The organism is Marinicella litoralis, from assembly GCF_002591915.1.
GTDB lineage: Bacteria > Pseudomonadota > Gammaproteobacteria > Xanthomonadales > Marinicellaceae > Marinicella > Marinicella litoralis.
Genome location: NZ_NIHB01000005.1, coordinates 1 through 57,671 on the forward strand (window position 1 = coordinate 1; position 57,671 = coordinate 57,671).

A 57,671-nucleotide genomic window follows, 5' to 3' on the forward strand; every position below is an offset into this window, starting at 1 on the left:
TTGGGTGGCCATGATGTCATCGCCATCAACCACTGGACCTGACAAGGTACAAGACCAAGTGCCATCCAGTTGCACAACGGCGGTACAAGTACCTGATCCACCTGTGGTTACAGTGACTGTGGCACCAGGTTCGCCAGTGCCTGTGACTGGTGCACCATTGGTTGGTACATTAATGACAGGAGCCGCTGGCGCAACAGTATCTACTGTAATGGATACGTTGGTTGAACCTGAAACATTACCATCTGGGTCTTGGGCTGTGGCACTCAAAGTATTGCTGCCTTCTGATAAAGCCGGTGATATGGAGCAAGACCAATCGCCGTTGATATCGGCCACGACTGAACAAGTTTCGCCATTTGGTCCAGTGACCACAACAGTTGAGCCTGCTTCTGCTGTACCAATAACCAACGGTGTGCTGTCATTGGTAATTTGTCCGTTAGTAGGTGAGGTTATGACAGGGTCATTTGGTGGCACAATGTCATTAATGGTGATATCAGCCGATGCATTCGAAGTGAAATCTGTTGTTGGCAGTGTGGGTGAATTGGCCACAATGGTTGCTGTATTGGTGATTGTGCCTAATGGTGCATCATTGTTTACTGTGGCTTGAAACTTAACCACAGCGCCTTGTGTTGGTTGGTATGTACCACCAGAACTTGAAGTGGCTGTGTCTCCCAAATATATAATGACTTGAGAACCGTCAAATTCACCATTGTCATTACCAGAAGAGTCGGTTAATGTGCCGGCTTCACCTACAATACTAGAACTTGTGATTTCCATGCTTCCTGGAACATAAGTCATATTGGCTGGAATGCTGTCAGTTAAAACGGTATTAATGGCATCATCCTCTCCTGTGTTCTGAAAACTGATGGTGTATTCAATCACGTCACCTCTGACCACACCTCCACCATTGAGGTCAGTGGCTGTTTTGGTCATGGTTGATGAATAGTCAGGTACAAATAATTCAGTGGAAAAAGTCAAAAAGTGTGGAAAGTATAAGTCTCCATTGGTTACAAAATCGATATCAGCATCGGTTGAATTGGGTGGCAATAGCCCTGTGACATCAACCAAATCTAAATCCATACTGAGTTGGTTGACATAGTTTGGATTCTTGGTAGTAACGTGTGAATTAGAATCGGTGATGCTTGAGTTCCAAAAATCATTGCTTGGGTTAAGTGTACGGTTCAAGGTATTGCCCTCAAACACAAATGAATCGCCAGTCAGTGAATTATCTCCTTCCCACACCAAAGCGCCTACATTGGTTTCAAAACCTGCAGTCGTGGGTGTAACCAATCCAGTGACGTTGACTGAAACAGTGGTGATTCCGCTGACGCGTTGAGCACCATCAAATAAGTTGAGTCTTTTGAATGTTTGGTTGTTATCTTCATAGAGAATGGCCAATGCCCAACCACCATAGAACCCTGTGCCGTCGTTACCTGTTGCAGCTGTCATACCACCTACCGAGTAGGTACCATTACCTGCAGCTGCCACTTGAGTGGTTACATTGGCAAAAGCCTGATAAGGTCTTGAACCAACTGCGCCATCAGTGACGAATGTATCAATCTGGGTTGCAGTGACTGTATTCCAAGTGGCTCCAACGCCAGGTGGTTTCATGTAGATGGTTCCACGACTGGCGGTAGTTTCACCTGAACGCCCGCCCCAATATAAACCAGCATACAAAACTGTTGAGCCTGCTGGTAAATTGAGGTCTGCGGTGGATGAGTTGGCAAAACTGCCCGGAGCCGAAGGATCAACGTCCACAAAAATCATGGCTCGACCATTCAGTCCAGGTGTTGTTCCTGCTTGAACCTGAGCACAATCACCACCGGCAGCACAAGTAAATAAGGTGTTACCAACAAGGGTAACATTACCATTGACATTGAAGCTTGCTCTTTCGCCAAATAAACGGATTTGGGCTTTTGCATCCCCCAAGAATAAAACACACAACAACAGCAAAGTACTGAACTTTAAACATTTCATATTTTTCACACACTAACACTTAAATTAATATATGTGACTTATATCACAGAAATGATATGAGTAAAGCCTGCAAGGATGAAAAAGCAGTTGTAATTTACATTTTGTTACATTTGTCACAAAAAAATAAACATTTTTGTGATTTTGACCGGAATTCTAGAAATTTAGGTGACAAATCATGTCAGTGGCTAATTATTCATGAAATCAACCAATTAAGGTGGTATTTTTACTGATGCGGGACCATTTTAATTTGGTTTTTAGGGTATCCTTCCTCTACAGCAATTTGTATCAACTGTTCTAATTGTTGGGCTGGAATTTGTGGATTTCTTGCCATGATCCAGAGGTAATCTCGTTTGGTTCTGCCGATAATGGTGTATTGATAAGCCGGATCCACGTAAACAATGATGTACTCAGATTTAAAGGGCCACAAGAACTGCATCTTCCATTCCGCATTGGAAGGGTTGTCTGTCACAAAACCAGTGGGTTTGTATTGTTTTTTAGGGCCAGTAAAGCTGTCTTTGTTAAAAGTAAAAGTGGTGTCGATTACATCTGGTTCTGACATTTGATAGCTTTCAATGGCATTGTGCGCACCTTTTTCAATGAAAGTGGGGATGTTGGCAATCACATACCAATCTCCCATAAACGAACCCAGGTTTACTTTTTCAGCCATTCTGATGGGTGGTCCAGGACGACAAGATTGGAAAATAAATAATGACATAATAAGTAAGACAGTTATGCTGATGGCTTTTTTCATAGCAATTCACAGTAAATAAATACATTTTATAAGTAAGTGTGTGAAATTTGGGTCGCTAATCATATAAATAAAATGAAATTTAACTGCCACGGATAGAATTGACCAATTGAATTATCTCTATATCATTTATGTTTATCTGCTTGGCCTTATATTAATATGAACGATGATTTCAATGCAGCGGTCAATTTATCAATTAAGTAAAATACAAGCGATATGAATAAGATAAAAAAATGGCGAAAAAATAAATACCTGGCTTTGTTGATGGATGTGCTGTTAATTGTAGCGGTCATGTTGGCCATTTCATGGTGGCAAAACAAAGACACGCTGGCAGCACAGGGTCAGCCTGCTCCTGTTTTTGACTTGTTGGCATTGGATGGCACAAGCCATCAACTGGAGGATTACCAAGGCAAGCAAGTCTTGTTGTATTTTTTTGCGCCCTGGTGTTCGATCTGTAAATTGTCAGCAGATAACCTGAACGATTTACGAGCGGCTCGCAGTGAAGATGAATGGGTGATATTGATGATGGCACTGTCGTATGGAAACCGAATAGAGGTGACACAATTTGTTGCAGATCTGGATTTACAAGTGCCGGTTTTATTGGGTACAGCGCAACAAATGGTGGACTATCAAATTCAAGGTTTTCCGACCTATTATGTGATTGATGAAACAGGTCATTTGGCTGCAAAGTCAATGGGCTACAGCACAGAAATTGGCCTGCGTTTACGCACTTGGTGAAGTGGATTCAGCGGTCACAGCAAAAACCTGCGGCTAGAATTCAATGACCGCTTTACCATCGTTGGTTGAAAACGTATAATTTCCGCTTTGTCACATCACAATTGATACAGGGATGCCTGTTGGGAAATAAATGACTGCATACAATCCACAAGAAGTAGAACAACACGCTCAAAAACTTTGGGAAGCGCATAAATCATTCGAAGTCAAAGCGGACGACAACAAAGAAAAATATTACTGCCTGAGTATGTTTCCTTATCCCAGTGGAAAGTTACATATGGGTCATGTGCGAAACTACACCCTGAGTGAGGTCATCGCCAGATACCAAAAGATGCAAGGTAAAAATGTACTGCAACCGATCGGATACGATGCCTTTGGTTTACCAGCAGAAAATGCTGCCATCAAACACAACAGGGAACCGGCAGAATGGACTTATGCCAATATGGAAGAAATGACTGCTCAATTTAAACGGTTGGGGTTTGCATTTGATTGGTCACGTGAACTGGCCACTTGTCAACCGGATTATTACCGTTGGGAACAATGGATGTTCGTTAAATTATTTGAACAAGGGTTGGTTTATCGCAAGGACTCAGTGGTCAACTGGGATCCAGTGGATCAAACGGTCTTGGCCAACGAACAGGTAATCGATGGCAAAGGCTGGCGTTCTGGGGCAGAGGTGATCCGCAAAACCATCCCTCAATGGTTTTTGAAAATCACTGATTATGCAGATGAATTGTTACAGTCATTAGACAACATGCCTGGTTGGCCCGATTCGGTTAAAACCATGCAACGCAATTGGATTGGAAGATCAAAAGGATTGGAATTGGATTTTCAGGTCGACGGATTTGGACAAGTCAGTATTTATACCACTCGTCCCGATACGCTTTATGGGGTGTCTTATATGGCGGTGGCGCCAGAACATCCATTGGCGCTGCAGGCTGCTGCAGACAATGCAGAATTGGCTGCATTTTTGCAGCAATGTGGAAAAGAACAAAGCAACGAAGCCGCCATGGCCACCATGGAAAAGAAAGGCATGTACACGGGCTTAGATGCCATGCATCCATTGACCGGTGAAAGGGTGCCAGTTTGGGTCGCTAATTTTGTGTTAATGACTTATGGAACTGGTGCAGTGATGGCGGTCCCTGGTCATGATCAAAGGGATTATGAATTTGCTAAAAAATATGATTTACCCATTACTCAAGTCATTGATGCAGAAGGTGATTTGTATGAAGCAGCCATAACTGAGAAAGGTTGTTTGATTAATTCAGATGCGTTCAATGGCATGGATTTTGCTCAAGCATTCGATGCCATGGCCAAACAGTTCAAAGCCGATGGCACCGGCCGGGTTCAAATCAATTATCGACTGCGCGATTGGGGTGTGTCCAGACAACGCTATTGGGGTTGTCCAATTCCAATTATTTATTGTGATGATTGTGGCGCGGTGGCTGTGCCAGAAGAACAATTGCCAGTGGTGCTGCCAGAGAATGTGGTGTTTGATGAAACCGGCGGATCACCGATCAAGAGGATGCCTGAGTTTTATGAAACCACTTGTCCTCAATGCGCTGCACCTGCTAAACGTGAAACCGATACCTTTGATACTTTTATGGAATCATCTTGGTATTATGCCAGGTACACCTGTCCGCAATATGCTGGCGGTATGCTCAGTGAAGAGGCTGATCATTGGTTACCAGTAGATCAATACATCGGTGGTATCGAACATGCGATTTTACATTTGTTGTATGCGCGTTTTTACCACAAAGTACTGCGTGACCAAGGTTTGGTTCATTCAGATGAACCGTTTGTAAATTTGTTGACTCAAGGCATGGTATTAAAAGATGGCGCCAAGATGTCCAAATCAAAAGGCAATACGGTTGATCCGCAAGATTTGATCGAGCAATACGGTGCCGATACGGTGCGTTTGTTTTCGATGTTCGCCGCACCGCCTGAACAGTCATTGGAATGGTCAGACGAAGGCGTGGAGGGAGCTGCCCGGTATTTGAACCGTTTGTGGTTCCAAGTGAGCACATTCATTGATTCTGTGGCTGGTCAAACCTTTGAAATGTCTGCTGAGTTGAACAAAGAACAACAAGCCATGCGCTTAAAGATTCATCAGAGTATTGAGAAAGTGACTCAAGACATTGGTGAACGTCAAACCTTCAATACTGCGATTGCAGCGATGATGGAATTGACCAATGCCTTAACCAAGTTCAACGACGATAGTACCACTGGTATGGCGATACGTCATGAAGGCTGGTTCAGTTTGGTCAAAATGATCAGTCCATTTGCGCCACATATGGCTCAAGCGTTGTGGGAATCCATGGGGCAAGAAGCGTTGTTGTGTGATGCGAAGTGGCCTGAAGTCGATCCGTCTGCTTTGGTGCAGGATGAAATTGAAATGGTGGTTCAAGTCAATGGAAAGCTCAGGGCAAAATTGTCTGTTTCTGCAGATGCTTCTAAAGAAACCATTGAAGCTTTGGCACTGGCTGATGAAAATGTACAAAAGTTCGTTGAAGGTAAAACCATCAGAAAGGTGATTGTGGTACCGAAACGCTTAATCAATGTGGTGGTGTCATGAGAAAATATTCAGTCTTGTTGCTGCTTTTGATTTTGTCATCGTGCGGCTACCAGTTAAAGTCTAAAGTAAATTTAGATGCCGAATTTGATCGCACATTTTTGCAACATGCCATCAGTGCCCCGCTGTATCGACCTTTGGCAGTGGCGCTGTCAAATCAAGGGGTTAAATTGGTTGATGATGCGGCAGAAGCCAGTGCTAAAATTGTCATTATTAAAGACAATTTGAGTAAACAAATTCAATCCATTGGTACCAATAATCGGGTACAAGAGTACCGATTGGACTACGAGTTGAGTTTTGCAGTTGAATTTTTAGATCAAATCAAAATAGCTGAACGATCATTGACCTTGTCACGTGACTATTCTTTTGACATAGGACAAATTTCTGGAACCCAGGCCGAAGAAAAAGTACTGCGTGAACAAATGTACCAAGACATGGCACAAATGATCATCAGAGCCATAGCCAACCAAAAATAAGCCAACGATGCGTCTTTATTACAATCAGTTAGCAGCGCAGCTCAAACAGGGTTTGGCACCGGTGTATTTATTGGTTGGAGATGAACCTTTGCAACTACAAGAAGCGGGTGATGCGATCAAAAAAGCCGCAGCCAGAGCAGGTTTTTCTGAACGAGAAACTTACCTTGCTGATAAAAGCTTTCAATGGCATGAGTTACAGAACAGCGCGGGAAATATGTCATTGTTTGCCACCCAACGAATCATTGATTTACACATACCAACCGGTAAGCCAGGTACCAAAGGATCTTCCAGTATAGTTTCGTTTATTGAAAACATACCTTCAGATGTGATGTTAATCATTCGATGTGATGAGTGGAATGTAGCCAATGAAAAAACCAAATGGGTTAAAACTGTAGTTGATAAAGGTGCTTTTTTGAGGGTATATCAGCCGAAAGCAGCTGAATTACCACAATGGATTCGAAAACGTTGTCAATCAATTGGTTTACAAGTGGATAACGATGCCATCGGATTACTCAGTATGCGTTTAGAAGGTAATTTATTGGCGGCAGCACAAGAGTTAGAAAAATTAAAGATGCGTTTTCCAAACCAAACAATCACGGGACGTGACATCATGGGTTTGGTGGCTGACAGTGCGCGGTTTGATGTGTTCAGATTGACTGACTCCTTGCTTGAGAAAAAGCCAGCCAGAGCCATCAGAATTTTACGTTCCTTAAAGAAAAACGACATTTCTCCAGTGGTGATTCATTGGGCCTTGGAACGGGAAACAAGGATGTTGAGTGAACTGTCATTCATTCGTCAGCAAAACCGAAATGTATCAGCAGCGGATTACAGAAAACTCGGTGTGTGGCAAAATCGGCAAGCCATCATTCAGTCGACCTTGAACCAGTATGGACTCAGCCATTGGGAATTTTGTTTGAGCCAACTCAGCAAAATTGATCGAATGATTAAAGGTCGATTAACAGGGGATCCATGGCTTGCCATTGAAAAATGGTTGATGTCATTCATGCGTTGATATGCTGTTTAACTCACTCACATTTCTGTTGTTTTTCGCTTGGGTGGTTGCGGTTCATTATTCTTCACTGAGATGGTCCTTAAAAAAAGGCCATCTTTTGTTGGCCAGTTATGCCTTTTATGCTGCATGGAACCCGCCATTTGTGTTGTTGCTGTGGCTGTCTACTTTGGTTGATTGGCAGGTGGCCAAGCAAATGGACCAACAAACAGTTCAAAAAAAACGAAAACACTGGTTGTGGCTCAGTTTGTCGATCAATTTAGGTATGCTGGTGGTGTTTAAGTATGCCGACTTTTTGTTGGCCAATTTTCAAATGCTGTTGACTTTGCTGGGACTGAATATGACTTTTGCGGATCCGGGGTTGATTTTACCCATGGGGATTTCATTTTTCACCTTTCAAACCCTGTCTTACACTTTAGATGTTTACTATAAAAGGTTGAAACCATGGCATGGTTTTTGGGATTATGCTTTGTTCGTTAGTTTCTTTCCACAACTGGTGGCAGGACCGATTGTCAGGGCCAAATCATTTTTACCTCAGCTGCTGAAACAAACACGGGTGGACATCAATCAGTTTTCCATTGGGCTCAGTTTTTTTATCATTGGCTTGTTTCAAAAAATGGTGATGGCAGACAGCTTTTTTGCCCCCATTGTGAATCAAGTTTTCAGCCAACATGAAACGATAGATACCACATCTTCTTGGCTGGGTTCACTGTTTTTCAGTGCTCAGATATTTTGTGATTTTTCGGGGTATTCCCTGTGCGCAATTGGATTGGCTATGTGTCTTGGGTTTGTGTTGCCAATCAATTTTCGCTCACCTTTTGCAGCCATGGGTTTTTCAGACTTTTGGCGTAGGTGGCACATATCCTTATCGTCTTGGTTGCGTGATTATCTTTACATCCCATTGGGTGGGAATCGCAATGGCCAATTCAAACGGTACCGAAATTTGTTGCTCACCATGTTATTGGGTGGATTGTGGCATGGTGCGGCATGGACTTTTGTCATCTGGGGTGCTTTACACGGCAGTTATTTGGTGCTTGAACAATTGATTAAACAAAGCCGGTTGGCAAAAAGGTTTAAACCCAATGCAGTGATTAAATTGATTTTGGCAGTGTTGACATTTCTGGCCGTGGTCTTGGCATTTGTGGTGTTCAGGTCGGAAAACTTATCACAAGCTGGGCACATCATTGCCGCCATGTTTGGCATCAGTGGCAGTTCCAATGTGACTACTTATGCAGTGAAACAAGATGCATGGTTGTTGTTGGTTGTGGTGGCTTTTGTTTTGATGATGGCATCGCAATGGTTCATGAGAAACAAATCCTTGTCTGAGGTCATAGCTCATTCCCATGCAGTGGTTCGGGCGTTATTCATTGCGGCCGCCTTGTTGTTCATTATGCTTTCTACCGGAAACTCCAATGCCTTCATCTATTTCCAGTTCTAAAAACAAAATCAACAACTGGTGGCTCACTTGGTTGTTATCGCTGGTATTGTTGTTGCTTGCGATTGGCTTGTATGAATCATTTTTGTTTAAAAAAGGCTTTAAACCATCCATTGAAGTCAGTAAGGATTTATGGAGTTGGAACAGAAAAGCTGCATCTAAAAGTGCTGATGTTATTGCCTTGGTAGGAGCCTCACGAATTCAATTGGGATTGAACACCAACACCTTGCGAACTCAGTTGCCACAAAATGACATTGTGGTCTTGGCGATCAATGGTCAATACCCGATGGCTACCATCAAAGGTTTGGCCGAAGACAAAAACTTCAATGGAGTGGTTTTGATGTCATTTATGGCGCAAATGTTGGAGCCGCAGTACGAAAAGATGCAAACTGAGTACAACCAGTATTACCAAGAGAAATCAAGCCTTTACCTGTCATTTGATGCTTATTTAACGGCTGCCCTGAAATCAAGATTCAGGTTTCTTCACCCTTTGCTGGGCTTGCACGAATTGGTCAATTACTTGGGTGCTAAAAAGTCTTTCCCTGAGCCTTTCTACGTCAATGTTCATCCCGATACCAGTGCGGCTGGAGATTATTCGATGGTTGATGCCGAGTCATTGAAACGGCATTTCATTGTTGATAAACAAAGTAACTATGAAGCCTACACCATCATGGATAAAACCACCTGGTTGAGCCAGGTCAGCAAGCTGTCAGCTGACATCAAAACCATTCAGGACAGAGGTGGTGAGGTGGTTTTGGTTCGTTTTCCCACCGCTGACGAGCATTGGGTGTTGGATGAACTGTATTATCCGAGGGCACAGTTTTGGGATACCATGGTGGCTGAGATGCCGCATGTGAAAACCCTGCATTTTAAAGACGATGCCCTGTTAAGTTCATTTGAACTGCCTGATTCATCTCACCTTGATATCAGTGATACCCAGTCATTCACTTTGAGATTGATTGAATTACTCAAAACGCTGCAGATATTCAGCCAGCCATAAAGCGGCCAAACTGAAGTGACTGCCAGGAAAATTCAAAGCATGATTGCCTCTGGTTTTATTGTTTAGCTGATTGCTTTCCGTATTGTGTTCTTAATACAAAATAACCAATCAGGGCAGAGACCACAGAGCCAACTATGATACCCAGTCGTTCATCGAAAATGATGTTAAATTGAGTTTCTTCGTAAGCCAATGATCCAATGAATAAGCTCATGGTGAAGCCGATGCCACACAGCGCTGAAATGCCATACAGAGCGACCCAATTGCTATTTTCCGGTAAGGTGGCCCATTTCAATTTGATGGCCAGCCAACACAAGCTGAAAATGCCCACTTGTTTACCTACAACCAGTCCCAATGCGATGCCCAAGGGAACTGGATGCATCATTTGTTCCAAGCCCACACCAGATAAATTAATACCTGCATTGGCGAAAGCAAAGATGGGGAGGATGATATAAGCCACAGCCGAGTGTAAGTTGTGTTCCAAGTCTTTCAAGGGTGAATATTCAGGGTTTACTTTAGATTTGAGTGGAATGAACATGGCCAGAAGGACTCCGGTTAACGTAGCATGTACGCCTGATTTAAGCATGGCCACCCACATCACCACACCAATTAAAATATAGGTACTGGTGGCTTCAATGCCTTTTTTATTGAGCAGCCATAACAGGGGAATACACACAGCCACCACAATCAAAGCAGTCACTGAAATTTGTGAAGTGTAAAAGAAAGCGATGACTAAAATGGCGCCAATATCGTCGAAAATCGCCAAAGATGTAAGGAAAATCTTCAAACTGGTAGGAACCCTTGGTCCCAATACTTTTAACACACCCAAGGCAAAAGCGATGTCAGTGGCTGCAGGAATGGCCCATCCTTGCAGCGCCATGGGATCGTCTTTGTTGAACCAAAAGAACACCAAAGCTGGCACCAACATACCACCAACAGCACCAATGCCTGGGAGGATGATATTTTTCTTATCTGCCAATTCTCCTTCAATCAATTCTCTTTTGAGTTCTAGACCAACTAAAAAGAAAAAGACTGCCATCAGGCCATCATTGATCCACAACAACAAAGGTTTGGCTACACTCAATGCGCCCACTTGAATCGCCACAGTGGTGTCCAACAACAGGTTGTAATAACTTGCCAAAGGTGTGTTGGCTATGATCAATGCCAAAACTGCTGAGAAAAACAGCAAAATACCGGCTGATGATTCCATTTTGAAGAAGTTCTTGATAAAAGAGGCTGCAGCTTTGGTCATAGTTTCACTTAAATTTGATGGTCTTTTGATATAGTACCACCCAATCACATTTCAAGCACAATCTTAATGATTTGCATTCTTATTATGGTGAATTTCAGATGAATTTAGTTTGGTTTCGTACTGATCTGCGTATGGCAGATAACCCCGCCTTGTTACATGCCTTAGAGACCGGAGAAAGCACTTTGGCTTTGTTTGTTGTTCATCCAGAACAACATCAACATCATGGTGAAGCACCACAGAAACTTGAGTTCATCAAAGCACACATCAATGATTTGGTGAAAAGGTTGGGTCAATTGAACATTCAATCGCTCATTGAAGTAGCTCCCTGGTATTCAGACGTACCCGCTTTGATAGAAAAAATAATAAATCAACATCAAGTCAAAAAGCTGTTTTTTAATGCCAATTATTGGCTAAATGAAATGAAACGCGATGAAGCCGTGATACAAATGAGTCAACAGTCAAATGTTGATGTTAAGACATACCACAGTCAATATTTGTTACCACCTGGCAGCATCAGAAAAAGCGATGACAGCATGTACCATGTCTTTACGCCATACAAAAATAAATTCATAGAAGTACTGAAACAGCGTTATCAACTACCACTTTCAATTCCTTCTGAAATTGATGCTGATGTTAAATTACCTGATTTATTGCCTGAAGAATTTAATTCACCGCAATGGCCTGTTGGTGAAAAAGCAGCGGTTGAAAGGCTTAAAAAGTTTGCGAAAAACAATGATTATCAACAGGAACGTGATTTCCCTGCGATTGATGGTACCAGTTCACTGTCTCCATATTTGGCCATAGGTGTTATCAGTGCCCAACAATGTTTGGCACATGTTTTGAAACAGCAAGGCGAACCTGCCTTTAACAGTACTTGGGTGTCTGAATTAATCTGGCGTGATTACTACAATGATTTGATGTATGAATACCCTCGCTTGGCCATGCACAAGACATTCAAGCCCAATGCGGTAGATCACTGGTACCACAGTCCTGAATTGTTGGATCAATGGCGAAACGGGCAAACGGGTTTCCCCATCGTTGATGCGGGGATGCGTCAATTATTAGCAGAAGGGTGGATGCACAATCGGGTCAGAATGATAGTGGCCTCATTTTTATGTAAGCTGTGTTTGATTGATTGGCGGCAGGGCGAAGCCCATTTTATGGCCCATCTACTGGATGGAGACTTGGCTTCCAACAATGGTGGCTGGCAGTGGTCATCGGCCACAGGGTGTGATGCAGCGCCCTATTTTAGAATATTTAACCCTACCACCCAATCTAAAAAGTTTGATCCTGACGGTAGCTACATTAAGAAATATGTACCAGAATTGCGTGATGTTGGGGTCAAAGAAATCCACGATCCAAAAAGCAACACCAGGTCTCTGGCGATGTACCCACAACCGGTGATTGATTATAAATCTGCCAGGCAACAAGCACTGGCCTGGTACAAAGACAACCCCGTTAATTGAATGAACCATGAACAAATACCGATGAATCAAATCAATCCAAAAAAGTTGCTTAATAGCAAATGGACAGCAGTCAATCCAGTTAAAAAAGAATTGCATTTCATGGTGACAGACTTGTTATTGAATGAAGATAATGAGGTGGGTGAATGCACGCTGGAGGCCATCATGACACGACGGTCCAAAGTCATAAACTGGCAAGATTTAAAGAATTCGGCCCACTGGCTACAGGGTTGGAAATAATATTTGGTATGATGCATACGCTGATTGATGGTTCTAAGCTCAGTTTAGGGTATTTAGGTGTAATCATCTTGACAACTGATCTATGGGCTTATATGGATAAATGAAATAAGTTACAATGCATTCGCAGTTGTACTGCTTCCAACAATGTTATTAAAAAATGGACTGAAAATGAAAAAAACACCCCTTTTATTACTTTCCTTACTGTGCTCAAATGTCTTGCAGGCTGACGTATTGGGCTTCTCTTTTGGCGCTCAATATTGGAATTATGACCTTGACGGCTCGGTCCAATCACCATTGGTTGATAACCAGCGAGTGGCCATTAATTTTGACAACAACTCCGACCTGAATCCCTATGTCGTTTTCGAACATCCATTCCCTTTTTTGCCTAACTTTAAATTGCAACAGAACAGCATCGCTGCTGGCGGGATGATTCCTGTGGCTGATCCATCATTCATGGGTGGAGAAGAAGTTTTGGTGCGTGGTTATCTTGATTTTTCACATGTTGATTTGATGCTGTATTATGAATTACTGGATAACTGGGTCAATCTTGATTTGGGCATCAGCGCCAAGTATTTTGATGGCCATCAAAGCTTCACCTACCAAGATGAAATTAATGATGAGAAGGATTTTGATCATTTAATTCCGATGCTGTATGTCAAAGGTCAATTCGACTTACCTCTGACAGGATTGTCTGCGGCGGCTACAGTGGAAGCCTTGAGTTTTGACAGCAATCATGTGACGGACATCGAGCTGGCAATGAAGTATGACTTCAAGTTTGGTTTGGGCATGGATGTGGGATATCGCAGCTTGGATGTGGATTTAAAAAATATCAACAGTTTTAAAAGTAAGGTGAAAATGGAAGGGTTTTTCATCGGTGGCTATTTTGAGTTTTAAACCCAATACAATATGAACTCCGATGGGCCTCAAAGATTGAGCCAAGTCATGTTTTCAATCATTCACATGAAAAGCGTCTCAAATGAGGCGCTTTTTTAGTTACAATAATGTTTCAATCAATGTGGTTTGACGATGACGACAATCAGCTCTAATTTTGAAGATTCAATTGATCTGCTTAAATCCAGATTGGATTCTCAGTGGATCGTTGGTACCCCGTTGGGTATTGGCAAACCCAATCCCCTGATTAATCACCTTTATCAGCACGCTAAAAACAACCGCCATTTATCATTGGATATCTTCACCGCTTTGTCATTGGAAATCCCACATGGAAATTCATTGCTGGAACGGCGATTTTTGCAATGCTTCAGTCAGCGCTTTTTCGGTCAATACCCAGAATTGGAATACATTGCAGACGTGAAGCGCAATGTCGTTCCAGAAAACATCAGTGTACGTGAATTTTATATGCAATCAGGCAAAATGTTGCATTCAAATACAGCGCAAAGAAGTTACGTCAGCAGTAACTACACCCATGTGGCCAGAGACATGGTGAATCGTGAGGTGAATGTCATCTTACAAATGGTTGCCGTTAAACGAACTGCCACAGGAAATCAATACAGTCTGAGTTGTAACCCAGATTTAACCCTTGATATTTTGCGCACAGCAGAGCGCAAAGGAAAACCCAGGCCAGTGGTGATTGGCATGGTCAATGAACATTTGCCGTTCATGGCTGGACAGGCCGCGGTAGAAGCTTCATTTTTCGATCTGCTGCATGACAACTCCAGTGATTATTTTGAACCCTTTGCAACGCCTGCCCAACCGATTGGTTTGACAGACTACAGCATCGGTTTGTTAGCCAGCAGTTTAATTCAGGATGGCGGCACCTTGCAGATAGGCATTGGTTCCTTGGCTGATGCAATGGTCTATTGCACCCAGTTAAGACAACAAAACAACAACGTCTATAAAGACCTATTGGATGAAACTAAAATTTCCAGTAAATTCAATTCATTGATTGACCAAACAGGTGGTACGGATAAGTTTAAACAGGGCTTGTATGCCGCCAGTGAAATGTTTGTTGAAGGCTTTGCACACTTATATGAAGCGGGCATTTTGCAACGCAAAGTTTATCCTGATGCACAAATTCAGTCGTTATTGAACAACAACAAAATCACTGAGCGGATTGAAGCAGGGCTGATCAAAAAACTGGTTGATTGGCAAGTTATCGATGAAGTGATTACCCTAAGAAGTTTTGAGCGCCTACAACATTTAGGGGTTTTCAAAACAGATTTAACATTCCATAAAGGCAAAATCACCGATCGTGCAGGGCAGGTTTATTCCAGTGATTTACATGATGATGACAACCTTGATGCCATTGAACAAAATTGTTTGGGTGATTGTTTAAAACATGGTGCCGTGCTGCATGCTGCATTTTTTATGGGCTCTAAGCGATTTTATCAATGGTTGCATGCCTTAGGAGATGATCAAAAACCCTTGTTTCAAATGACCCCAGTGAGCCAAATCAATGAGCTGTATGGTGGTGAAGCCCTGGATCGGGTTCAAAGAATCAAAGCCAGGTTCATCAATACCTGCATGAAAGTAGATGTTTTGGGTGCTGCTGCCTCAGATGCATTGGACAACCATCAGGTGGTCAGTGGCGTTGGCGGTCAATACAACTTTGTGGCCATGGCGCATGCTTTGGAAGACAGTCGCTCGATATTGATGTTGCGCAGCGTGCATGCCAGTAAAAAAACGGTGGAATCTAATGTGGTTTGGAAATATGGTTATTGCACCATTCCACGTCATTTGAGGGACTTGGTTATCACCGAATACGGTGTGGCAGATCTCCGAGGACAATCGGATGAAGTCTGTGTTCAAAGGATGATTTGTATCGCTGACAGCCGTTTTCAAGAAGGGCTGCGTGCGCAAGCCGTGGCGCATCAAAAATTATCTGCAGATTGGCAAGTTCCGGCAGCGTTTAAAAACAACACGCCTGAAATGATCAGCCAACAGTTTAAATCAGCACAAACCCAAGGTTATTTTCCTGCCTATCCTTTTGGTGAGGATTTTACGGCGGAAGAAAAAACCATCATAGGCGCATTGAAATGGTTGAAACTGAATACTCGGAATAAATACGCCACCTTACTGACATTAATTAAAGTGCAATTCGTTAAAGCCAGTGAAAAGGAAATGGTTTATTTGAAAATGATGAAACTGTCAGATGGCAAAAGCTTCAAGGAAAAACTTTCCGCTAAATTGTTGGTACATGCCTTAAGACATCTATGATGACTTGAATGAACTTCTTATTGTTACTGGGATTTTTTTGTGTGATGACAAGCAACGCCGAAAATAAAATTCAAATGATTGCCCATGCAGGGGGTGGTTATGACGGACACAACTACAGCAATTCGATAGAAGCTTTGAACGGCAGTTATCAGGGAGGGTTTCGATATATTGAAATGGATTTTTCATGGACCAGTGATCAGCAGTTGGTCTGTCTACATGACTGGGATAAAACGTTCAAAAAAATATTTAAAAAGAAAATCAAACAAGCGGTTTCATACGCTGAATTTAAACAATTGGTTGAAGAACACCCAGATTTCAGGTCTTGTACATTAGACAGTTTGGCTCAATGGCTATCCAACAAACCTGATGTCAGAATCATCACAGACATCAAGTATGACAACTTACAAGGCATTCGACTCATTATTGAAAAATACCCAGAATTAAAATCACAACTGATTCCTCAGTTCTACCAACCTGAAGAATACCCAATCCTCAAGGACATGGGTTTTAAAGATTTGATTTGGATTTTGTACCAATACAAAGGCTCGAAACAGTCTGTGATCGAATTGAGTCGACCTATGGAGTTATTTGCAGTGTCCATGCGTACCAGTCAAGCCAAAAACAAGACCTTGCAAAAACTGCTGAAACACCACCGCATCTTTGTTTACACCATCAATGATGAGAATAGTAAAATCAAGTTGTTGGAAAATTATGGGGTGACTGGACTTTATACTGATTTTTTAGCCCATTAAAATCCGTATTTAATAAAACCATAATTTTTACCCTAGGTACAGGATCTGAATTATGCTGATCAAGTTAAGTATAGGAACTGATTTGATTTAGCTATAAAAATATTAGTCGTAATTTTTTGAGCCAACTCCACTGACAGCTAGTGGATCAAACTAAATAGACCACATTAAAAAAACATTCGACCAGTCTCCCCTCTAGAGAGGGGATTAAGGGGTGTGTGAGATATTGAAATAAATAATATATGTGAATTTGCAAGGAATCATCCGTCTGATTACAAACTTCTATGCATGACCAAGCTGGAGCCGCCTAAAGGGCCTTACTGTTGGTGGGAACAAGGTCAAAAAGTAGATTGCATTTGGGAACTTTGACTTGGGAATCGACAGGTACCTTAAGTACTAAAATAATATATAGCGAACAGAAATTATTCAAAAAAAAAATATTGAAATTGCTTCAGATATTAATAGAATAAATAAAAATCTTGGAAGATCATATGTACTTTATTTACATTTTTATAGGGATATTGGTGATTTTACCACTGGCACAATACTTGATGCTAGTGATTAAATTGTATGGAACACAACTCACTCCGGCTAAATTCAAACCGCTGTTGTCTTCGATAAAAGTACCCGAAGCGACACAACAACAATTAGCTCATGCCCAAAAGTCACTGGAAGCACTGGGATTTGAATTTTTTAATCACATCGTTAATCAAGACATAATCACTACCAGTAAACCCAATGTACAGTTGCTGATGCATCATCCAGAACAGCGTTGCTATGCCCTGGTAGCGAATCCACATAACCCAGATTTAAGCAGGCCATACTCACTCAAGTTCCAAAGCTTTACCAATCACCTAACCATTGAAGCAATGGATGCTGATGCAGAAGGAGTGATCAAATCATTTGAGCCACTGCATGCCTTTAATCTTGAGTCAAACCAACACCAGGAAGCCTTCAATGAGTTCCTCTCTGTACGTGGAGGACTGACTGCAAATAGCAACCATTTAATTTGTTTTCAAGATGCTGAATCGTATTCACAACACATGCAAAAAATTTATGCCCAGTACCTGCGTTTTTTGTACCAACAGGGCTTGCTTAAAAAAAATAAAAACAACTTACAAATGCGCTTCTCCACAGCAGCTAAACTGGCATGGCAGATGTTCATGAACAAGAAAAAGACTCGAATCTTAACTGCAGAAGAAACCACTGAAGCTATTAAGTCCTACTCTTTTCTTCCTCATGCACAGGCTCAAGCTCACCGCCGGGTTCAAAACAACCAACAATCATCACAATTAGGCCGCTGGGGTAAAACCTTGTTGTTCTTCGGCTCAGCAATGGTATTTGCCTTGTTGTTTGGCATCGCTTGGTCACCGTTTTTGGTACTGATTCTGATCCCTGTCTTGTTGTTTCATGAACTGGGTCATTACTGGGCCATGAAACTATTTGGTTACCGTGATCTGCAAATTCTGTTTTTACCGATAGGTGCTATGGTTTCTGGTAACAAACAACAACCCTCCCCCATGCAAAGAACGTTGGTTTCACTGGCTGGCCCAGTGCCAGGGTTGTTGTTGGCATTTGGCCTTACGATGTGGGCACCCGACTTTATCATCAGTGAATATGGTTTGTCTCTGGTATTTATGTTACTGATAATAAACTACCTCAACCTATTGCCTTTTATGCCTCTTGATGGCGGACATGTGGTCAATCTGTTGTTATTTGATCGATGGCCATTTTTACAATTTTTGTTGATGTTAATCAGTGTGCTGATATTTGCTTTGGGTGCCTGGGCTTGGTCTGACCCCATTCTGACTTTTCTGGCTGTGATCTTTGGCTTAGGATTAAAAAACAACTTTCAACAAGCTCAGCATGTTACCCAAGCCCGCCAACGATGGGGTAATAAACTAAAGAACCGAGATAACCTGAACGTGATTTATCACATGATGAAACAGAGTCCTGCACCATTCAACAACAAATATCAGGACGCCACTCCTATTAACGAACGATTGAGCCATCCCTCTCCTTCAGTTCGAGACAGTTTGCTAGGTATGGTTATGTATTTAACTGCATTGCTTGCCCCTCTGGTTGTGATTCAACAAGTGATAGGACTGGATTTGATCAAATTCATTTTTAGTTCAGACACATCCAGTTTCCAATATGATGCTGATGAAAACCAACAATGGGATCCCAGTTATTGGCAACAACAATTCAACTTGGCTCTAACACCTACAGAAAAACAAAGTGTGGTGAATGATGCATTGCTTATGTATCAGGAGTCGGAAGACTTTTATTTGTTGTCAGAAATTTATCCTCAAGCTATCAAATTATTTGAAACCAACCAATGGCAAGAAAACCCTGATTACCCGGTTCTATTACGTGCCAACTTACTCTATCAAATCAGCGAACAACCCGAATATGATGCCCAAACTGAATTGAATAAACTGTCCATGCTTTTGGGTGAAAACTCGATTGCATATACTGAGGTTTTGGTCAATGTTCTGACTTGGCAGCACTCGCCTGATAACAAAGACCAATTGATAGGTCGACTGGCACAACTTGAGTCGCATCAAAAATATCAAACTCTTTTCAATGCTTTGGCTCACCTGCAGTTCTCATATGAACAAGACCAACAAATTGGAGCTTATGAAAGCCTGCTCGTTGAATACCTGCCAATATTCAAGTCCAAAGCACCTGATTTGTATCCAAGCTTGCTCCAATACCATTACCAAGCATTGTTCGCTCAACAAAAATACCAAAAGCTGCTTGATCTGGCCCAACAAAATCTACAGAGTCGTTCAACAGAATCTACTTATTCAGAAACAATACAATATGAAATGTTGGCTTGGGTGGCCTTGCTGGACCATCAATATGAGTTGGCACAAACTTATCAAAGCCTTCGTCAAACTGCCGAACAGGCGCAACAACAAGAATTAAAAAAAGAAATGGGGTTTTTGGCAGGTCTGGTTCTGTCGGAGCAAGTAAATGCCATATCGTTGAACCAAGATCCCTTGTTCAAGTTGGCACTGGCCATTCAAAAAGACCAACCCTCAGCGGTTGCCAGTGAACTTGATACATACATTCAGTATGTTCAGGGCTGGCGAAAACAACCATTCTCCGAACACCTCAAACAGATTAAGCATTTCGATGACAATGAATCTAAGCAATTGAACCACATCAAATATCAGTTTCTGTTTCGGGCCATTCGCGCCACACAGCCAGACTTACTCAATGAAATCAGCGACCTGTAATTTGTAGTTGGATAGCGATAATAAAAGAAACATAAATAAATAACCAATCAAAAATGAGTGGTTACTTAAGCTGATCCAAGCTTGGCTTATGATGATTAACATGTAACCATGGATAATGTGATTGGCGGAGAAAAGCAATTATAAAGTGGCCAGCGAAATGGTAATCAGATTGATTAAACAATTGAACTGGTATTGGAATGACATATATAGCAACTTGGCAAGCTGTTTTGGCGACCATTCAAATATAACAGTACCTCGCACCCCACTTAATCTTTTTTCAAGCCAATGTTTTTGTGATAATCTCTGGATTTCAGTTTTCCAGCATTCAGTTAAATAAACTAAATAAACGATATAACAGCAGGGTATTGGGCGTGTTTTTTGCTGATCTTAGACGCGCCCAAAGATTATTGAATTTGAATTTTTTACGCTATCAATAAAGAAAGATACCGAGCAAAATATAGAGTTTCAGAAACATGAGGGCAATCGTGACTTTGTATCAGTTCATATCTTGTGATTAGCAATCAAAAAAGGTCTACTCTATGTGAAATCAATGACTTACAATGTCGTAAATGTGTCATTGTTGTCATCATATAAATTTGTTGGGTATTTCAAGAAAATACGTTAAGGTTGTTGCTATCAGTCCCACTTATGAAATTCGTGATATGGTTTGGGGTTCCGCAGATAATTCATCAAATAAATCCCCGTCTTTTGTCAATTACACCGAGTCTTTGCGACCATCGTATGCAGGGTTCTGGAGGGTGATGCTGTGATAACCAAACTTCCACGTTGGGTTGAAATTGGTGGTTTTTGGCTTGCCTGCATCGCTGGATCAACTAATACAATTGGTTTGTTGGGATTTAAACATCAAGCCGTTTCGCACCTTACTGGAACCTCAACTTTGCTCGGAGTTGCAATCGCCGAGCTGAGTTTTACCGAAATGGCTCACCTACTTTTAGTTATTTTGTCTTTTGTTTTGGGTGCTGCCTTTGCAGGTGCTTTGGTCGGTGGGGTGGCTTTGCAGCTTGGTCGACGTTATGGCGTTGCGCTTATATTGGAATCACTGCTGCTTCTCTGGGCCATGTTTGTACTGTTAGGGGATTCCACTTTAGGCCATTATTTGGCATCAGCCGCCTGTGGCCTACAAAATGGTATGGTCAGTACTTACAGCGGTGCCATTGTTCGCACCACCCATGTTTCGGGCCTGTTCACTGACCTTGGTACAATGTTTGGGGCATGGATAAGGGGTCATGCGTTCAATTCTCGACAGGCGGTGCTTTACATGTTGCTGATATTAGGCTTTGTTACGGGCTGTGGTATGGGTGCATTGCTGTTTCAACGAGTCCAGTTTTATGCCATGCTGTTTCCTGCTTGCGTGGCAGCAGTGTTGGCGGTAATTTATTGGTTTTTCTGGTTACAATCCCGAAAGGAAAAAACCTAAGTAATTGTATGATTTCGGTTTTGAGCATTAACCTTTTCCATGTGGTTGGTCAAAATCCAATACTGGGCCAGTAGGAACAATGCCGGTGGGGTTGATGTTGCCATGACTCATGTAGTAATGGTTTTTGATGTGTCGCATGTTGACGGTTGCTGCAACCCCTTCAACTTGATACAGTTCACGCAAGTAAGCGCTGATGTTGGGGTAATCTACAATTCGTTTGAGGTTGCATTTGAAATGACCCACGTAAACGGCATCAAAACGCACCAAACTGGTGAATAAACGCCAATCGGCTTCGGTGATTTGATCACCAACCAAGTATCGGTTGGTACTCAATATGTCCTCAACCCAATCCAAAGTCTTGAACAAAACCTCTACATTTTCAGCGTAGGCTGTTTGTTTGGTGGCAAACCCGGCTTGGTAAACACCGTTGTTGATGTCTGAGTAAACGCGTTTATTGATGCGATCAATCTCTGAATGTAATGCCACTGGGTAATAGTCCGCTGTATTGCCTGTGAGGTGATTAAAAGCACTGTTGAACATGCGGATGATGTCCGCAGATTCGTTGCTAACGATGGTTTGTTTTTCTTTATCCCAAAGTACCGGCACTGTGACACGTCCTGAATAGTTTTTATCGGCTTGGGTATAAAGCTGATGCATTAACTGATGTTGATTCACATGATCTGCGACCAAGTCCTGGTCTTGCGCTTCACTGGCATTGAAAGTCCAGCCATCTTCACCCATCAAGTAATCAACCGTTGATACACCGATGATTGTTTCCAAAGCTTTTAACTGGCGAAAGATCAAGGTCCTGTGTGCCCAAGGGCAGGCCAGAGATACATACAAATGATACCTGCCAGCTTCTGCCTTGAAGCCATTGACACCGCTAGGGCCAGCGCCACCGTCGGCGGTAACGTGGCTGCTGAATTGAGCAGCATCGCGTTTAAATTGACCGCCAGTTGATTGGGTGTCATACCATTGGTCATGCCATTTTCCATCAACTAAAAGTCCCATGTTGTTCTCCTGTTGAGTTTGTTATTGCGCAAAGTGACCAGCTTGGTAGTCATTGAATGCCTGTTGTATTTGTTCACGGGTATTCATCACAAATGGGCCCGCTCGTTCAATCGGTTCATTCAATGGTTGGCCTGAAACCACAATAAAACGGCTGTCCTCATCTGCTTTGATCGACAGTTTTTCACCCTGGGTGAGCACGGCCAGATGTCCAAGCTGAAGTTCCTGTTGATCTGCCAATTGGATTTGCCCTTGGTACACGTAGATAAATGCGTTGTGTTCAGGGTTGATTCGTTCGGTCAAGCTCGAATCAGCTGGCATGCTCACGTCCCAATAATTCGGATTGACGTAGTTATTTTCAATGACGCCAACAGTGCCCTTTGCGGTGGTACCAGCTATGACTTTTATGCGTACACCGTTTTCATGAACTTCTGATGGAATTTCATCTGCTGTAATTTCTTGGTACTTGGGTGTTGTCATTTTTGCATCGCTGGGTAAGTTTACCCACAACTGAAAGCCTGAGAGCATTCCTTCGGTTTGTTCCGGCATTTCTGAATGGATGATGCCTTTTCCTGCTGTCATCCATTGAATGCCACCGTCTTCAATGACCCCATTGTTACCGACGCTGTCTTGATGCCGCATTTTGCCTTTCAGCATGTATGTCACGGTTTCAAAACCTCGATGGGGGTGAGGTGGAAAACCACCTATGTAGTCGTTGGCTTGGTCTGAACCGAAGTGATCCAGCAGTAAAAATGGGTCAAGGTCTGATAATTGATGTGAACCAATGATGCGAGTCAGTTTTACCCCATCACCATCAGAGGCCGGTAGGCCTTGATAGATGCTGTTGATTTGGTTGTATTCAAACATGTTGTGCTCCTGAGTTTAAAGTTTTGCCTGTTTCGATTTCATTCATAATGCTTTGGCTAAAACCAGTTAGTATTTCTGTTGTCATTTTTTCATGGTAATTGGCATCTATCACTGTGACATCAGTGATGCCAATAAAGCTGAGAAGCTGTTTTAAGTAAGGTGTGGCAAAATCAAGGGTTGACTCGATTGGAACCCCACCTGAGGCCATGACCAATATGGCTTTTTTACCGGTCATTAAACCAACGGGACCTTGTTCGGTGTATTTAAAGGTCAATCTGGCTCTGGCAATTTGATCTATCCAAGCCTTTAACACGGCCGGTATACTGAAGTTGTAAATGGGTGAACCGATGACAATATAATCGGCTTGTTTAATTTCACCTACCAACTCATCAGATTGTTGTAGCCGAATTAGATGTGCTGTATTTCGGTTTTCATCAGGGGTAAAGTTGGCGTTTATCCATGACTCATCAATATAAGGCATGCCAGAACTTAAGTCGCGGTCAATTACAGTTATATGACTGTGCGTGAGGTTGATGTGCTCACGAACTTTCTCTACCATTTTTCGAGTAATGGAATCAGTTTGACGGCCACTTGAGTTAATGGTTAATAATGTTTTTTTCATGTGTTTGCTCCATTAGGTCAGGTTGATTTATTTTCTGTTGTCCATAGCCCATTGGCCGGGTCCATTGGCAACCAGGAACAAAAAACCACCTGCGATCGCCATGTTTTTCATGAACATGATACTTTGTGTTTGATCTGCAAAATTCAGGTGGAAAATTAAGGCTGACAAGACACTGAATCCAGCCAACAAGAAGGCCGCTAACCGTGTTTTATAACCCACGATGATCAGCAGTGCGCCGACTATTTCAGTAAAGATCACCAAAGGAAGGAGCCCACTGGGAACACCCATGGCTTGCATGTAAATTGCTGTGCCGGCATAATCACTTATCTTGCTGATTCCGGCCATTAAGAATATCGTACTGATTAAAATACGTCCTATAAAGCTGCTGTTTTCTTGGATAAATTTCATGTTAATTTCCTGCTTAAATTATTCAATGTGTTCATTGTATTGTTCTTCTATATGGCTTTAAATAATCAAATATAGAACTTATTGTTCTTGTTATAAGAACAATGTAAAATGGCATCATGAATTTATTTGAAGACATGCAAGCTTTTGTCAGGGTGGTTGAAGCCGGCAGCATCACCCAGGCTGCTGAACAGATGAACACGGTGAAGTCAGCGGTAAGCCAACGATTGAATCGGCTTGAAAGTAGATTGGGTATTCAATTATTGAGTCGCACCACCAGAACGCAGAAATTAACCGAAGCAGGTAAATCCTACTATAAGGACTGCACCAGAATATTAGATGATGTGATAGAAGCAGAGGCTCATGTTCAACAGGACAATCAAGCATTGGCTGGACGAATTAATTTAGCGGCACCTTTGTCGTTTGGCTTAACACACTTGAGTCAAGCCATCAGACAGTTCAATGAGTTACACCCAGATGTGGTTTTTAATGTTGATTTTAATGACAGAAAAGTTGACTTGATCAATGATGGTTTTGATTTGGCAATCAGGATTGCTCATTTAACTGATTCGAATTTGGTTGCTAGAAAACTAACCTACAGTCAAATCGTGCTTTGTGCCAGCCCACAATACCTGGCTAAACATGGTATGCCTGAACACCCCAATGATTTATTATCCGGACACCATAAACTTAAATACAGCAGTTCTCCTGATGTTTGGCAGTTCAAAGAGGGTAAGAAAACCTTGAAAATTAATGTGCCCAGTATAATGAACAGCAACAATGGTGGATTTTTGTATGAAGCTGCGATAGAAGGCAAAGGGTTGATCATGTCTCCAGATTTCATTTGTTACAAAGCAATCAAGACAGGCCAATTGGTTCCACTCTTATGTCCCTATATTGATAACAATTTAATCAACGCATATGCTGTTTACCCACAAAACAGACACCTGCCAGTCAGGGTTAAAAAGCTGATTGGGTATTTATCTGAATATTTTGGTGACACACCTTATTGGCAGGTTCTGCATTGATGACATCTATGGGTTTTGAAGACAGTCATTGAAGTCATAAAACGTAATCAAAATCTCAGTGCTGTTAGGAAAAAATCAGGGCTTGTTTACTTGGTTTGATTTTCCATGATGCCAGCCCAACACACAGGCGAAGAGCCCAAGCAAGAAACCAAAGCCATAAGCGATTAAAGGATTTAAGCTGGCAATGATTTGGGTTTGGTCTCCCCACCAGACTGAATACCCGACTGTGCTGTATATCAAATAAATAATGAAGGAGATACTGGCGGCCAACAGCCAAGGCCAGCGACTTTTGCGGTAAATGAGGGCCAAAGCCAAGGCCATTAAAAAAGTGACCAATATACTCAATTGGATGGCGTAGGCAAACCGATACATGCTATCAAGACTGGTTATTTGCATGCTCGGAATGTGATTGCTGAATAGCCTGGAAAGTATGGGTGGTAATAATCCAAACAATGTGCTGATGATCAGTGCACTGTGAACATGAACATTTCTGCGAAATTTTAGCGCCAAATAGATCTGTAAAGCGGTGGCAAAAATCAGTAACACATCAGCTGTTAACAGGGCTTGGCCAATTTCCACATAAAAAGGGTGTTGACCAACTGCTTTTATGGCCCCAAGCCATGTTACCAAAGCAAAAGCCGCCGTCATCAAAGGCACCATGATAAAAATCAACAGGCCTGCTTTGCGGTGTTGTTGTCTTTTCCCGTGATGAATCAGCCAGCTTTGTAATGCAATCAAAAGAATCCAGACGGTGGCTGTTATGCCATGAATGTGGTGGGCCAGAGGTGCTTCAGAAAGCACAGCAAAATAACTGGGCCAAAAGGCAATTACAGTGACTGCCAATAAGACAAACATCAGGTGGTGTGCTTTTGAATACGGCATAAAATTCTCCTGTATTTGGCATGATTTAAAATCCTATCATGACGGTTCATATTTATAAAGCGCTTGCTTATTTAATGATTCAGCCACACGAAACAACACAATTTTTTTACTTGAATTATAATCATTACATTAAATATTCGAGGTGTGTGTGAAATTTAAAAACCAACTGCAGTGGATATTCTGCTTATTTTGCTTTACCACCGAAATCTGCGCACAAAAACAAATCGCCCTGACTTTCGACGATGCGCCACGACCGAGTACATCATTGAGCAGTCAGCAAAGGACAGATGGCTTGTTACAGGCTTTACAGTCCAGTGGGGTAGAGCAAGTGATGTTTTTTGTGACCACCAAACACCTGAACGCTGAGACAAAACCGATTCTGAATCAATACGCCGAAGCCGGTCATTTGATTGGTAACCATTCTGATCAACACCAATGGTTGCAGCAAACTCAATTGGCTGTGTACCAACAAGATTTCCTCAAAACCCATGAACACATTAAATCATACAAGACCTTTAAACCCATGTTCAGATTTCCGTATTTAGACGAAGGCCGTGACCAGCTTAAAAGTCAGGGCATGATGGAGTTTTTAAAAACCCATCATTATCAGAATGCTTATGTGACAGTGGATAATTACGATTGGTATTTAGATAAATTGTATCAAGATGCGTTGAAAACAAAACAAAACGTGAATTTACTGCAACTGAAAAAATTGTATGTAGAGGTGTTGTGGCAAGCCATTGCGTTTTCTGATCAAATTGCGATGCAATACCTGGGTCGTTCACCCAAACACATTTTGCTGCTTCATGACAATGATTTGGCCGCTTTGTTTGTCGATGATTTGGTGGATCATTTGCGGGCTCAAGGCTGGGAAATCATTTCACCTTTGGAGGCCTATCATGACCCCATTGCCAAGCAAGAACCCAAGACTTTATTCAAAGGCCAAGGCCGAGTGGCTGCATTGGCACGTGATGCGGGTGCCAATCCGAGGGACTTGGTTCATGTGGCAGAAGATGAAGAGCAATTGGCCAAAATGTTCAAAGAATATCAAGTCATCAGTGAGCCGTCTCAGGCGATGCCTGAATGGTTCAAGCAAGAAATGCAAAATCAGGTCGGAACATGGCAAGCCAGCAATGCCGAATTTCAATCGGAGGCTGAACCTTTCAGTGCTTATCGAATAGAATGGACCTGGGGTCTGGGGCAACAAAGTGTGAATGGTCGCTTGTTTGCCATACACAATGACCAGCCCACGGGTAACTTCTGGACATTTAAACAATATTGGGACCCGGCTCAAGGCCAGGCAAGGTTGATTCAAATGGGTCATGGAGGACGCATTGGTGATGGTTTTATCCATCCAGTCAATGAGCAGCAATTGGAAACCATCCAAACATTTTCAGCACCTGGTGTCGATGCCTATTCAGAAAGGCATTTAAATCACATGACCGATCAGGGCTTGGTTACTACCTCATTTAAATTAGATGCATATGGTGATTGGCAACCACAGCGCAGTTACCTCTGGGTCAAACAAACACCGGCGGAATAAAGTATTGAAAATTAGTTATAATAAAAGTTTTAATCGGAGTTAAATAAAGTATGTATAAAAAACTGATGTTGGCAGTGACTTGTGTGGCTTTGACCGCATGTGGTGCTGATGAAGCGACAACCAATACGAGTACGACTAACCTTAATGACCATGAAAATTCGGTTGCTGATGAAGCTCCTCGTTCTGCACTGAAAGAATATTTGTCGGAAGGCACCGTTTGTGATGTTCTTGACCAAGAATCCTTGCGGAACACTTTTGGCATCCAAACTGAAATCAAAGCTCGGGTTTCTTCATTCAGCAATAAATATACCTGTAGTTTCAGCTGGGAACGTGCGGATGCTGATGAGCGAATGAATGCGATGATTTCAGGCACTGTGATGACTGCTGATGGCAAAATGAAAAAAATTCCGATGCGCCAAAGGGTTACTGACAGTGAATTGAGTATCACATTGAGTCAATCTGATCGCTCAGCAGAGAATTACTTGCCGAGAAAAAAGACTGAGCAAGAACTACAAACACAAATTGATGCAGCCAAAAAGGCAGCCAATGATCGGTTGACTGATGAGCAAAAAGCGGCAGCAGGTGATGTGGCCAATGACATGGTTGAAAAATTACTGAAAAAGAACAATGAAAATCAAATCATTGAAGGTGTGGGCCAAGCCGCTTACTGGTCAAGAGTGGGTTTTGGTGGACTGAATGTATTCACCAACGGTGTTGAAGTTTACATTGCACCAATGATTGCTGACACCCAAGAGGAAGACATTGAAAATGCTAAATTGGCATTTCAATTGTTACAACAATAAGCCAAATTAAATCCTACGCACAGCCAGGTCTTGTTGTTAAAGACCTGGTTGGTTTTCCCACAAATTCAATCGGGCAAATTCAGGACAAGTCTGGGGTTTCAAGTGATTCATGCAGTTTCAACAACACATTGTTTGATGTCATTAACGAAACTTGTATCTAAAGGATGAAAAAGTTAAACTGATTTTTTCAACCTTGATCACACTTCATGGAATTAAATCAAACCATCATTATTGTCGCAGTGACCTGCTTGATTTCATATATGGCATGGCAAAATCGGCAATTGATGGAACGCTTGATATTTTGGTCTCCAGCCATCAAAGAAGGACAAGTTGAGCGATTTGTGACCCATGGTTTTATCCATGCGGATGGTACGCATTTATTGTTCAACATGTTTACCTTTTACTTTTTTGGTTCATTTCTTGAACCCTTTTATCGACAGTATTTTGGTGGTGCTGGGTTTGTTATTTTCTATTTGGCAGCCATTGTCGCAGCCATGTTGCCGTCTTACTTCAAACATAAGGACGACCACAATTACATGAGTCTGGGCGCTTCAGGTGCCGTGTCTGCGGTGTTATTTGCCTATATTTTATTTGCCCCTTGGGAGCTGTTGTATCTGTTTGCAGCCATCCCAATACCTGCCATTGTTTTTGCGGTGGCGTATGTTGCCTACAGCATCTATGCCAGTAAAAAGAACAATGACAACATCAATCACAGCGCTCATCTTTATGGTGGCTTATTTGGGGTGATCGTCACCATCGCATTAGAACCCAGAATTGTCAGCTATTTCTTCACCCAATTGTTGAATCCAAGCTGGTTGGGTTAAAAGCAATCAGTACAAATTGATTAATTGACCATGTTTTAATGCGCCGATTGCAAAATGGTGTGCCAGGGTTTGACCCATATCAGCGAATGAAGATCTGGCGCCAGTGTTTTTGGCTATAATTTTGGGCCCAAAAAACAACACCGGAACATGTTCTCTGGTGTGATCAGAGCCTGGGAAAGTGGGGTCGCAACCATGATCAGCCGTGATCAAGGCAATGTCATCAGAATGTGCCTGATTGGCTTCCATCAAAGCCGTTAATTCTGGTAAACGTGCATCAAACTCTTCTAAGGCTTTGGCATAACCGATGACATTTCTTCGGTGGCCATAGTGACTGTCAAAATCGACAAAATTGACAAAAATCAGTGTGTTGTCTTCAGCCTGCTTATAACAATCTAACATCGCATCAAACAACGCCATATTGTTTTTTCCTTTGACACAATGGCCGATGCCCCTACCAGCAAATATATCTGAAATTTTGCCCACCGAAATAACTTGTCCGCCTTCAGCTGACAAGTGATCCAATAAGGTGTCTTCAATCGGTGGTGTGGTGAGGTCTTTGCGATTACTGGTACGCTGAAAAGAGGCTGCATCGGTGCCGATGAACGGACGTGCAATCACGCGAGTGATGTTCAGTTCATCAACTAACTTTTTGGCAATGGCTGATATTTCAAGTAATCGATCCAAGCCAAAATGTGTCTCATGGGCAGCGATTTGAAACACCGAGTCGGCAGAAGTATAACAAATGGGTTTGCCGGTTTTAATGTGTTCTTCGCCCAGTGCTTTGATGATCTCGGTGCCGGAGGCGTGGCAATTTCCTAGGATACCTGGAAGGCCTGCTTGTTCAATAAAAGCTTCAATTAAGTCATCAGGAAAACAGGGTACAGTCTTGGGAAATGTGCCCCATTTGAATGGCACCGGAACGCCGGCCATTTCCCAGTGACCGCTGGGTGTGTCTTTGTCTTTACTTTGTTCAATGGCATAACCATAGACAGCATTTATTTTTGTTGTATCTTCGACCCCAGCCAACGCATGCCCAGAACTGTCGGTTTGCGCGGCTGCCATTCCCAATCGAGTTAAGTTTGGAATGTTTAGGGGGCCTTGTCGCACGCCATCTGCATCAGCCAGTCCTTGGGCACATTGATCAGCAATGTGACCTAAAGTATTGGCGCCTTGGTCACCGTATAGATGCGCATCGGCACTGGCTCCAATTCCCAATGAATCCATCACTAAAATCAGCGCGCGTTTCATGTTGGTTTGTTGCAAAAGATATCAGACATATTTTTATTTAACCACAATCATCATGACAACGGAACTATATGGATTGAAGTTTTGATCATTTTATAAATTTTCGAACAAACATAGATTGATCATTGATCCAGCATCAATCTGAATTATCTATTAGAATCAATTGTATGATCAATTCACTGCTATACATTGGAACTCAAGTGGAATAGTTTCATAAAAAATTCAGGATGCACACAGTTTTTGCATGCCAAGAATAGTTACAATGAATGTGCTATTTTAAATTTAGGGGACGAATTATGGGTAAATCTACATTAGCACTTTTGATATTAGGAAGTTTGTTTTTGGCCATAGGAGTATGGCTTTTATCATCGGCATGGTCTAGTAACAGTTGGCCAATTGTAGAGGGTCAAATAGAATCGACTAAAGTGGTTGCTCGTTTTTCTCAGGTTAGCAGCACCACCCAAAGAAAATTAGATTACAGCATTGAGGTGAGGTATGCATATGAAGTTGATGGTGTCATCCATCATGGACAGCGCTATTCTTTAGGTACAGGGCACACCGTAGAAGGTGGTTTCAGTAAAAAGAGCGATGCACGAGAGTGGTTAAAACAATCGAACTTCAGAATCAATCAACCAATCAATGTTTATGTTGATCCTAATGATGTAAAAAATACTGTGCTTTATGCCGGAATTTTATGGTCCACATGGGTACCCATCTATATCAGTTTATTGTTTATTGGTATGGGATTTTTTAACCATCGTTATATGCAATCAAAAGCCTATCAAAGTACCCTTCAGTGACTTTTTGAGGTTTTATTTTGTTAGAATTTATTCATGGTAAATAAAAAGGCCGCTGATGCGACCTTTTTTCGGTGACTCATAAAAAGTATTTTATAAAGCTTCAATGATCCCTGCAGCACCCATGCCGGTACCAATACACATGGTAACCATGCCGTATTTGCCGCCAGTTCTGCGTAAGCCATGAATCGCTGTGGCCGCTCGACAAGCGCCGGTGGCTCCCAATGGATGTCCCAAGGCAATGGCGCCGCCATTAGGATTGACTTTTTCAGGGTTTAAACCCAATTCTCCAATCACTGCCAAAGACTGTGCAGCAAAGGCTTCATTTAACTCTATCCAATCCAAATCGTCCTGTTTGATGCCAGTGAGGCTCAATACTTTAGGAATGGCTTTGATGGGGCCAATACCCATGATTTCTGGTGGAACGCCAGCCACTGAAAAACCGTGGAACATGGCTATAGGGGTTAAGTTGTCACGTTTCAATACTTCTTCATTAACCAATAACAAAGCACCGGCCCCATCAGACATTTGTGAAGAATTACCTGCAGTCACGGATCCACCCATGCGGAATACTGGACGCAATTTATTTAAAATGGCTTCACTTGAACCTGGTCTTGGACCTTCGTCGGTATCAACGACTCTGGTTGAAACCAAGTTGCTCGCATTGCTGAAATCAGGTTTTTTACTGGTGATCTCAACCGGTATGATTTCATCATCAAAATAGCCATTTTCAATCGCATTGAGGGCCCTGTTGTGACTTTCAACCGCAAATTTATCTTGGTCTTCTCGAGACACTTGCCATTGTTCAGCCACTTTTTCAGCAGTAATGCCCATGCCATAAGCGATGGCTACTTGGTCATCTTCAAACACGGCTGGGTTCATGGCAATTTTATGACCCATCATGGGTACCATGCTCATGCTTTCGGTGCCGCCAGCGATGGCTGCATCCATTTGTCCAGTGGCAATTTGTTGTGCGGCTATTGCAACTGCTTGGATGCCAGAGGAACAAAATCGATTGATGGTCATGGCTGGCACACTTTCAGGCAAGCCTGCGAGCAGGGCTGCAATGCGAGCCACATTCATGCCTTGTTCTGCTTCTGGCATGGCGCAACCAATCACCACATCACCAATGGTCTGCGGATCGAATGTGGGGTTTCTGCCGATGATTTCACTCAGGCATCTGGCCAATAAATCATCAGGTCTGGTTTTACTGAACATACCTCTTGGGGCTTTACCGATAGGTGTTCTGACCGCTTCAACTATATATACTGGTTTCATATTCATAACTCCTATCAATTGCGCAATGGTTTGCCGGTGGTTAATGTGTGTTCGATTCGCGCCAATGTTTTTGGCATTTGAATCAATTCCATAAAGTATTTTCGCTCTAAATCTAATAAATACTGTTCTGTAACCAGCGAGTCTGAATCGACAAATCCACCGGCCATAACGATGGCAATGCGTTTGGCAATTTCATAATCATGTTCGGATATCATGTTGCCTTCGATCATATTGGCCAACATCATTTCCATGTTAGCAATCGCAGGTTCGCCAGCCACCCTGATGTTTTGTTCATTGGCTGGAGCTGTATAACCTTTGTCATGCAAATATTTGACTTTGGCTTTGGCCACATAAAGGATTTCATTGGGGTTGAAAACGATTTCTGTACAAGGTTTCAAAAAACCAATTTGTTTGGCTTCCAAAGCACTGCCAGCAACTGCTGCCATCGCTACCTTTTTAAAGTAATGTTCCAACATTGGATACAAATCTTTACCAAATGACTCTTTGGCAGTTCGTCGTGCGATTTCTTTCAAGCCGCCACCTGCAGGTAACAAGCCGACACCAGCTTCGACCAAGCCGATATAAGTTTCAAAGGCCGCTACCACAGAAGTGGCACTCATGGAAAATTCACAACCGCCACCCAAAGCCATACCGCGTGTAGCCATGATGGTTGGCACGGAACTGAAGCGCAGCGTTTGTGAAGTTTGTTGGAAAAAATCAACTGATTGTTCTACGGCATCGACTTGCCCGGCGCTGATGGCCATCGCAGCAGGTGCCAGGTTGGCACCTAAGGTGAAGGGTTCTTCGGTTTGCCAAACAATCAATCCTTTGTAATCTTTTTCGGCGATCGACACGGCTTTTCGCAAGCCTTTTAATACACCTTCTGCAATGATGTGTTTTTTGGTTTTGAAACTGGCAATGGCAATTTCATCGCCTTGGTGCCAAACACGAATGTCATCGTCTTCAAAAATGGTTTCACCATAATGGGCCTGTTCTGATATCAACCGATCTGGAAATAATTGGCGTTGATAAACCGCTGCGGTGGATCTTGGTTTAAAAGAATCTTCAGCAGCAGAGTAGGAGCCTTCAGCCCCATGGGCACCATCGACTTTCATCACCCAAGAAGGCATGGGAGAGGAGGCCATGGTTTTACCGGCATCAATGTCATCAACAATCATTGATACAATGCGGTTCCAGCCTGATGCTTGCCAGGTTTCAAATGGACCTTGACCATACCCAAACCCCCACCTGATGGCAAAATCAATGTCTCTGGCCGTGTCAGCAATGTGCTCGAGTTGGGTGGCACAATAATGAAACAAGTCACGGAATATTGACCATAAAAATTGCGCTTGAGGAGAATCAGTTAAGGCATGCAATTCAGTCAGGCGATCTTGTGGTTTGCCTTTTTTCATGATCTCGACCACCCGTGGGTCTAATGCTGCATTTTGGGCACGGTATTCACCTTTGTCAGTATCTAGCACCAAGATGTCACGACCTTTTTTCATATAAACACCGGCCCTGGTTTTTTGTCCAAGGGCGCCTTTGTCAATCAAGGCTTTCATCCAAACCGGCTGTTCAAAATGGGCATGCCAAGGGTCATCGGGTAAACCATTCTTCATGGTGTTGATGGTATGAGCCAAGGTATCTAAGCCAACCACATCTGCAGTTCTGAAAGTGGCTGATTTGGGTCGGCCTATCAATGTACCGGTTAAGGCGTCAATGGTTTCAAAAGGGATGCCAAACTCAGCACCGTGGTGCATGGTAGAAACAATAGAAAACACCCCTATGCGATTGGCAATGAAGTTAGGTGTGTCTTTGGCAATGACAACGCCTTTGCCGACAACGGTGGTTAAGACCGTTTCCAAATCACTGACAACTTTGTCATCGGTGTTGTTGGTAGGAATGATTTCAACCAAATGCATATACCGTGGTGGGTTAAAGAAATGAACACCACAGAATTTGGACTGTAAAGATGCAGGTAACACCGTCGCCAACTCATTGATGCTTAATCCAGATGTGTTGGTAGCAAAAATGGCATCTTGATTGATGTAATCTTCAACCATGTCATAGACCGACTTTTTGATGTCCATGCGCTCTGCCACAGCTTCAATGATCAAATCAGCCTGTTTTAATTTTTCAAGGTCATCTTGGTAGTTGGCTGGTTCAATCAATGACAAAACAGCGCTGTCGCCTAATGGAGCTGGCTTGAGTTTTTTTAATCCTGCCAAGGCTTTATTTACAATGCCGTTTTTTGGACCTTCTTTGGCGGCCAAGTCAAATAGTAGGGCAGGTATTCCGGCATTGGCAAAATGAGCGGCTATTTGAGCCCCCATAACACCTGCGCCTAGAATGGCCACTTTTCTGATATTTTTAGTTTTCATTGTGATTTCCAAAATGGTTAATTAATTCCAATTCATGAATGGAGTCGTATGCAGTTCTGATTTGTTCGGCTTGTTCGACACTGATGATGCCAGCGGCTAAAGTGCGATCAATCAAAACTTGATAATTTTTTGTGGTGACTGAAAATCCAGTTGCATTGCTGACTGCATTTTCTATGTTTTTTACTAAACTCAATTGTTCTGATGCTTTTGAGATACGTGCCAAAATGCTGTTATTTCTTGATAAATCTTTGACCACCGCTGAATCCACCATGGTCTCGTTGTGTTTGGTCGCAAAACTGGCTTGGTGAAAAGGTTTGCCAAAGGGGAAAACCAAGACTTTTAAAGTCAACGCTGTGAATCGACTGAATGCACTGTTGATACATTGGTTCATGCTTTTTTGACTTAAATAAAAGCTGTCTCTCATTGATTGTTTCAAAAAGAATTTGGTGTTGTCGTCATTGTTGTTGGTGATGTATTGGCGTAATACGGCCATCTGCATCAATAATTGCTGGTTACATTGTGCCAAGTAACCAGTGAATTCTGTGTTGTTTTCTTCTTTTAATGACCATTTGATCAATGCCAAATCGGCAATCAATGCATAGGTGCTGCTCATTCTTCTGATCAGGTTTTGGTGTTTGGATTTGCGCCAGATAAATCGTCCTAACCACGATGTTCTGAAAGAATAGACCCATACTTTTGCACAATTGTGCCAAATAAAGGCAATGTGTTTGAAAATCAAAAAGTCTAGTTTTTTGATGTCTACTTGCGGTTTGTTTAAGACCTCCACTTCCTTGCTGTACCAAGGGTGAGCGGATAGGGCCACTTTTTTCATCAAAGGCAACTGGTTGATTTCATGACTGTTGCCATCTAATTCCATACTGAGGTGTTTCACTCGAAAATACTGATTGAGGTTATTCTCACTTTTAATTTGGTGTGCATTTGAACCCAGGACTGTGCGTAGCCAAGTCAGTTGATGCAAACTGATGTCAAAGATGGAATTTTTAAACAATATATTGGTATAGCTCATCAATGATTGATCGCCATTGATCAATGCCATTTGTTGTATATTGATTAACCGTTGTCGGTGGCTGAATTGGCGATTCAATTGCTTTTGTACCAATTTATAATTAAGCAGTGCCCGTGAATTTTGTTTCTTGATATGGGCAAAAAACCAAGATATATAAGTGGTGCTGTCATGGATGGGTCTGGAAACGGCCGCTGGCCACAAACTGGCCGCCATGGCTTGTTTTTCATACATTTGTTTTATGCCCTGGTCCAAGCAGTTAAAGCCACCCACAATTTGGCTCAATGGAATAAAGATGTCCTGTGCCGAACAACTGTAATAGTTAAAGAGGCCCTTGTAGGCTACGTTGCCTTGTCTGATTTCGATTTTGTCAGTTTGGGCATCTAATATACATAAGACAGTGCCTAATTTGGTGCGTTCACTCAATTCATTGGCAAAATCTGAGAGGTTGACTGCCAAATAAAACACCGATGACTTCGGTGTACCCAGCATAATGATGTCTGTGAAGCTTAAGCGGATGCCATGGATTGATTGGTCTTGGTGACTTTCAATATCAATCCTTCCTTCAATTGAAGACTTGCCATTTTCCAATAATTCATAGAGGAATGTGGCGTTCAAAAAAGGTAATTTTTCGCCCGAAACAAACGCCGGTAAATAGTTTCTTTTTTGATCAGATGTGCCATGTTTCTGGATGATGCTGATGACAGATTCGGTATTCACAATACCAATCAGGGCGCCTAATAGTGGATCTACTTGTGCCACAGTACTCAAAATGTAAGCCACTTCTTGTCGATGAAAGGCGTGACCTCCATATTGTGCTTCGATGGTCAGTCCGGTGTACTTTTCGGGGGTGATTGACTTGCGCCATTCAACCATATTTCTTTGATCTCCGGAGATCAAGGATTGAGCGAATTTTTTGATGTCATCTGATATCGGTAAAATTTCAATTGGCGTGAATTTGAAATCTGGCTTGCCGTTGTAAATTGATTTTTCAAAGTCAGTCACCAACCAACCATCATCTATCTGAGTAAATCGTTGCCAATTGATCCGGTCTTTGTTGTTGAAAATTCGCAGCACAGGTAAGGTGATGAATAACATCCTGATGTATCTAAAATTTCCGATGATGATGACATTCAATAATAAAAATAAGGTAATGATTCCTTGTGTGTTGGTGATAAATTGCAACTTGTAAAAAACGAATGGCGTTATAAACCAAAAAACCGATAGCAGCCAAAATGGCCACAGGTAAAAGGCGTGGATCAACGCCAATAGAAACAATGTAATTATATACAGTGTCATTAACTACTAACGGATGTTAATGAAGCAACACCAAACTGAATCAGTTCTTCAACTGATTTATTAAAGTACTCAGATTCTGGCATTTGTTTCGACATGCTTGAAGCACCGAAATCGCCCATCGCATAAGTCAATGCGCCAATCAAAAAATGAAACCTCCAAAAAATGGTTTCTCTGGGTAAATCAGGACATGCCAAATGTATGGCCTCGGCAAATTCCTTGATAATGGGGGTGTAACGGTTGGCCAGTAATTCATGCAGCGATTCACTTTGTTCAGCATAGGCCCTGGCCAAGACTTTCATAAAAACTTTGCCACCTTGGTGCTTATCGTTGATCATGTATAAAGCAGGCGCAATAAAAGCATGCAGGATTTGTTCCAGGTTGCAGGCCATTTTTTTATTGCCTTGATTCAGGTCATGCAACATTTTTTCGCGGACTTGAAACAGATTGTTCAGCCGCCTTTCTAGTACTTGATTTATGAGCTCTTGTTTGTTGCCGAAATGGTAGTTGATGGCTGCTAAATTGGTGTGTGCTTGTAGGCTGATTTTTCGGATAGAAAGTTCAGCGAAACCATTTTCAGCAATTAAGTTTTCCGTGCTGTTAAGGATTCTTTCCTTGGTAGAGAGCGTAGTCATATAAATAGTCGTTTAATTGCAGTGCAGGCATTGTAATTGTTTTGAAAATAGTTAGCAATTCAAACGCTTGTTTTAATTTTTATTCAACGTTGTGATGAAAGCCTCATTAATAAGATGTCATATCAAATTAAATAGGAGGGGATTTAATCTGAATAAGCCGGTTTTCTTTATTCAATGGCATCATGATACAGGTGGTGTTAAATTGTTGAAAAACCTTATAAATAGTGGTATTGCGGTTTCTTATGAAGGCCAATGTTGATACAATGCGCGAGTTTTTTTACTGATGTCAATTTGACGATTTGTGTTAATTTGAAAAATTGCATCGGTAAAAGTTAAATATTATTTTTAATTTAGGGCGTAAATTACAGATTTTAAAAGAAAATCTTGCTTTGACCGCCGATTTGGAGTAAAAAATGTCTAAAGAAAGAACTTTGTCAATTATCAAGCCTGATGCTGTCGCTAAAAACGTGATTGGTCAAATTTATCAAAGATTTGAAGATTCGGGCCTTAAAATTGTGGCTGCGAAAATGAAACAATTAAGCCAAGCTGAAGCGGAAGGTTTTTATGCTGTTCACAGCGAAAGGCCCTTTTTTGGTGATTTGGTGTCATTCATGACATCAGGCCCAGTCATGATTCAAGTGCTTGAAGGTGATGATGCCATCACAAAAAACCGCGACATCATGGGCGCCACCAACCCTAAGGAAGCTGCTGCTGGTACCATCAGAGCTGATTTTGCTGAAAGCATTGATGCCAATGCGGTTCATGGTTCGGATGCGCCAGAAACTGCAGCACAAGAAATTGCCTATTTCTTTTCATCAATAGAATTGAACTGAAGATATAAATTGAAAAACGAAGCCATAAATTTACTTAACTTAGACCGTGCTGGTTTGGAAAGTCTGTTCCTTGAATTGGGGGAACAGCGTTTTCGTGCTGCCCAAGCATTAAAATGGATTTATGGCGATTTCGAATTGGACTTTGCAGCTTTCAATAACTTCAGTTTATCACTGAGGGAAAAGTTGGCTGCGACTTACCGATTGGAAGTGCCTGAATTGCTCAGCGAACAAATTTCAATTGATGGCACCAAAAAATGGTTGCTGAAAGTTGATGAAGTCAATGCGGTCGAAACTGTATTTATTCCTGAAAAAAATCGGGGAACCTTATGTGTTTCATCACAAGTGGGTTGTACACTTAACTGTACATTTTGTGCCACAGGTGCCCAAGGTTTTAATCGACACCTGACTACTGCTGAAATTGTTGCTCAAGTTTGGGTGGCTGCCAAACATTTGGGTCACACCAAAAACAACAGGGTAATCACCAATGTGGTGATGATGGGCATGGGAGAGCCGTTGGCTAATTATTCCAATGTGTTACCTGCGTTAAACATCATGCGTGATGATTTGGGCTTTGGTTTCGCCAATCGCCGGGTGACTGTCAGTACTGCTGGCTTGGTTCCAAAAATTTTACAATTGAATGAGGATGCCGATGTGTCCTTGGCCATTTCATTGCATTCACCTTTTGATGAGTTGCGCAATAAATTGGTGCCATTGAATAAAAAATACAACATCAAAACTTTGCTTGATTCTTGCAAAACATTCATCAAGGACAAAAGAAAATCAAGAATCACTATTGAGTATACCCTGATTGATGGGGTCAATGATCAGCCAGAACATGCCAGGGCGTTATGTAAATTGTTGTCAGATTTACCTTCAAAAATTAATTTAATTCCGTTCAACCCTTTTCCCGGAACCTTGTTCAAACAATCAAAGCCGGAAGCCATTGAAACATTCAAAAGAATTTGTATGAAAAATGGGTTCATCAGTACAGTCAGAAAGACCAGAGGAGACGACATTGATGCTGCTTGTGGTCAATTGGCAGGTGAATTTATGGACCGTACACGTCGTTCAACTCAAGTCAATAAATTACAATTGGAGTTGGTATGAAAAAATTGATTTGTTTGGTCATGTTTTTAATGTTGTTCGGATGTGGAACCACATCACACAACAAGCGCTATCAAGAAACAGATTCACAACAAGTCGATGAAAACAGTCCAGAGATGTTGAATGTCAAGATGGGCGTGGCTTATTTTGAACGTGGTGATACCGATATTGCATTAGAAAAATTCAAAAGGGCCTTGGCACATAACCCCAAACTGGCCATAGCACATTCTGCCATTGCTTTGGTTTATAGCACCATCAATGCCGTTGCTGATGCGGAAAGACATTACAATTTGTCGGTTAAATATGCGCCTAATGATCCAACCATATTAAATAATTATGGTACATTTTTGTGTCAAAACGCTAAATATCTAGAGGCCGTTGAATACTATAAAAAAACGTTGGCGAACCCATTCTATAAGACACCTGAAACGGTGCATGAAAATATTGGTGTTTGTTTGATGAGGGCAGATTATTCAGAAGAGGCAGAGCAACATTTCAGAAAGGCTTTGTCGATCAATCCAAACATGACTATATCACTTTACAATATGGTGATTCTGTCAGCAGGAAAAGGTGAAAGTATGACCGCGAGGGCCTTCATTCAAAGATTGGAAAGTAAAATGGTCTTAGATGAAAAAGTATTGAAAGTGGCATACGAGGTTGAGAAAAAAATGGGAAATGATCGGTTGGCTAATGAATATTTAGCTAAATTAAGAAAAATAAAAAAATCATAATAATACAGACACAGCAAATGAATACAGAATCAACTAACACAATCAATATTACAGAATTGGCAGCGATTCGTAATAAAAAAAACGTCACCATTGAAGCTTTGGCGGATACTTTAAAGGTCAGTAAAGACTTTATTAAGTCCATTGAGTCAGGTGCTTTTGAAAAGTTAGGCGCACCCACTTTTGTAAAGGGACATGTGACTAATTACTGTAAAGCTTTGGATTTACCGATAGAGTCAGTGCTCCAGCAAATTCCTGAAAAATACTTACAAGCCCAATCATTAAAGCCTTCTGATGCCATGGGTGCCAGTCCATTGGCCAGGGTCAGAAGAAAGTCAAATTACTTAGGGAAATATGCGGTTGGTACAGCACTGTTAAGTATGCTCGCATTGAGTTTTTACTTTGTTTGGGATAAATGGTCGTTACCGAAAAACATGGATGTCCAATCATTATCACTAACAGCTTCTACCCTAGCTGAAAAAAACAAACCAGCCACAAAAAACATCACCTATTCATCGATGATTCCTCAAGTAAAATTGGATGATGAGCAAACTTCACCCGATCTTGGCGACGAAGTCGGCTTGATTGATTCGGAAAATGAGTCCATTCAGCAGTCAAGTGAGCACTCAGAAGGCGACACAGAGTTGAATTCAGGGCTTGATACTGTTGAAGATGGGAATGCACTCGATGAACAAGGTTCGTTGCAAGAATTGGCTGGATATTCAATCGAACTTCAATTGGCTGAAGAAGCGTGGGTATCGATAAAAACCAATGATGGTGTTAATTTAGAACATGATTTGGTGGCTCCAGGGACTTATACCTACCATTCGCTGCAACCAGTTCATTTTAGAATTGGCAATGCGACCAATTCGCAAGTCAGGATAAATAACAATGAGATTAACTTGTTAGATTTCATGAAAAAAGACATCGCAGATTTTAGCTGGCCCAACGACCCGAGTTAAAAATCAAAAGTTTGCTAGATTAATATCGACCAAATGGTCAAAGGCACTATTTATCATGTCATGCCTCATATAAAATACAGTTTTTTTGAACGGATTTAGTTTTGAGTAAAAAAGTCAGTCGATTACGAGGTATGTATGACATCACACCAGACCAGGTTTGGGTTTGGCAAAAAGTAGAACGTATTGTTACCAATCTTTTGGAACAGTATGGATACCAAGAAATCAGGTTCCCTGTATTAGAAAAAACTCAATTATTCCACTCAGCCATTGGTGAAGTGACTGATGTGGTTGAAAAAGAAATGTTCAGTTTCGAAAATCGCAAAGGTGAGTCAATTTCAATGCGACCAGAAGGAACGGCTTCAACAGTCAGGCTGGCTTTGCAGAATGGTTTGTTGTTTAACGACCCTCAAAAACTATGGTACAACTGTCCCATGTTTCGGTATGAAAAACCGCAAAAAGGGCGGAACCGACAATTTTCACAAGTGGGTGTTGAAGTGTTTGGTTTCGATGGGCCAGATGTTGATGCCGAGTTGTTGTTGATGACCAAACACATGTGGGAACAATTGGGTTTGAAAAATGTTCGATTAGAACTCAACACCCTTGGAACCCCAGAATGTCGTGCCAAATACCGCGAAGTGTTGATTAATCACTTTGAAAACCATGCAGCTGTATTGGATGAAGAAGCAAAAAGCAGGCTACACAGCAACCCATTGAGAATTTTAGACTCTAAAAACCCAGCCATGAGAGAAGTGGTTGAGTCAGCTCCAGTGATTCAAGACTACCTCAGTCCAGCAGCAAAAAGTCATTTTGCAGAACTGTGTGATATTTTGGATTCATGTGATTTGGAATACCGCGTTAATCCGAAGCTGGTGAGGGGTTTGGATTATTACACCCACAATGTTTTTGAATGGATCACAGAGGACTTAGGTGCACAAGGTACCATATGTGCAGGTGGTCGTTATGATAAGTTGGTTGAAATGCAAGGTGGCAAACCAACAGCCGCAACAGGCTTTGCTATGGGCGTGGATCGACTGGTTGAACTGATTTTAGATCATGACCTGTGGCAAGCGGAAAGCCAAACTGATGTTTATTTGATTAAAGACAAAAATATTGATGCCAAAACAGTGTTAAAACTATCAGAAGACATCAGAAAAGACCTGCCAGGTCTGAAATTGATGGTCAATATGGGATCAGCTTCATTCAAATCCCAGTTTAAAAAAGCCGATAAAACCCAAGCCAAATTCGCTATAATATTGGGTGAAGAAGAGTTGGCCAACGGCAATTTTTCAGTCAAGGCATTGCAAGACCGAAGCATGGGTCAGCAACAACTTTCTTATCAGGAAATGGTCTCATTGTTGAGTTCTGTAATCAATTAAAAGGTAAGTCATGGATCAAGAACTAAAACAACGTATGATTGGTGCATCAGTCATTATTGCATTGGCGGTCATATTTGTGCCTATGCTGTTTGATGGTGATGTGGTTGAAAAACACAATAAAAACATCAGCATCAACATTCCAGATGAAACCCAAAACAACTTGGAAGTTAAAAAGTTTGCGCTTGATAAACCGGTGACTGAGGCGGTCAAGTTACCAGCCAATGAAGTGGACTTGGTAATAGAAGATAAAAAACCGATCTTGTTACCAAAGCCTCAGGATGAACAAACTCAACAGCCAACTTTAATTCAAGCTGAAAAAAATGACAGCACGGTCGCAACCAACAGCAACACCACGAATCAAGACAAAGAAATAACCATCAGTGAACCTGCCACCATGCCACCAGAAAATAAAGTCAAAGTAGAGGTGGTCGAAGCAAAAGACAACAAACCCAATGTCGACAATGTAATGATTAAAAGACCGTCGGTCAACAATACGCTGGCACAAAGTTACCGTGTTAAATTGGGCAGTTTTTCTCAGCAAGCCAATGCCGAAAAAGTCAAAAGTTCTTTGTTACAAAATAACATCAATGCCATTGTTGAATACAACCCAGGATTGAAGTTATATCGCGTGTGGTCTGAACAAATGTATCGGACAGAGGCCAGTGCCAATGATTACGTAAACGCTGTTAATAAGCTAAAATTGAATATAGGAACCCCAAAAGTGGTTACATTAACTGCATCAGATGTGGATTTAATGGCAAGCCAAGGACAATTGGGATGGGTGATTCAGTTGGGTAGTTTTTCAGAAAAGTCCAATGCCATTGAATTAAGAAATAAAGTTTCAGCGGCCGGTTTTCGAGGTTTCGTTGATGTGATTGTGAACAGCCAAGGTAAATCGTTTTATCGCCTAAGGGTGGGCCCTTTGATGGAAAAAATTGATGCTGAAAAAACCAAAAGTGAAATTCAGTCAAAATTGAAATTAGATGGTTTAATTAAGAATCATGAATTAAGTCGCATCGTGAATTAATGAATTGGTTTGATTTAACAATCATATTTATCCTGTCTATTTCAGTCATAGTCAGTTTGTTCAGAGGTCTGATCAGAGAAGTGTTGTCCTTACTGATATGGGTCGGCGCATTTTGGTTGGCATGGACGTTTGTAGACCAAGGAGCCAATTGGCTTCAATCATTCATTGAATTGCCTTCTGCCAGACACTTGATTGCGTTTGTGGCTTTGTTTTTGGCGGCTTTGATTATTGGTGGGATGATTAATTACTTGGTTGGAAAAATGATCACCAAAACTGGCTTGGGTGCCACCGATCGTTTTTTTGGTATGTTTTTTGGTCTGGGTCGTGGCATCATTGCTGTGACCGCATTGGTTTTGTTTTTACAAGCCACTCCTTTTTCCAAAGACCCTTGGTGGACAGAATCTAAATTAACACCCCAGTTTGCTCAATTGGCTGGCTGGGTTAAACAACAAATGCCAGAAGACATGGCTGAGTATTTTTCATTCATCGATCCGGAACAATTACAAGAAACCTTGAACCAAGCGATGAAAGACAATAACCCAATAGATGGTGAAGAACCTGTTGTTGAAACAACAGATGATCAATCACCCGAACCGGAACCTGAACTGTAATGTGTGGAATAGTTGGTATGATTGGCAACCATGATGTGGCGTCAACCATTTATGAGTGTCTGACCATCTTACAACACCGCGGGCAAGATGCAGCGGGCATAGCGACTTGTGAAGAAGGTAAGTTAGAACTGGTTAAAAACAATGGCTTGGTTAGCGATGTATTTCGCTCAGAAAGTGCACAAAAACTCAAAGGACTGTCTGGTATTGGACACGTCAGATACCCCACAGCTGGGTCGAGTAATTTAGAAGAAGCACAGCCTTTCTATGTCAATTCACCGTTTGGTATTGCTTTGGCACACAATGGCAATCTACACAATGCCGATCAATTGAAGAAAGAATTGTTTGCTGAGGACCGCAGACACATCAACACCCAGTCAGATTCAGAAGTGCTGCTTAATGTGTTTGCCCATGAATTACAAAATGCATCGGGTTTGGTAATTACTCCAGATGCTATTTTTCATGCTGTTTCCAGGGTTCATAAACGATGCAAGGGCGCTTATGCCAATGTGTTAATTATTCCAGGTTATGGCATCATTGCTTTTCGTGACCCCAATGGCATCAGACCATTGGTTTATGGGGTAAGAAAAACAGAAGGGGCACCGGATGAATATATGGTGGCATCTGAAAGCATTGCGCTGGATCAACATGACTTTGAATTACTTGACGATGTGGCACCTGGTGAAGCCATCATCATAACCAATGATCGACAATTTTACCGCAAGCAGTGCGCTTCAAACACGCAACTGTCTCCCTGTGTCTTTGAATACGTCTATTTTGCCCGCCCTGATTCAATGATTGATGATGTGTCGGTGTATAAAGCCCGTTTACGCATGGGTGAAAAGCTGGCTGATCAAATCAAAGAACGATGGGGTGATGAAGAGATTGACGTGGTCATACCAATACCAGAATCTTCTCGCACCAGCGCCATCCCGATGGCTTATTCTTTGGGTGTTAAATTCAGAGAGGGGTTTATTAAGAATCGATACATCGGCCGGACATTTATCATGCCGGGTCAAGATCAACGGGTTAAATCTGTGCGCCGAAAATTGAATGCGGTTGAACTCGAATTTCGCAATAAAAATGTGTTGTTGGTTGATGATTCAATCGTCCGTGGTACCACCTCGAAACAGATCATTCAAATGGCCAGAGAAGCGGGTGCGAAAAAAGTATTTTTTGCTTCGGCCGCACCGCCAGTTAGATACCCCAATGTATATGGCATCGATATGCCACTGTGTGAAGAATTGGTGGCCCATAACCGTACTGAAGATGAAATCTGTGAAATCTTAGGTGCTGATCGGTTGATTTACCAAACATTGGAAGATTTGGAAGCGGCCTGTAAAGAGGGCAATCCTAAAATTGACCGCTTTGACTCATCGTGTTTTTCCAATGAATACGTCACAGACGTCGGTGCAGATTATTTCGAAAAAATTGGTATCCAAAGGAGTGACCTCGCTAAACAAGGTAATGTCTAATAAGCAAACTGAGTTATCAACAGATGTCGTCATTGTCGGTGGGGGCTTGGTGGGTATGGCAACGGCCCTTAAGCTGGCTGAAAATGGTATGTCAGTCATTATGCTGGAAGCCAAATTGCCAGACCTTAATATGCATCATGACAGTTATGACTCCAGAACATTGGTGGTCAACCCAGCTTCTAAAGCATTTTGGCAACAACTGGGCATATGGAAAAAAGTAGAAACGACTGCCACAGCCATCAACCAGGTGCATGTTTCCAATCAGGGACAGTTTGGCAATGTGTTGTTTGATCACAATGAACTTGAGGTTATGGCATTGGGCCATGTGATAGAAGCCCATGTTTTGGGTGCCGTTTTATGGGAGCAGCTGAAACAAAACGCGAACATTAAAGTGCTGGCCCCAGCTACCATGCTGGACTTTTCAGTTGCTGAGTTGAATGTTGATGTGTTGATTGAATCTCAAGGCAAACAACGACTGAAAGCACAGTTAATGGTTGCAGCAGATGGCGCTCAATCAGCCATTCGAACTAAGTTAGACTTGCCTTTCACTACAAAGTCCTATGACAAGTCAGCGGTCATTTGTAATATCAGCACAGAACAAGCTCATCAAAACAAGGCCTATGAACGATTAACAAAATCAGGACCGTTTGCTTTATTGCCCTTTAAAGACCGCTATGGCTTGGTGTGGTCAAACTCTAATGAGCGGACAGATGAATTGATGGCTATGAGTGAACATGAGTTTATGGCCCAGGCTAAACAGGCATTTGGTTGTAGACAAGGGTTGTTCACCCAAATGGGTCAAAGGCACCGCTATCCTTTGTTTAAAATTCAAGTTGAAAAACAATTCCAGCCACGCATTGTCTTAATGGGTAATGCAGCGCATACAGTGAGCCCTGTTTCGGCCCAAGGTTTGAATTTAGCCATCAGGGGCGTAAAACGTTTGTGTAAGTTGTTACAAGATCAATTTAATCAGGGTGGTGATTTAGGCTCTGAAGCCTTGTTATCCACTTATCAAACCTGTTCTCAAGCGGATCAAGATCAGATCATGGCATACACCGATGATTTGATGACTTGGTTTAAAATCGATGAACCGATCATTAATACCATCAGATCGTTGAGTTTGGTGGCCATTGACAGTCAGATTGGTTTGAAAAAAAAGTTGTTTAGTTTGGCCGGAGGTTTGAATCATTGAGATGAATAAAACAGATGTAATAGTTAGTGGGGCTGGTATGGTGGGAGCGATCACTGCGCTGACATTGGCAAAGTCTGGTCGTTCAGTGAGTCTCATTGACCAAGCTGAGGCAAGCCAATTTAATGCAACAACACCGTTACAATTACGTGTTTCAGCCGTTTCTCAACGAAACCTTGCTTTGTTGTCCGAATTGGGTGTCATAGACCACATGCAGCAACAACGTTTGGGCCATTACCAGCATATGTCCGTCTGGGACAATCGATCTACAGGTGCTTTGGATTTTAACCACAGCACTGAGCTGAGTTTAGGCGCCATCATTGAAAACCAACACATCACGGCTGCAACCCAATCAGCGCTGAGAGAAAGCCCCTTGGTGCAAACGTATTTTGGGTCGCAAATTAAGCAATGGGAATCCACACCCAGAAAGGTCAAAGTTGAATTAACCGATGGATCAGCAATGGAAGCAGGTTTGTTGTTGGTGGCTGAAGGTGCCAATTCATTCATCAGAACCAAAGCAGGCATACCCACTCATTTGAAAGACTATAAGCAAAAAGGTTTGGTTTGCCACATCCGAATGAATGATGCGCCAGAGTCAACCGCCTTACAAGCTTTCAATGCAACGGGTCCTGTGGGTTTGTTACCGCTGAATGAGGGTTTGTTTTCAGTGGTTTGGACTTTACCGAACGATCAGGTTGATTATTGGCTGAAGGTAGATGAAGAAAAATTTATCAATGGCTTACAAGCCCACATCAATCGATCTTTTGGTCAGATTGATCTAATCAGTAAACGAGCGGCATTTCCCCTGCAACAAATGAATGCCAAGCAGTATTACCAAGAACGCCTGGTCCTGCTCGGAGATGCGGCCCATACTGTTCATCCATTGGCAGGCCAAGGTGTGAACTTGGGAATAGCAGATGGTCAGTGCTTGGCTGGATTGATGTCAGAAGTAAACTTAAGGTCTGAGGATGAAGTCTTACAGGCCTTGAAAAAATACCAACGTCAAAGGAAAGCCGAAGTGTTCAAGACCTCTGAAATGATGAATGTTATCCACCACTTATTTATCAGTGAATCGGCACCAATTAAAATGTTGCGTGCTTTCGGAATGAATCGCTTGAATCAAATCAACCCAATTAAACAATGGTTGATGAGTCAGGCTGGGAGTTGATGGTTTTATTAACAGAGTGGGGTCTTGATTGTTGGTAAAAAATTGAGAATCGAGGTGTTGGCGAAAGTCGAGTCAGTGCCACAACGATGATTCTCATACCATGTCAGTCTTGGGGCTTACTGCTTCACTATGCTTCCATCACGCTGCGCTATCAGCGTCACATCGGCTTTGCGTTGGGCGAATAGCCCATTGGTAACCACGCCTGGAATTTGGTTGATGGTGTTTTCTAATTCCACAGGATCTAAGATCTTCAAGTTGTGGATGTCGATGATTTGGTTGCCATTGTCGGTAATGAATCCCTCGCGGTATATGGGCTGGCCTCCAAGCTTAACCATTTGGCGAGCGACAAAACTGCGTGCCATGGGCAGAACTTCAATCGGTAATGGGAATTTGCCGAGTACATCGACTTGTTTGCTGGCATCAACAATACAAATGAATTGTTTACTGGCGGCTGCAATGATTTTTTCACGTGTCAAAGCACCTCCGCCACCTTTGATCAGTCGATTATGTGCGTCACATTCATCAGCACCATCTATATATAAAGACAAATCACCGGTTTGATTCAGCTCTTTCACGTTGAAACCGTGAGACTCAAGACGCTGGGTTGATTCTTCTGAACTTGAAACCACCGCTTCAATGCGATTTTTGACCTGGGGCAACAAATCTATCAGTTGATTGACAGTTGAGCCAGTACCAATACCAACAACCATGTCGTAATCATTGAAATAGGCGAGTGCTGCTTGTGCCACGTTTTGTTTTAATTGTTCAGGGTTCATGTTATTAAATGTCCTTGTTCAGTGAATATGTGTTGAAGTGTAACATCCCATTGGTCAACCGGCAATTGATCTGCCCGCTGACTGGAAAATGCCACGCCTGCCCTGATGCCGGTGACATCAGAGGCAAAATAACGGTCATAAAAGCCACCACCCATGCCCAATCGATTGCCATGTATGTCATAGGCCACCAATGGCATTAAATAGAGGTCTATTGGGTCTTGAATCAAATCATCTATGTACTTAGGTTGTTTTAAGCCGTAGCTCAGTGTTTCAAATACAGTGTCTGTGGTGAATAACTGAAACTGCATGCGTTGTCCTTTGATAGCAGGCAGGTAGATTAACTTGTCAGTTTGTAACAGTGCTGAAATATCGGCTTCACCATTGAATGCCAGGTATATGGCGACAGAATGCGCAGTCAGCCAAAGATCAGATTGTTTGATGTGGTTGACTAATTGGTGATTGTGATTGATTTGTTGCTGTTTGGATGTGTTTAATCTGCTTTGTAGAAATTCAGATCTGAGCTCAATTTTGTTCATAATGAATCAGTAGTCTATCACTGTCAAAGCTGAAAAAATGGTGGTGTTGACCACATGTGCCGTAGCATACTGGCGTCCTTGGTACCAAAGGTACAAGGCGGAAATTTCTCAAAAATCTAAGGCTTCTCACTTCAAGGTGAGCATGCACACTGACGTTTAATAAAATTCCCTGTGAAGTCTAATTAGGGCCAAGGCATATGCTTGTACACCTCGAACACGGCAGTCAACACCATTAAGGGTAGTTTAGTTGGTTGCTATGGCTTGTTCAAGTTTATCGTTGAGTTTTTTGATGGTGGAGACAACTTCAGTGTCATAGTAGTTGTTGGTGGATTGAGATTTAATCAATTCATGAGAAATGTTCATAGCGGCCATCAATGCGATTTTGTCGCTGGACATGGTGCTGTTCTTTTCCTTGATGGTTTGCATGGATTTATTGAGGTAATCAGCTGCAGCTAATAATGAGGTCCTTTCATCTTCTTCGCAGGCGAATTGATACTCTCTGTTAAGGATTCTAACGGTGATCTTGGTTTGGCTCATGCGGTTTGCTCTAGTGATTTGAGGCGGGTAATCATTGATTCAAGTCGGTTTTTGGCTTGGTCATTCTTTTGCATCAATAATGACTTCTCATGTGTCAGTTCTTCGAGTTTACTTTTCAGCGCATTGTTTTCTGCTTTGATTCGATCGAGGAATACAACCAAATGATCAATGGTTTTTTCTAATTGTTTAATGTCTTCCATATTTTATAGCAGTCTGGTGATTTCAAAAATCAGGCGCATAGCCTGTTGTTATAAGGAATCAATATAGTTTGTTCATCAACAAAGGTCAACAAGGTTGTGAGAAAATTAACACAAGTTGATGAAAAATATCATAAAATATGCCGTGAATTTTAAAATTAAATAATAAAATGATTCCATACCAACCATTTGCTGAACATTTAAAGCGCATTGGCGTATTAGCGACACCTTCGGAACTGCATGCGCAGGCCAGTGCGGTTTTGTGTGTTAACAAGCAAACCCCCTTTGAACAATGGCTGAAAGGCATCAGTGAAGATTATTGTATTGAACAACCTGACGATGCCAATTTACGCCATGTGATGTCAGCGGTTTTTGATTACGCCAAAGAACAGTTGGCAAAGGACGATTATTCATTCCAACTGTTACTGCCTCAAGAAGAGTTTGACCTGGCAGAAAGAATCGAAGTGCTGTCTGATTGGGTGGCTACTTTTTTATCAGGCTTAGGTACTGCAGGCTTTGTTTCTGAAGCCCTGAGTCCAGACTGTAAAGAATTCATCAATGATATGGACAAAATTGCTCGAATTGATAATACAATAGAGGGCTTGGAAGCTGAAGAATTAGACTTCATTGAAATCACTGAATATATCCGTTCTGGCATCATGATATTGTATGTGGAAATGAATCAAGTAAACTCAGACCCAAAGTACATAAATTAATCAATAAATTACTTGCAACCAAACCAGTAATTAAGTACCATTCCCGCTCTTTGTGAATGGCGTGGTCTGTAGGCACATTTCAATAGAATAAAACATCAGACGAAGCCCAATAATTAAAAACGTAGAATAATATGAAAACATTTAGTGCAAAAGCAGAAGAAATCAATCGCGAGTGGTTTTTAGTCGATGCAGAAGGAAAAACTTTGGGTCGTATGGCCTCTGAAATTGCTTTAAGGCTTCGTGGAAAGCACAAACCTGAATTTACACCTCATGTAGATACGGGTGATTACATTGTGGTAGTTAATGTAGAGAAGTTAGCTGTTACTGGTAATAAGATGAATGACAAGTTATACCAACATCACACTGGATACGTGGGTAACTTAAAAACCATCAAATTAAAAGACATGATAGCAAAACACCCAGAAAGGGTATTGGAAAAAGCGGTAAAAGGCATGCTTCCTAAAAACACTTTAGGCAGACAAATGTTCCGTAAATTAAAAGTTTATGCAGGTCCAGCTCATCCGCATGAAGCACAAGAACCCAAAGCCCTAGAAATATAAGACACGAGGTATAAGAATATTATGGCAACTCAACAATATTATGGAACTGGCCGAAGAAAGTCTTCTTCTGCACGTGTATTTATGACACCAGGTTCTGGAAAAATCATTATCAATGACAAAGACATCAACGAGTACTTCAGTAGAGAGACTGGTGTGATGATTGCAACACAACCTCTAGAAAAATTAGGTATGTTGGATCAATTCGATATCAATGCAACAGTGGTCGGTGGTGGAACCACTGGACAAGCCGGTGCAATTCGCTTGGGTTTGTCACGTGCTTTGTTAGAGTCTGACGAAACATTGCGTCCCAAATTGAAAGAATATTCATTCTTGACGCGTGATGCGAGAAAAGTGGAAAGAAAGAAAGTCGGTTTACGAAAAGCCCGTCGTTCTGTTCAGTTCTCGAAACGTTAATCAGCGCTTCACATACGAAGAAAAGGCCGGTTTACCGGCCTTTTTTGTGTCTAAATCAAATAAATGGTCGTTATGTAACAAGGTGTTGATGGGCTTAAGTGTCAGTCAATAACTAATTTGTGGCCTCAGTCACAGAAATAATTTTAATTTTTTGTTTAGATTCCGAGCTTGTCTTTAGAAATTAATGAACATTGTGCCGCAAACCAATCAACGCCAACCCATAAAACAAAGCATTCTGCTCAAATACATGCATTATTTCAGCTTGTATATTGTCATCAGTGTTGCCATGTTTTATACGATTTCAGCCTATTACAAGCCCCTAAAGCATATAGACTGGAGTTTGGTTTCTATCTATTCGATTTTGGCCTTTATGTCATATCATTTTTTTGTGATCAATGATTTGAATGCCAGAAAAATGAATGGTCGGGCCATGGCGATTGGATTTTTTCTTGCTTATATTGGCATATCAATCGTAGCCAGTTCATTTGTTTTTGTTATTCCTGATCAACGGGCATGGTTTGTCGCTGGGTTGTTGTTGTTCACAGGTTACTTACTGAGTGGCATTGGTTTGCTTAAATGGGCAAAATACCATAAGCAAGTCAAGAAAGTCATGTTGCATGAAAGCTTGACTGATGAGTTAACCGGCTTGTTCAATCGACGTGCCTTTGCGGTTAATGCAAACAGAGAACTGGCATTCAGCGTGCAATCTGAAAGTGATTTTTCAGTGATGATGATAGATATAGATGACTTTAAATTAATCAATGACCGATATGGACATACCATTGGTGATGAAATACTGGTGCAAATCAGCCAAATTTTTGATAAATACAAAGGTGACTCAGACAGTCTGTATCGTTGGGGTGGTGAAGAGTTTGTTGTGTTGATGCCGGTTACCGGTTTATTTGAAGCCAACAAAGTGGCCAATAAAATTGTTTCTAAGGTTGCCGAGAATACCTTCATTGCCGATCAATCATTGAAATTAAATCTTACTGTGAGTATTGGAGTGGCACAGTGGGTGCGTGGTGAATCGATTGTTAAGAACACCTTGGATAGGGCAGACAAGGCATTGTATAAAGCCAAAGCAACTGGCAAAAATGCAGTGGTCGTGGCCGATTATAAAGAAGACAGCCACAAACCGCCAATTGCTGAAGGTGCCTCGCGGCAAGTCAGTATCAATCAATAAAAGCCTGATTCAATATAACAACAGGCTGAATCATTCATTTTCGGGTAAACCTTGTTTAATATGCTGTGCTTTTGATGTTGCAATTGAACTGATCAAAAGGGTGGAGATAAAACTAAAAAATCAGTGATTTAAAACAATCAAAGCGCTATCATAAAAACCATTCTTCTTGAATCTATTTGAATATGAAAGGTTTCAATGTTTGTGCTTTTTTGGGCCTGGTTTTAGTTTCAGTTTCAGCCGATGCTGCTGATTATATACACCCATTCGGGTTGACAAGCAGTTGGGTAGGATATGGGTGTTTGCTGATATTTATTGTGGCCTATGTTTTTGTCATTCTTGAAGAAAAAATCCACCTGAGTAAATCCAAGCCTGTGTTGTTGGCCGCTGGTTTGATATGGATTGTTATTGCTGGATCTCAATTAAACAATCCTGATGGTCATTATATTGAAAAAGCCATAAGGCATGATTTTTTAGAGTATGCTGAATTATTCTTTTTTCTTTTGGTGGCCATGACTTATATCAATGCGATCGCTGAAAGAGGCGTTTTCAATGCTTTAAGAGATTGGCTGATTGCCAAAGGTTTTTCTTACCGTCAGTTGTTTTGGTTAACAGGTTTTTTGGCATTTTTTATTTCTCCGTTGGCTGATAACTTAACCACGGCTTTGATCATGTGCGCAGTCATTATGGCAGTGGGTAAAAACAACAGCTCATTCATTTCTCTGAGTTGTATCAATGTCGTTATTGCAGCCAATGCTGGAGGTGCTTTTAGCCCCTTTGGGGACATCACCACTTTAATGGTCTGGCAAAGTGGCATGATTGTCTTTGATGATTTTTTTAAATTGTTTGTCCCCGCATTAGTTAATTTTCTTCTGCCAGCCGTTATCATGAGTTTTTCAATCGATAAGGAAAGACCAGATACTCAGAATATGCCGCAAACAACGGTGATCAAACCTGGCGGATTGATTATGGTGGTACTTTTTATGGCTACCATAGTTACGGCAGTGGGTTTTCATACTTGGTTATTTTTGCCCCCAGTCTATGGCATGATGTTAGGCTTGGGGTATCTTAAACTTTGTGCTTATTTTTTGAGCAGGAAAGTTAAAACACAACTTTTAACTCACAACAAGGACAGTCTACATGCTGAAGATGATAGTGAATTTGATGTGTTTGACATGATTTCTCGCTCAGAGTGGGACACTTTATTCTTTTTTTATGGGGTCATCATGTGCGTGGGTGGTCTAGGCTATATAGGATATTTGGCTTTGGCCTCTGAATTCTTTTACGGTCATTTTGGACCCACCATTGCCAATATTTCAATCGGTGCGCTTTCAGCAATCATTGACAATATCCCTGTGATGTTCGCCGTATTAACCATGAATCCTGAAATGTCTGAGGTACAGTGGTTGTTGGTTACCTTAACAGCTGGAGTGGGCGGCAGTCTGTTATCAATAGGGTCGGCGGCCGGAGTGGCTTTGATGGGTCAGGCCAAAGGGCATTACACTTTTTTTGCGCACTTGAAGTGGACCCCAGTGATTGTGGTGGGGTATTTAGCCAGTGTTTATACCCATTTTTTGATCAATGCATAAAAAAGCGCAATGATGATAAGATCTTTGCGCTTTGATTCATAAACCTATATCAGTATTTAATTGACAAAAGCTTGGTTGTTTTTGGCGTGTTTAAGCAATAATTTTGCTGGGGTAAATCGTGTGCCATGAGTCGCTTCTAACTCAGACAGTGTACTGACTATTTGATCAGCCCCATTGGCATCAATGTAGCTGAATGGTCCACCAGTGAAAGGTGGGAAGCCCAAGCCAAGAATGGCTGCCAAGTCCCCGTCTTTGGCCGCAAACAAAATACCTTCCTCTAAACAATGAACACATTCATTAACGAAGATTAATCCAATCCTGTTTTGAATGGCTTGTTTAGCCATGTCTTTTCTGTCATCACCGCCAAAATATTTGTAGATTTCTTGGTTGACTGTTTTGCGCCCTTTCTTAGGATAGACATAAAAACCTTTGCCGACTTTGCGACCGAATAATTTGGCATCGGCCAGTTTTTGTACCGTGTCATCTTGTTCGATACCGCGTTTGACAAACATCTCTCCCAGTGCGCCACGGGCAATGTGGGCGCCGACATCAATACCGACTTCGTCCATCAGCGCCAAGGGTCCAACTGGAAAGCCCCAATCCTTCATGGCATTGTCAACATCTTCGATTTTGGCACCATCCTGTAATACTTTCATCGCTTCATGGGTCAAGGCTGACAACACGCGGGTGGTGTAAAAACCAGGTCCGTCTTTAACCACAACAACAGTTTTACCTTGTTTAATGCCCACATTGGTGGCCATCTGTCTGGCCCTTTTGGAAGTTTTGTCTGTAACAATCAACTCCAACAAAGGCATTTTGGGTACCGGTGAAAAATAATGCATCCCCACGACATTTTGAGGATGGGCTGCTTTGGCAGCAATGCTGGCCAGAGGTAATGAAGACGTGTTGGTGGCAAATACCGTAGATTTTTTACAGCGTTTTTCGACATCTGCCAGAATATTTTGCTTCAGATCTATGTCTTCAAATACCGCTTCAATGACCAAGTCCGCAGCATTCAAATCTTCTGCTGCCGTTGTGGCTTTAACTTTTGACATCAATCGATCACGTTCAACCACACCCATGGCTTTCTTTTTAACCAATTGGTTGAAGTCTGTCCATATGGTTTTCATGGCATTGGCCAAGCCTTCATTTGAGATGTCTTTGAGAATCACATCATAGCCACTTTTGATCGATACCTCTGTGATGCCAGCTCCCATGAAGCCCGCACCAATCATGGCATGTGAATCGACATTTTCAGTTTTGTTGTTGTTTTTGAGTTTTTTATTTTCTTGCATGGCCAGAAATAAGCCAATAAGGCTTTTAGAAGCTTGTGAGGCGTGCAATTCGCCAAACCCCATGGCTTCTGCTTCTAAACCTGCATCCATGCCGTGGTTTAAACCAGTTTCTACACAATCTAAAATTTTCAATGGAGCTGGGTAGTTGCCACGGGTTTTGCGCATGACGGTTTCACGGGCTTTTTTCAACACATAATTTCTTCCAACAGTGGTGTTCAAGGCTTTGTCAACCAGCCCCAGTTTTTTAGGCTTGCGCTTGATGGGGTTGGACGCCACTTTCAACGCGGCTTGGTACAAACCTTCTTTGTGTACCAATGAATCCACTAAACCTGATTTTTTGGCACTGAAGGGATAGATGTTTTTGCCTGTTAACAAAGCGTCTAAGGCATAGCGTAAATTGGTTAACTTAACCAGCCTTTGGGTGCCGCCGCCGCCAGGCAATAAACCTAATTTCATTTCAGGCAAACCAAAGACGGTTTTTTTGTCTGTACTGGCAATTCGGTAATGACAGGCCATTGCCACTTCAAGTCCGCCGCCCAAACAGGCGCCATTAATGGCAGCAATCACTGGTTTTTTCAGTTGTGCCAATCGACTTAAAATTTTATTTCCTTCGCGAGACAAGTTTTCAACTTCTTTTGAATCTTTGATGGACATCAGATCTTTGATGTCAGCACCAGCGATGAAACAGTTGTCCTTTTTCGAAATCAAAACCGCAGCTTTGATTTCATCGTCTTGCTCAATCTGATCCAATAAGCTGCTGAAGTCGTCCAACATTTTGACTGACAGGGTATTGACCTCTGAACCAGGTTGATCCATCCAGATGGTGGCTGTGTTGTTTTCTTTGATTAATGTATAGTACGCCATGATATTATCCAATCCTCTTTAACAATATTGATGAACCCAATCCACCTGCGGCACAGGCGCTGATCAGGGCGTATTTTCCTTTGCTTTGAATTAACCGGCGAGTCGCGCTGGTTAACAAACGTGATCCGGTGGCGCCAAACGGGTGACCCAATGATAATGAGCCTCCTTGGGTGTTCACTTTTTCCATTGGAATTTCACCAAATGCACTTTTAAGCCCCAAGCTTTCTTGACAAAATTTTTCATCTTGTAAAGCGGCTAAATTAGCCAACACTTGACCAGCAAAAGCTTCATGAATTTCAAACACATCAATGTCACTGATTTTTAGACCGGCTTCGTTCAATAGTTTAGGCATGGTGTAAGCCGGTCCCAACAGCAGTTCACCTTGTGGGTTT

52 protein-coding genes and 1 other RNA gene (1 of these 53 running past the window's edge) are annotated in these 57,671 nt (G+C 41.9%); 33 read left to right on the forward strand and 20 right to left on the reverse strand.

Annotated features, from left to right (window positions below):
• The coding region (locus CCS90_RS12650) for an Ig-like domain-containing protein (protein ID WP_257205623.1) at window positions 1-1,974 on the reverse strand (1,974 nt) is incomplete at its 3' end.
• Between the two features lie 223 nt (window positions 1,975-2,197).
• Window positions 2,198-2,689, reverse strand: coding sequence for a lipocalin family protein (locus tag CCS90_RS12655; RefSeq protein WP_246027044.1), 492 nt, complete (start codon window positions 2,687-2,689; stop codon window positions 2,198-2,200).
• Window positions 2,690-2,938: 249 nt separating this feature from the next.
• On the opposite strand from CCS90_RS12655, the gene CCS90_RS12660 reads away from it, so the two are divergent.
• The 6 genes from CCS90_RS12660 to CCS90_RS12685 all read left to right on the forward strand — a co-directional run bounded on the left by CCS90_RS12660 (window position 2,939) and on the right by CCS90_RS12685 (window position 9,949).
• Complete coding sequence (locus CCS90_RS12660; protein WP_099019943.1) at window positions 2,939-3,460, forward strand: TlpA family protein disulfide reductase; 522 nt, start codon at window positions 2,939-2,941, stop codon at window positions 3,458-3,460.
• Window positions 3,461-3,590: 130 nt separating this feature from the next.
• Entirely contained in the window at window positions 3,591-6,032 is a 2,442-nt protein-coding gene (leuS, locus tag CCS90_RS12665) for a leucine--tRNA ligase (protein WP_099019944.1), read from the forward strand.
• Window positions 6,029-6,505 (forward strand): LPS-assembly lipoprotein LptE, encoded by a 477-nt coding sequence (locus tag CCS90_RS12670; RefSeq protein WP_099019945.1) that lies wholly within the window; start codon window positions 6,029-6,031, stop codon window positions 6,503-6,505. Before leuS ends, CCS90_RS12670 begins: the two co-directional genes overlap by 4 nt.
• A 7-nt stretch (window positions 6,506-6,512) precedes the next feature.
• Window positions 6,513-7,517 carry a DNA polymerase III subunit delta gene (gene holA / locus CCS90_RS12675; protein ID WP_099019946.1) on the forward strand — a complete coding sequence of 335 codons (1,005 nt, stop codon included), beginning with the start codon at window positions 6,513-6,515 and terminating at the stop codon, window positions 7,515-7,517.
• 1 nt (window position 7,518) lies between these two features.
• Window positions 7,519-8,952 carry an MBOAT family O-acyltransferase gene (locus tag CCS90_RS12680; RefSeq protein WP_099019947.1) on the forward strand — a complete coding sequence of 478 codons (1,434 nt, stop codon included), beginning with the start codon at window positions 7,519-7,521 and terminating at the stop codon, window positions 8,950-8,952.
• Complete coding sequence (locus CCS90_RS12685; RefSeq protein ID WP_099019948.1) at window positions 8,927-9,949, forward strand: hypothetical protein; 1,023 nt, start codon at window positions 8,927-8,929, stop codon at window positions 9,947-9,949. Before CCS90_RS12680 ends, CCS90_RS12685 begins: the two co-directional genes overlap by 26 nt.
• A gap of 55 nt (window positions 9,950-10,004) precedes the next feature.
• Here the strand turns inward: CCS90_RS12685 and nhaA are convergent, their stop codons facing one another.
• Window positions 10,005-11,198: a Na+/H+ antiporter NhaA gene (nhaA, locus tag CCS90_RS12690; RefSeq protein ID WP_099020069.1), complete on the reverse strand. Its 1,194-nt coding sequence runs from the start codon at window positions 11,196-11,198 to the stop codon at window positions 10,005-10,007.
• A gap of 98 nt (window positions 11,199-11,296) precedes the next feature.
• Between nhaA and CCS90_RS12695 the strand changes: the two genes are divergently transcribed.
• The 7 genes from CCS90_RS12695 (at window position 11,297) to CCS90_RS12725 (ending at window position 21,507) form a co-directional block, all read left to right on the forward strand.
• The gene (locus CCS90_RS12695) at window positions 11,297-12,664 is read left to right on the forward strand and encodes a cryptochrome/photolyase family protein (RefSeq protein ID WP_099019949.1); all 1,368 of its coding nucleotides are present in this window, start codon (window positions 11,297-11,299) and stop codon (window positions 12,662-12,664) included.
• Window positions 12,665-12,901 (forward strand): TIGR02450 family Trp-rich protein, encoded by a 237-nt coding sequence (locus tag CCS90_RS12700; protein WP_246027043.1) that lies wholly within the window; start codon window positions 12,665-12,667, stop codon window positions 12,899-12,901.
• Window positions 12,902-13,069: 168 nt separating this feature from the next.
• Window positions 13,070-13,795: a TIGR04219 family outer membrane beta-barrel protein gene (locus tag CCS90_RS12705; RefSeq protein ID WP_162846920.1), complete on the forward strand. Its 726-nt coding sequence runs from the start codon at window positions 13,070-13,072 to the stop codon at window positions 13,793-13,795.
• Between the two features lie 132 nt (window positions 13,796-13,927).
• Window positions 13,928-16,075, forward strand: a complete 2,148-nt coding sequence (locus CCS90_RS12710) for an acetyl-CoA hydrolase/transferase C-terminal domain-containing protein (RefSeq protein WP_099019951.1) — start codon at window positions 13,928-13,930, stop codon at window positions 16,073-16,075.
• A gap of 44 nt (window positions 16,076-16,119) precedes the next feature.
• On the forward strand, window positions 16,120-16,827 hold the full coding sequence (locus tag CCS90_RS12715) for a glycerophosphodiester phosphodiesterase family protein (protein ID WP_162846919.1): 708 nt from the start codon (window positions 16,120-16,122) through the stop codon (window positions 16,825-16,827).
• Window positions 16,828-17,315: 488 nt separating this feature from the next.
• The gene (locus CCS90_RS12720; protein WP_099019953.1) at window positions 17,316-20,069 is read left to right on the forward strand and encodes a site-2 protease family protein; all 2,754 of its coding nucleotides are present in this window, start codon (window positions 17,316-17,318) and stop codon (window positions 20,067-20,069) included.
• A 766-nt stretch (window positions 20,070-20,835) separates the two neighbouring features.
• Window positions 20,836-21,507, forward strand: coding sequence for a YoaK family protein (locus CCS90_RS12725; protein WP_099019954.1), 672 nt, complete (start codon window positions 20,836-20,838; stop codon window positions 21,505-21,507).
• Between the two features lie 27 nt (window positions 21,508-21,534).
• Here the strand turns inward: CCS90_RS12725 and CCS90_RS12730 are convergent, their stop codons facing one another.
• The 4 genes from CCS90_RS12730 to CCS90_RS12745 are packed head-to-tail and all read right to left on the reverse strand — an operon-like array spanning window position 21,535 to window position 24,412.
• Window positions 21,535-22,518: a glutathione S-transferase family protein gene (locus tag CCS90_RS12730; protein ID WP_099019955.1), complete on the reverse strand. Its 984-nt coding sequence runs from the start codon at window positions 22,516-22,518 to the stop codon at window positions 21,535-21,537.
• A 21-nt stretch (window positions 22,519-22,539) separates the two neighbouring features.
• Window positions 22,540-23,382: a pirin family protein gene (locus tag CCS90_RS12735; RefSeq protein ID WP_099019956.1), complete on the reverse strand. Its 843-nt coding sequence runs from the start codon at window positions 23,380-23,382 to the stop codon at window positions 22,540-22,542.
• Window positions 23,375-24,004 carry an FMN-dependent NADH-azoreductase gene (locus CCS90_RS12740; RefSeq protein ID WP_099019957.1) on the reverse strand — a complete coding sequence of 210 codons (630 nt, stop codon included), beginning with the start codon at window positions 24,002-24,004 and terminating at the stop codon, window positions 23,375-23,377. The genes CCS90_RS12735 and CCS90_RS12740 overlap by 8 nt, the downstream gene beginning before the upstream one ends.
• 27 nt (window positions 24,005-24,031) lie before the next feature.
• Window positions 24,032-24,412, reverse strand: coding sequence for a DoxX family protein (locus CCS90_RS12745; RefSeq protein ID WP_099019958.1), 381 nt, complete (start codon window positions 24,410-24,412; stop codon window positions 24,032-24,034).
• 116 nt (window positions 24,413-24,528) lie between these two features.
• On the opposite strand from CCS90_RS12745, the gene CCS90_RS12750 reads away from it, so the two are divergent.
• Window positions 24,529-25,437: a LysR family transcriptional regulator gene (locus CCS90_RS12750; RefSeq protein WP_099019959.1), complete on the forward strand. Its 909-nt coding sequence runs from the start codon at window positions 24,529-24,531 to the stop codon at window positions 25,435-25,437.
• A gap of 75 nt (window positions 25,438-25,512) precedes the next feature.
• Here CCS90_RS12750 and CCS90_RS12755 read toward each other — a convergent pair whose 3' ends face one another.
• Entirely contained in the window at window positions 25,513-26,319 is an 807-nt protein-coding gene (locus CCS90_RS12755) for a hypothetical protein (RefSeq protein WP_099019960.1), read from the reverse strand.
• A gap of 148 nt (window positions 26,320-26,467) precedes the next feature.
• On the opposite strand from CCS90_RS12755, the gene CCS90_RS12760 reads away from it, so the two are divergent.
• From CCS90_RS12760 to CCS90_RS12770, 3 genes are all read left to right on the forward strand, one after another.
• The gene (locus CCS90_RS12760; RefSeq protein WP_162846918.1) at window positions 26,468-27,862 is read left to right on the forward strand and encodes a polysaccharide deacetylase family protein; all 1,395 of its coding nucleotides are present in this window, start codon (window positions 26,468-26,470) and stop codon (window positions 27,860-27,862) included.
• 50 nt (window positions 27,863-27,912) lie between these two features.
• On the forward strand, window positions 27,913-28,665 hold the full coding sequence (locus CCS90_RS12765; protein ID WP_099019962.1) for a hypothetical protein: 753 nt from the start codon (window positions 27,913-27,915) through the stop codon (window positions 28,663-28,665).
• 206 nt (window positions 28,666-28,871) lie between these two features.
• Window positions 28,872-29,489, forward strand: coding sequence for a rhomboid family intramembrane serine protease (locus tag CCS90_RS12770; RefSeq protein ID WP_099019963.1), 618 nt, complete (start codon window positions 28,872-28,874; stop codon window positions 29,487-29,489).
• A 6-nt stretch (window positions 29,490-29,495) separates the two neighbouring features.
• On the opposite strand, the gene CCS90_RS12775 is transcribed toward CCS90_RS12770, so the two are convergent.
• Entirely contained in the window at window positions 29,496-30,737 is a 1,242-nt protein-coding gene (locus tag CCS90_RS12775; protein ID WP_099020071.1) for a phosphopentomutase, read from the reverse strand.
• 293 nt (window positions 30,738-31,030) lie between these two features.
• Between CCS90_RS12775 and CCS90_RS12780 the strand changes: the two genes are divergently transcribed.
• Window positions 31,031-31,534 (forward strand): DUF3592 domain-containing protein, encoded by a 504-nt coding sequence (locus CCS90_RS12780; RefSeq protein ID WP_162846917.1) that lies wholly within the window; start codon window positions 31,031-31,033, stop codon window positions 31,532-31,534.
• A gap of 90 nt (window positions 31,535-31,624) precedes the next feature.
• Here the strand turns inward: CCS90_RS12780 and CCS90_RS12785 are convergent, their stop codons facing one another.
• From CCS90_RS12785 to CCS90_RS12800, 4 genes are read right to left on the reverse strand one after another with little or no spacing between them, the layout of a single operon-like run.
• Window positions 31,625-32,809 carry an acetyl-CoA C-acyltransferase gene (locus CCS90_RS12785; RefSeq protein WP_211337078.1) on the reverse strand — a complete coding sequence of 395 codons (1,185 nt, stop codon included), beginning with the start codon at window positions 32,807-32,809 and terminating at the stop codon, window positions 31,625-31,627.
• 14 nt (window positions 32,810-32,823) lie between these two features.
• Window positions 32,824-35,190, reverse strand: coding sequence for a 3-hydroxyacyl-CoA dehydrogenase/enoyl-CoA hydratase family protein (locus CCS90_RS12790; RefSeq protein WP_099019966.1), 2,367 nt, complete (start codon window positions 35,188-35,190; stop codon window positions 32,824-32,826).
• Entirely contained in the window at window positions 35,180-37,513 is a 2,334-nt protein-coding gene (locus CCS90_RS12795; RefSeq protein WP_099019967.1) for an acyl-CoA dehydrogenase domain-containing protein, read from the reverse strand. The genes CCS90_RS12790 and CCS90_RS12795 overlap by 11 nt, the downstream gene beginning before the upstream one ends.
• Window positions 37,513-38,145: a TetR/AcrR family transcriptional regulator gene (locus CCS90_RS12800; RefSeq protein WP_099019968.1), complete on the reverse strand. Its 633-nt coding sequence runs from the start codon at window positions 38,143-38,145 to the stop codon at window positions 37,513-37,515. The genes CCS90_RS12795 and CCS90_RS12800 overlap by 1 nt, the downstream gene beginning before the upstream one ends.
• 413 nt (window positions 38,146-38,558) lie before the next feature.
• On the opposite strand from CCS90_RS12800, the gene ndk reads away from it, so the two are divergent.
• From ndk to CCS90_RS12850, 10 genes are all read left to right on the forward strand, one after another.
• Window positions 38,559-38,978 carry a nucleoside-diphosphate kinase gene (ndk, locus tag CCS90_RS12805; protein WP_099019969.1) on the forward strand — a complete coding sequence of 140 codons (420 nt, stop codon included), beginning with the start codon at window positions 38,559-38,561 and terminating at the stop codon, window positions 38,976-38,978.
• Between the two features lie 9 nt (window positions 38,979-38,987).
• Window positions 38,988-40,085 (forward strand): dual-specificity RNA methyltransferase RlmN, encoded by a 1,098-nt coding sequence (gene rlmN / locus CCS90_RS12810; protein ID WP_099019970.1) that lies wholly within the window; start codon window positions 38,988-38,990, stop codon window positions 40,083-40,085.
• A complete protein-coding gene (pilW, locus tag CCS90_RS12815) occupies window positions 40,082-40,813 on the forward strand; it encodes a type IV pilus biogenesis/stability protein PilW (protein ID WP_099019971.1) in 732 nt (243 codons plus the stop codon). The genes rlmN and pilW overlap by 4 nt, the downstream gene beginning before the upstream one ends.
• Window positions 40,814-40,830: 17 nt before the next feature.
• Window positions 40,831-41,772 carry a helix-turn-helix domain-containing protein gene (locus CCS90_RS12820; RefSeq protein WP_099019972.1) on the forward strand — a complete coding sequence of 314 codons (942 nt, stop codon included), beginning with the start codon at window positions 40,831-40,833 and terminating at the stop codon, window positions 41,770-41,772.
• Window positions 41,773-41,873: 101 nt separating this feature from the next.
• Window positions 41,874-43,148 carry a histidine--tRNA ligase gene (hisS, locus tag CCS90_RS12825; protein ID WP_211337077.1) on the forward strand — a complete coding sequence of 425 codons (1,275 nt, stop codon included), beginning with the start codon at window positions 41,874-41,876 and terminating at the stop codon, window positions 43,146-43,148.
• A gap of 10 nt (window positions 43,149-43,158) precedes the next feature.
• Window positions 43,159-44,175: an SPOR domain-containing protein gene (locus CCS90_RS12830; RefSeq protein ID WP_099019974.1), complete on the forward strand. Its 1,017-nt coding sequence runs from the start codon at window positions 43,159-43,161 to the stop codon at window positions 44,173-44,175.
• Window positions 44,175-44,786 (forward strand): CvpA family protein, encoded by a 612-nt coding sequence (locus tag CCS90_RS12835; RefSeq protein WP_099019975.1) that lies wholly within the window; start codon window positions 44,175-44,177, stop codon window positions 44,784-44,786. The genes CCS90_RS12830 and CCS90_RS12835 overlap by 1 nt, the downstream gene beginning before the upstream one ends.
• The gene (gene purF, locus CCS90_RS12840; protein WP_099019976.1) at window positions 44,786-46,258 is read left to right on the forward strand and encodes an amidophosphoribosyltransferase; all 1,473 of its coding nucleotides are present in this window, start codon (window positions 44,786-44,788) and stop codon (window positions 46,256-46,258) included. The genes CCS90_RS12835 and purF overlap by 1 nt, the downstream gene beginning before the upstream one ends.
• Complete coding sequence (locus CCS90_RS12845; protein ID WP_162846916.1) at window positions 46,251-47,450, forward strand: FAD-dependent oxidoreductase; 1,200 nt, start codon at window positions 46,251-46,253, stop codon at window positions 47,448-47,450. The genes purF and CCS90_RS12845 overlap by 8 nt, the downstream gene beginning before the upstream one ends.
• Before the next feature lies 1 nt (window position 47,451).
• Window positions 47,452-48,615 carry an FAD-dependent monooxygenase gene (locus CCS90_RS12850; RefSeq protein WP_099019978.1) on the forward strand — a complete coding sequence of 388 codons (1,164 nt, stop codon included), beginning with the start codon at window positions 47,452-47,454 and terminating at the stop codon, window positions 48,613-48,615.
• A 116-nt stretch (window positions 48,616-48,731) separates the two neighbouring features.
• Here CCS90_RS12850 and rpiA read toward each other — a convergent pair whose 3' ends face one another.
• From rpiA to CCS90_RS12875, 5 genes are all read right to left on the reverse strand, one after another.
• Window positions 48,732-49,391, reverse strand: a complete 660-nt coding sequence (gene rpiA / locus CCS90_RS12855; protein WP_099019979.1) for a ribose-5-phosphate isomerase RpiA — start codon at window positions 49,389-49,391, stop codon at window positions 48,732-48,734.
• Window positions 49,388-49,927 carry a 5-formyltetrahydrofolate cyclo-ligase gene (locus CCS90_RS12860; RefSeq protein ID WP_099019980.1) on the reverse strand — a complete coding sequence of 180 codons (540 nt, stop codon included), beginning with the start codon at window positions 49,925-49,927 and terminating at the stop codon, window positions 49,388-49,390. Before CCS90_RS12860 ends, rpiA begins: the two co-directional genes overlap by 4 nt.
• Before the next feature lie 43 nt (window positions 49,928-49,970).
• Window positions 49,971-50,156, reverse strand: a non-coding RNA gene (gene ssrS, locus CCS90_RS12865) — 6S RNA.
• A gap of 14 nt (window positions 50,157-50,170) precedes the next feature.
• A complete protein-coding gene (locus CCS90_RS12870) occupies window positions 50,171-50,464 on the reverse strand; it encodes a cell division protein ZapA (protein ID WP_099019981.1) in 294 nt (97 codons plus the stop codon).
• Window positions 50,461-50,664 carry a TIGR02449 family protein gene (locus CCS90_RS12875; RefSeq protein WP_099019982.1) on the reverse strand — a complete coding sequence of 68 codons (204 nt, stop codon included), beginning with the start codon at window positions 50,662-50,664 and terminating at the stop codon, window positions 50,461-50,463. Before CCS90_RS12875 ends, CCS90_RS12870 begins: the two co-directional genes overlap by 4 nt.
• Before the next feature lie 167 nt (window positions 50,665-50,831).
• On the opposite strand from CCS90_RS12875, the gene CCS90_RS12880 reads away from it, so the two are divergent.
• From CCS90_RS12880 to nhaD, 5 genes are all read left to right on the forward strand, one after another.
• Entirely contained in the window at window positions 50,832-51,377 is a 546-nt protein-coding gene (locus CCS90_RS12880; RefSeq protein ID WP_099019983.1) for a UPF0149 family protein, read from the forward strand.
• Between the two features lie 131 nt (window positions 51,378-51,508).
• Complete coding sequence (gene rplM, locus CCS90_RS12885) at window positions 51,509-51,937, forward strand: 50S ribosomal protein L13 (RefSeq protein WP_099019984.1); 429 nt, start codon at window positions 51,509-51,511, stop codon at window positions 51,935-51,937.
• Window positions 51,938-51,958: 21 nt separating this feature from the next.
• Window positions 51,959-52,351, forward strand: coding sequence for a 30S ribosomal protein S9 (gene rpsI, locus CCS90_RS12890; RefSeq protein WP_099019985.1), 393 nt, complete (start codon window positions 51,959-51,961; stop codon window positions 52,349-52,351).
• Between the two features lie 184 nt (window positions 52,352-52,535).
• A complete protein-coding gene (locus CCS90_RS12895; protein WP_099019986.1) occupies window positions 52,536-53,534 on the forward strand; it encodes a GGDEF domain-containing protein in 999 nt (332 codons plus the stop codon).
• A gap of 299 nt (window positions 53,535-53,833) precedes the next feature.
• Complete coding sequence (nhaD, locus tag CCS90_RS12900; RefSeq protein ID WP_246027042.1) at window positions 53,834-55,120, forward strand: sodium:proton antiporter NhaD; 1,287 nt, start codon at window positions 53,834-53,836, stop codon at window positions 55,118-55,120.
• 56 nt (window positions 55,121-55,176) lie between these two features.
• Here the strand turns inward: nhaD and CCS90_RS12905 are convergent, their stop codons facing one another.
• On the reverse strand, window positions 55,177-57,279 hold the full coding sequence (locus CCS90_RS12905; RefSeq protein WP_099019988.1) for a 3-hydroxyacyl-CoA dehydrogenase NAD-binding domain-containing protein: 2,103 nt from the start codon (window positions 57,277-57,279) through the stop codon (window positions 55,177-55,179).
• A gap of 4 nt (window positions 57,280-57,283) precedes the next feature.
• On the reverse strand, window positions 57,284-57,671 hold the final stretch of the coding sequence (locus CCS90_RS12910) for an acetyl-CoA C-acyltransferase (protein WP_099019989.1). 908 nt of this gene lie beyond the right edge of the window; 388 of the gene's 1,296 nt are visible here — the last part of the coding sequence; the start codon falls outside the window, past its right edge — the gene reads right to left on this strand; its stop codon occupies window positions 57,284-57,286.

Excerpts from the sequence above, each read along its gene's own strand:
- CCS90_RS12655 (WP_246027044.1), bottom strand. The coding sequence starts at position 2,689 with ATGTCATTATTTATTTTCCAATCTTGTCGTCCTGGACCACCCATCAGA.
- CCS90_RS12660 (WP_099019943.1), top strand. The coding sequence starts at position 2,939 with ATGAATAAGATAAAAAAATGGCGAAAAAATAAATACCTGGCTTTGTTG.
- leuS (WP_099019944.1), top strand. The coding sequence starts at position 3,591 with ATGACTGCATACAATCCACAAGAAGTAGAACAACACGCTCAAAAACTT.
- CCS90_RS12670 (WP_099019945.1), top strand. The coding sequence starts at position 6,029 with ATGAGAAAATATTCAGTCTTGTTGCTGCTTTTGATTTTGTCATCGTGC.
- holA (WP_099019946.1), top strand. The coding sequence starts at position 6,513 with ATGCGTCTTTATTACAATCAGTTAGCAGCGCAGCTCAAACAGGGTTTG.
- CCS90_RS12680 (WP_099019947.1), top strand. The coding sequence starts at position 7,519 with ATGCTGTTTAACTCACTCACATTTCTGTTGTTTTTCGCTTGGGTGGTT.
- CCS90_RS12685 (WP_099019948.1), top strand. The coding sequence starts at position 8,927 with ATGCCTTCATCTATTTCCAGTTCTAAAAACAAAATCAACAACTGGTGG.
- nhaA (WP_099020069.1), bottom strand. The coding sequence starts at position 11,198 with ATGACCAAAGCTGCAGCCTCTTTTATCAAGAACTTCTTCAAAATGGAA.
- CCS90_RS12695 (WP_099019949.1), top strand. The coding sequence starts at position 11,297 with ATGAATTTAGTTTGGTTTCGTACTGATCTGCGTATGGCAGATAACCCC.
- CCS90_RS12700 (WP_246027043.1), top strand. The coding sequence starts at position 12,665 with ATGAACCATGAACAAATACCGATGAATCAAATCAATCCAAAAAAGTTG.
- CCS90_RS12705 (WP_162846920.1), top strand. The coding sequence starts at position 13,070 with ATGAAAAAAACACCCCTTTTATTACTTTCCTTACTGTGCTCAAATGTC.
- CCS90_RS12710 (WP_099019951.1), top strand. The coding sequence starts at position 13,928 with ATGACGACAATCAGCTCTAATTTTGAAGATTCAATTGATCTGCTTAAA.
- CCS90_RS12715 (WP_162846919.1), top strand. The coding sequence starts at position 16,120 with ATGACAAGCAACGCCGAAAATAAAATTCAAATGATTGCCCATGCAGGG.
- CCS90_RS12720 (WP_099019953.1), top strand. The coding sequence starts at position 17,316 with ATGTACTTTATTTACATTTTTATAGGGATATTGGTGATTTTACCACTG.
- CCS90_RS12730 (WP_099019955.1), bottom strand. The coding sequence starts at position 22,518 with ATGGGACTTTTAGTTGATGGAAAATGGCATGACCAATGGTATGACACC.
- CCS90_RS12735 (WP_099019956.1), bottom strand. The coding sequence starts at position 23,382 with ATGTTTGAATACAACCAAATCAACAGCATCTATCAAGGCCTACCGGCC.
- CCS90_RS12740 (WP_099019957.1), bottom strand. The coding sequence starts at position 24,004 with ATGAAAAAAACATTATTAACCATTAACTCAAGTGGCCGTCAAACTGAT.
- CCS90_RS12745 (WP_099019958.1), bottom strand. The coding sequence starts at position 24,412 with ATGAAATTTATCCAAGAAAACAGCAGCTTTATAGGACGTATTTTAATC.
- CCS90_RS12750 (WP_099019959.1), top strand. The coding sequence starts at position 24,529 with ATGAATTTATTTGAAGACATGCAAGCTTTTGTCAGGGTGGTTGAAGCC.
- CCS90_RS12755 (WP_099019960.1), bottom strand. The coding sequence starts at position 26,319 with ATGCCGTATTCAAAAGCACACCACCTGATGTTTGTCTTATTGGCAGTC.
- CCS90_RS12765 (WP_099019962.1), top strand. The coding sequence starts at position 27,913 with ATGTATAAAAAACTGATGTTGGCAGTGACTTGTGTGGCTTTGACCGCA.
- CCS90_RS12770 (WP_099019963.1), top strand. The coding sequence starts at position 28,872 with ATGGAATTAAATCAAACCATCATTATTGTCGCAGTGACCTGCTTGATT.
- CCS90_RS12775 (WP_099020071.1), bottom strand. The coding sequence starts at position 30,737 with ATGAAACGCGCGCTGATTTTAGTGATGGATTCATTGGGAATTGGAGCC.
- CCS90_RS12780 (WP_162846917.1), top strand. The coding sequence starts at position 31,031 with ATGGGTAAATCTACATTAGCACTTTTGATATTAGGAAGTTTGTTTTTG.
- CCS90_RS12785 (WP_211337078.1), bottom strand. The coding sequence starts at position 32,809 with ATGAAACCAGTATATATAGTTGAAGCGGTCAGAACACCTATCGGTAAA.
- CCS90_RS12790 (WP_099019966.1), bottom strand. The coding sequence starts at position 35,190 with ATGAAAACTAAAAATATCAGAAAAGTGGCCATTCTAGGCGCAGGTGTT.
- CCS90_RS12795 (WP_099019967.1), bottom strand. The coding sequence starts at position 37,513 with ATGACACTGTATATAATTACATTGTTTCTATTGGCGTTGATCCACGCC.
- CCS90_RS12800 (WP_099019968.1), bottom strand. The coding sequence starts at position 38,145 with ATGACTACGCTCTCTACCAAGGAAAGAATCCTTAACAGCACGGAAAAC.
- ndk (WP_099019969.1), top strand. The coding sequence starts at position 38,559 with ATGTCTAAAGAAAGAACTTTGTCAATTATCAAGCCTGATGCTGTCGCT.
- pilW (WP_099019971.1), top strand. The coding sequence starts at position 40,082 with ATGAAAAAATTGATTTGTTTGGTCATGTTTTTAATGTTGTTCGGATGT.
- CCS90_RS12820 (WP_099019972.1), top strand. The coding sequence starts at position 40,831 with ATGAATACAGAATCAACTAACACAATCAATATTACAGAATTGGCAGCG.
- CCS90_RS12830 (WP_099019974.1), top strand. The coding sequence starts at position 43,159 with ATGGATCAAGAACTAAAACAACGTATGATTGGTGCATCAGTCATTATT.
- CCS90_RS12835 (WP_099019975.1), top strand. The coding sequence starts at position 44,175 with ATGAATTGGTTTGATTTAACAATCATATTTATCCTGTCTATTTCAGTC.
- purF (WP_099019976.1), top strand. The coding sequence starts at position 44,786 with ATGTGTGGAATAGTTGGTATGATTGGCAACCATGATGTGGCGTCAACC.
- CCS90_RS12845 (WP_162846916.1), top strand. The coding sequence starts at position 46,251 with ATGTCTAATAAGCAAACTGAGTTATCAACAGATGTCGTCATTGTCGGT.
- CCS90_RS12850 (WP_099019978.1), top strand. The coding sequence starts at position 47,452 with ATGAATAAAACAGATGTAATAGTTAGTGGGGCTGGTATGGTGGGAGCG.
- rpiA (WP_099019979.1), bottom strand. The coding sequence starts at position 49,391 with ATGAACCCTGAACAATTAAAACAAAACGTGGCACAAGCAGCACTCGCC.
- CCS90_RS12860 (WP_099019980.1), bottom strand. The coding sequence starts at position 49,927 with ATGAACAAAATTGAGCTCAGATCTGAATTTCTACAAAGCAGATTAAAC.
- CCS90_RS12870 (WP_099019981.1), bottom strand. The coding sequence starts at position 50,464 with ATGAGCCAAACCAAGATCACCGTTAGAATCCTTAACAGAGAGTATCAA.
- CCS90_RS12875 (WP_099019982.1), bottom strand. The coding sequence starts at position 50,664 with ATGGAAGACATTAAACAATTAGAAAAAACCATTGATCATTTGGTTGTA.
- CCS90_RS12880 (WP_099019983.1), top strand. The coding sequence starts at position 50,832 with ATGATTCCATACCAACCATTTGCTGAACATTTAAAGCGCATTGGCGTA.
- rplM (WP_099019984.1), top strand. The coding sequence starts at position 51,509 with ATGAAAACATTTAGTGCAAAAGCAGAAGAAATCAATCGCGAGTGGTTT.
- rpsI (WP_099019985.1), top strand. The coding sequence starts at position 51,959 with ATGGCAACTCAACAATATTATGGAACTGGCCGAAGAAAGTCTTCTTCT.
- CCS90_RS12895 (WP_099019986.1), top strand. The coding sequence starts at position 52,536 with ATGAACATTGTGCCGCAAACCAATCAACGCCAACCCATAAAACAAAGC.
- CCS90_RS12905 (WP_099019988.1), bottom strand. The coding sequence starts at position 57,279 with ATGGCGTACTATACATTAATCAAAGAAAACAACACAGCCACCATCTGG.